Genomic DNA, 55804 nt, shown 5'->3' on the forward strand with positions numbered 1-55804 from the left:
CTTTAACCGAATGAAGCACTTCCGTCGGCTTTCAACCCGATACGACCGCAGAACCATTCATTTCAAAGGCGTCATCCATCTCGTTGCCGCTATGCTTTGGCTCCGATGAATGTCGATTCGTCCTAGGCCCCCATCGTCCAAAACAACATCAAGAGAACCGCCATCCCCGGCGATGGATAGCGTTGAAATCGTGGGCGATGGTGTTGACGAAATCCTCAACGCCTGAATATCCCAGCTGCTTAATTTGCTTCTCGTGCCGGTTCTTTATGTGGATGAGGCCCCACGCGTCGGTTCCGTTTCGAAGCCTGATCTTCCCGGGCTGCCGATGGATAGCTGCAGCGATTTCAGGCGTGATCTCTCCGAAATCAAGTGAGCCCTGGGGATTTGATACAAAGGTTTCAGGCGACCTTTTGGCGGCATTTTCTGATCCAAGGATTACATCCAGATCCGTGCTCGCTACTTCTTCTGACAGATCGGTCATCCCTTCCACGCCTGCGAAGCGGGGATCGAGAACCATGGCGGCATACCACGACTTCAGGTACCCTAACGAATGGCCATCATTCTAGGGGACACGCTGAGACATATCGATACGGAAAAAACTACTAAGCGACTGATAAACATTGATGAAATATGATGATCTGAGCCGTCCTGAAATCCTTGTATGACGGACACCCTCTCCGCCATTCGGGTTCAATAGTTCATATTTGCGAACGGCTGTCGTCGCTTACCTCTTGCCTCCAGCTTTTCGGAAGCACTTCGAGATCAGCGATGTCGGCGGGCTGATCCGTGACGTTCGTGGCTGGGTAAAGCCTGCCAGCCTCCAGCTTTAAATCATTTTAGCTTTGCCGCGTTAGTGCGCTTCCCAACGGATTGACCTGCCTCATCCAGCAATCGCCGGAAGCTTGGGCATTCCATATGTGAGGGCGCGCGGCAGTTGGCGACGTGGCGGAGTGTTTCACGCAGCGCGGTCAGTTCGTGAATCTGTCGGTCGATCTCGTCGGCCTTCTCGCGAAACACGTCGCGTGACAGTTCTGGCATGCCGTTTCGGCCGAACATGCCGGCAATTTCATCAAGCGAGAAGCCCGCCGATTTTCCCATTGCTATGAGCTTGAGTTGCAACAGCACCTCGGGCGGAAACTGCCGTCGCAGTCCATGCCGGGAAACCGAGGAAATCAAACCTTCCTCCTCGTAATAGCGCAGCGCGGAAGGCTTCATTCCGCTTCGTGCAGCAACCTCTCCGATATCCAGAAATTTCATGCTTGACCTCAAGTTGGCTTGAAGTGGCAGCCTGCTCTCGACCTGAATTCTAAGCAAGAGGGCATTATGATGGAACAGACGAAACCACGCTTATCAACGAATTCGCACGCAGGTATCACGATCACGCTGACACTCGCCATGCTGCTGGCGGCGCTCGGCACCAGCATTGCCAATATCGCCTTGCCCATGCTGGCGATAGCGTTCTCCGCGCCTTTTGCTCAGGTGCAGGCGGTGGTCGTCGCCTATCTCGCGGCCCTGACGGTTTCCGTTGTTATCGCCGGCCGGCTTGGCGACCGTTACGGACTGAAATCCATGCTTGTTTCAGGTTTGATCCTTTTCACTGTAGGATCTCTGCTCTGCGCGCTCTCGCCGAACCTGTGGCTGTTGATAGGCGCACGTCTCATACAGGGCGTCGGTGCCGCTTTTCTCATGACGCTCGCCATGGCTCTGACGCGTCAGATGGCAAAGGATGCGCGCATGGGGCGGGCCATGGGCCTGCTCGGCACTGTGTCTGCATTGGGAACAGCACTTGGTCCTGCACTCGGCGGCCTATTGATCCCCGTCACCGGGTGGCGCGGAATCTTCTGGGTGCAGATACCGCTGGCCCTTTTGGCGTTGATCCTCGCCGTCAAGATGCTGCCGGGTGACGGGGAAAAAGGAAAGACGCCGTCTGCAAGTATGTGGTCGGTGATGAACCGGAGCCTCCTGCCCAACCTTGTCATTAACATATTAGTCGCCGCGGTCATGATGACGACGCTTGTGGTCGGCCCATTCTACCTCAGCCTCGGGCTAGGACTGGAGGCAAGCCATGTCGGGTTCATCATGGCAGTCGGTCCGGTCGTTTCCATTCTAAGCGGCGTTCCGTCCGGCCGGATCGTCGACGCCTTGGGGAGCGGCCGCGTGCTTGTCATCGGGCTTATTCTGTTGGTTGCCGGAGCTTTTCTCCTGGCGTTCTTGCCAAACCTGACGGGCATCGTTGGCTATATATTGTCTATCGTTGTCCTCACTCCGGGCTATCAGCTGTTTCAGTCCGCCAACAATACGGCCGCACTGGCGGATGTATCCAAGGACCGGCGCGGCACGGTTTCCGGCATCCTCAACCTGTCGCGCAACATCGGCCTGATCGCGGGTGCATCGTTGATGGGGGGCATTTTCGCTCTTGCTGTCGGGACCGGGGAGTTCACCACCGCCTCCGCTTCAGCCATCGGCGCCGGGATGCGGCTGACCTTCCTGTCCGCCGGCGGGATGATGCTGGTTGCTATTGCTATTGCCGTGGCCTTCGGACACCGCAATTCCGCTCCAACTTCGATTTGATCGCCTTGCCTGGGTAATCGGCGCCTGGACCGCCGATTGCCATATGGACTGGATGACGTTCATGACGTCATGGCCTGCGGCTAAGTCCCGCATTCGTCATCGTTCCGATCGTCTACGGCCTTTTGAACGCCTTCGTGATCTCCGCTTTTCTTCGATATGGCGTTTTACAGAAGCTCCCTTTTCAGGAGGATCTCGAGCCAGTCGGCGAAGACCTGCAATCTGCGGGAAAGATGCCGGCGATGCGGGTAAAGCAGCGTCATAGGCATGGGTTCCGCCCGGTGATGCGGCATGACTTCCACCAGTTCGCCGGCGTCAAGATGTTCCCGGACATCATAGGCCGGGATCTGTATGAGGCCGAGGCCGGCGAGGCAGCATGCGATATAGGCTTCCGCACTGTTGACGGTAACGCGACCATGCAAGGGCATCGTCCGTAGCCCGCCATGCTCGAGCCATTCCCAGTCCTCGACCCTACCGGTGGACGGCGACGCGTAGTTGACGGCGGAGTGGCCGGCGAGGTCGTCGGGAGTGCTCGGGATACCGTGCCGTGCCAGATAGCCGGGGCTCGCGACGTTGAGCAGCGGCAGCTTGCCGATCGGTCTTGCGATCAGGCCTGAATCGTCGAGCGGCCCGACCCGCAACACGCAATCGATGCCATCCTCGACCAAGTCCACGGCACGGTCGGTGACGCCGAGATCCACATGGATCTGCGGATATCGATCGAGAAAATCCGGCAGTGCTGGCGCGATGATCAGCCGCCCTATCCTGCCCGGCACGTCGATCCGGAGCCTGCCCGACGGTTGCGCGGCCGTCTGCTTGAACAGGTTTTCCGTATCCTCGACATCGGACACGACCCGTTGGCACCTGTCATAGAAGACGAGCCCGTCCTGCGTCGGCGAGACCTTGCGGGTGGTGCGATGGAGCAGGCTTGCCCCGACGCGGCCCTCCAGTTCCTGGACGGCTGCCGAGACGGAGGAACGCGGGATGCCGAGTGTATCCGCGGCACGGGTGAAACTCGCGCAGTCGACGACGCGCATGAAGATGCGAAACAGGTCGATACGGTCCACGATTCCACGCTCCAATTGGTCGGATTCTCTGACAAGTGATGTCAGACGTCCGCGCTTTATCGGGAATTTCTAGACGATATCTTCCCTTGACGAAAGCGATCAGTCGGACCGCGAAGAGGCAAAGGAAGCATTCCATGGCAACCCATAGTATCAAGGGCAAGACCGTCATCATCGGTGGCGGCGCAAAGAACCTCGGCGGCTTGATCGCCCGAGATTTTGCCGCAAACGGCGCGAAAGCCGTCGCTATTCATTACAACAGCCCCGCAACGAAGGCCGATGCCGAGGCAACGGTCGCGGCGGTGAAGGCGGCCGGCGCCGAAGCTGCTGCCTTTCAGGCCGACCTCACCACGGCGGGCGCAATGGAAAAGCTGTTCGCCGATGCGGTCGCCGCCTTCGGCAAGCCGGACATTGCGATCAATACCGTCGGCAAGGTGCTGAAGAAGCCGATCCTCGACATCTCCGAGGCGGAGTATGACGAGATGAGTGCGGTGAATGCCAAGACGGCCTTCTTCTTCCTCAAGGAAGCCGGACGCCACCTCAATGACAACGGCGCCATTGTCACGCTGGTGACATCGCTGCTCGGGGCCTTCACGCCCTTCTACTCGAGTTATGCCGGCACCAAGGCGCCGGTCGAGCATTTCACCCGCGCAGCGGCCAAGGAGTTCGGCGACCGGGGCATCTCGGTGACGGCAATCGGCCCCGGCCCGATGGACACCTCGTTCTTCTACGGCCAGGAAAGCGCAGATGCGCAGGCCTACCACAAGAGCGCCGCAGCGCTGTCGAAGTTCTCGAAGACCGGTCTGACCGATATCGAGGACATCGCTCCCTACATTCGCTTCCTTGTCACTGAGGGATGGTGGATGACCGGCCAGACCATTCTCGTCAACGGTGGTTACACCACGAAATGACGACATCGGCGCCCTGTCCCGGCGGTCGGGGCGCCGGTCTCGGAACTCGTCGATCATGATCCCGCGCCGTCAGCAAGAGGACGGGCGAAGTCCGGGTTCCCTAGGCCTTTCCCACAGCAGCAATCTCTTCCTTGTGAAGGAGGTTGGCGTCCTCGTCGAGGAAGGTTGCCGTGGCTTTGTCATCACCGAGTTCCACCAGCATGAAGCCAAGTTGCGAGGCCGAGAACGTATCGCCGGCGTGTTTGCCGATGGGTCTCGTTCGGGAACCTGCGCCCGAAACCAGATAGGTAACCGGCCCCTGCCTGATGGCTTCGAGATCGTGATCGTGGCCGCTCATGTAGATCTGAGCGCCGTATTTTTCCATCAGCGGCTTGACCCGCTCGACCATGATGGCCGTGTCGCCATGCTCTCCGCCTGAGAAGATCGGGTGATGCCCGACAAGGATCTTCCATTTCGCCGTACTTCTGGCGAGGGAGGCCTCCAGCCAGGCAAGCTGTCTTGCCGGGTCCCGTTCCAGACCCGTCATCCGATTCCACCAGGATTCCTCCCTGAGCGGTTCCGTATCGAGGAAGAAGAAATCCACCGACGCCGACGGCGTTACCGGCTTGCTGATGCTGTAGTAAACGGCCGGCATGGTCCAGCGCCTGCTCTTGGCGCTGTAGTCGATCTGTGCCTGAACGCTGCCGGTATGGTCGTGATTGCCGAGCACCACATACCATGGGCACTGCAATGAAGGCGCCGAATAAATGTTCTCGAACGCGTTTTGCCAAAGAGTGTCGGATACGTCCTTGACGCCTGTCTCGTAGAAATTGTCGCCGGCCGAAATGACGAAGGAGATCTTCGCCTGCTCCGCTACCTTGGCCATGGCGCCCGCAACCTTCAGCGCACCCGCATGGTTGTCGGGTTCGCCCCAGTCACCGACCACGAGGAAAGACAGTCCGCCAGCGGATTGCGCGTGAGCAATCGGCAATCGGGCTCCGTTCGTAACGAAAAGGCCTCCGGCTCCGGCCAGCAGGGAACGGCGGCTGAATTGCATGGGCGATTGTCTCCGAAAGGCGTATTTTCCGCGATACTTATACTAGCTGTTTCGCTAAAATAATGTCGAATTCTTGTTTGCGGCCTGTCCGTCCTCTGGCACATATGCGGGCGAGACACCAAATGCTATAAGGAACAGTCGCCGGTCGCTCGCGGTGGGTCGTGGGCAGGGATGCCACAGCCTGAACGAGTTTTTGCCGATAGCCGAGGGTCAGGTCAAATGCGTGCCATCGTCATCGTCATTATCGCTTCGGTGCTGAGCATCCTGGTGATCAAATATTCCAACAATCAGATTGGACAGTCCGAACTCCTCGCCTCGCCCATTCAAACGGCCGGGCCTCGATAGATCTTTTGCCCGAGCACAACATGCCGGCTGGATCACGGCAATCTTCAAGATAATGAGCGATTGTATCGCATTTTAGCGAGTGATTTAGGTGCGTTGGAACCGGTTCGGTCATAATCACGGTGTTGCTCGAACCGCAGGGGCAATGCAAAGAAATGAGAGCCATCTTCATCGTGCTGATCGCTTCGGTGCTCAGTATCCTGATCTTCAAATATTCCGACAATTCGCTTGGAAACGGTGAATTGATGGCCTCGCCCCTTGGGGTCTCTTCGCGCTCCTGAACGCATTGCGTTTGCGTGCTGTCAGCCCATGAATGTCTTCAGCCATTCCGGCGAGAGCCTTTCTTCCAGTTCGGTCGCAACGGCGTCGAGAGCCATTTCGACCCCTTCCCGATAGTTCTGTCCCCCGCCGTCGATGCCGAAACTCGCAAGCAAGCGGGCGCGATAGATGTCGCTCGAAAACAATCCGTGCAGATAGGTTCCGCTGATCTGACCGTCTGTGGAAATCGCACCGTCAGGTCGTCCGTCGATGGCGACCGAAGGGCGCGAGCAATCCGGCCCACGGGTGATGCCGAGATGGATCTCGTAGCCAGAAAGCGGCGCGTCATATTCGATCGACCGGGCGAAGCTGTTTCGCACGGTTTTTTCCGGCGCCATTTCCGTCTCGATGTCGAGCAGGCCAAGCCCCGGCACAGACCGGCTCTCGCCTTCCAGACCCAGCGGATCGGAAACGACGCGGCCGAGCATCTGGTAGCCGCCACAAATGCCGATCACCCGTCCGCCGCGTCGCACATGTGCGGCAAGATCGTTCTCCCAGCCTTGTGCACGAAAATCCTCAAGGTCGCCGATCGTCGCCTTCGAACCGGGCAGGATGACGAGACCCGCATCGGCAGGCAGGCGCTCTCCCGGCCTGACGAAGACCAGTTCCACCTGGGGTTCTGAGGCCAGCGGATCGAAATCGTCGAAATTGGCGATGCGCGACAGCACCGGCACCGCGATCTTCAACGCCCCTGCCTTGCCTTCCGCCAGTCGTTCGAGAACGACCGAATCCTCCGCTGGCAGCCGTCCCGCGGCCTTCAGCCATGGAATGACGCCGAAGCATGGCCAGCCGGTGAAGCGGCCGATCGCCTCTATCCCATCGGAAAACAGCGAGATGTCGCCCCTGAACTTGTTGATGATGTATCCGGCAATCTGCTGCCGGTCCTCCTCCGGAAGGATCGTATGCGTGCCGACCAGGGAGGCGATCACGCCGCCGCGGTCGATATCGCCCACCAGCACGACCGGAATATCCGCGCGTCGGGCAAAACCCATATTGGCGATGTCGCCCGCCCTCAGGTTGATTTCCGCAGGCGACCCCGCGCCCTCGACGATTACGAGGTCTGCGCCGCGCCGCACATGTTCGTAGCTTTCCATCACGGCGTCGAGGAGTTGCGGCTTGAGCCGCTGGTAATCCCTGCCCTTCGCCTGCCCGAACACCCTGCCCTGCACGATGATCTGGCTGCCGGTTTCGGACTGGGGCTTCAACAGAACCGGGTTCATGTGGACGGAGGACGGAACCCGGGCGGCCATGGCCTGCAGCCATTGCGCTCGCCCGATCTCCCCACCGTCATCGGAAACGGCGGCGTTGTTGGACATGTTCTGCGGCTTGAACGGCCGCACCTTCAGGCCGCGGTTCGCGGCAAGCCGGCAAAGTCCTGCCACCAGTATCGTCTTTCCGACATCGGAGCCGGTTCCCTGCAGCATGACGGCCTTGCTCATCGCGTCTCTCTTTCGTCTCTCGCAAATCGCAAAGTCATTGTTCTGCCATGTTTTAGCCGGGCATTCGCGCCGAATGTTAATGCTGTGACTGCGCTGCGACAGCTTGCCGCCGGGGATGATCGTTCACTTGTCATTTTGCGACACGGAATGGCGGCCCCAGCCACAACGGCGCGATCAAAGAGGATTATGAGCCAGAGCGAAAAGACAACACAAGGCCGAAAGGCCATGAGTCCGGAGGACATCCAATGCTTTATATCGTGCAGAACAACAATGGTCTGAACATTGCCTGGAACGGCCGCGCTCCGAAGAAGCCCTCGCTCCTCCATTGGGAAGAACTTTTTCCGCGGATCACGATGGCGACCCGCCGCAATGGTCGGTCCAAGTAATCGGAAACTGATGATAATGCGGATCGCCCGTCAGGCGGTGCGGATGAAAAAAGCGGCGCAATCTGAGAGTTGGCGCCGCTTTTTCAAGAACTTTGGCGCCCCGGTACGCAAAACCAGATCCGGGGCGCGGGCGGTAAAAACGCACCGCGTACAATGAGAAATAGCGACCGCAGGTTACCCAAGCGTTATTTTTCACGATCTCTTTCAGTTTTTTTCTCTTTTTTTGCAGCCGCGCGTTGAATGCTCAAGCACGGCGAAAATGCCGTTAGTGGGACAGATAAGGTCTCTTTTCGCAGCGCATTTCCGAGCCCCTCTGTTCTCCGACGAGCTGCCGCCTATCCATTGGGCGCTGGGCCGCGCTTTGTGACGGCAATTTGGAGCAAAATGAGGCGTTACAATGGGTTGCGGCGGGCATGTCATGTCCGCGAGCGCCTTGCGGGAGGTTGATTTCTTTTCGGGAACTCGTAGGCTGCCTTCAGTTGCCCTACGGCTTGAACGGGCTGCACCCATAAGGTTGCGCCCCAACGACAATCGCCGAGGCCGCTATGCGGAAGCCCTGCCGTTCTTGACCCGGCTGTGCGACCGGCCCTCTCGCTATTGGCCTGATCGGGATCCGCAGTAGCCCGACATGCCCGTCCAGAAAGCTGCAAGAGATTAAGACTGGGAGGTCTTAAATCATGAAGAAGCTCCTTGCCTCCACCATCCTCGCCGCCGGCCTTTATGCTGCGGCTGGATCCGCTCAGGCTGCCGAGTGCGGCGATGTTTCCATCGCGGAAATGAACTGGGCATCGGCGGGCGTTGCCGCCTATGTCGACAAGATGATCCTTGAAAACGGCTATGGCTGCAACGTGACCGTCGTCACCGGCGACACCATGCCGACCTTCACCTCGATGAACGAGAAGGGCGAACCGGATATCGCTCCGGAACTCTGGGTCAACGCCGTGCGCACGCCGCTTGATGCAGCAATCAAGGAAGGTCGCCTGCTCCAGCTTGCTCCGCTGCTCAGCGACGGTGGCGTCGAAGGCTGGTGGATTCCGAAGTTCCTCGCCGACGCGCATCCGGACATCAAGACCGTGCAGGACGCGCTGGGCCATCCGGAGCTCTTCCCGGCACCGGAAGATCCGTCCAAGGCCGCTATCACGAACTGCCCGTCGGGCTGGAACTGCCAGATCTCGACTGCCAACCTCTACAAGGCGCTTGGTGCCAAGGAAAAGGGCTTTGAGCTGATCGATACGGGATCCGCTGCAGGTCTCGACGGTTCGATTGCCAACGCCTTCGAAAAGAAGACCGGCTGGCTTGGTTATTACTGGGCTCCGACCGCCATCCTCGGCAAGTATGAGATGGTGAAACTGTCCTTCGGCGTAGAGAACGACAAGGCCGAGTGGGACAGGTGCACCGCCGTTCCTGATTGCGCCGATCCGAAGGTCAACGCCTATCCCACGTCCGACGTCTTCACGGTCGTGACCAAGAAGTTCGCCGAAACCAACACCGTCGCCGTCGACTATCTGAAGACCCGTAAGTGGGACAACCAGACCGTCGGCAAGGTGCTCGCCTGGATGGACGAAAACCAGGGTACCAACGAGGATGCCGCAAAGCACTTCCTCGAAAACTACGGTGACATGTGGACGACCTGGGTAAGCCCCGAGGTCGCTGCGAAGGTCAAGGCCAGCCTCTGATCTCTAAGATATTTGTGACGGGCGCGAGGTGCGCCCGTCCAGTCTTGCTTCGCAGGCGCATATGCCGCTTACCGCCATTCAGGCGCCTGCAAGGTCGCAGACAGCACGAATTCCCGTTTGGGAATCCTCTAAGCAATTGTCTGTGGTCTTTCCCGTTTTTCGCGGCGGTCGCGAAAAGGCGGTAAGGTTCCCGATACGTGGAACCACCCGTCGCTTGGATGGGGTAAAAAAGGGGAACAAGATGGCTTCAGCTATTTGCAGTTACCTCCCGGAACTGCTCTGTAGATTTCCGTCGATAGACGAAAATCTCATGCGCGAATTCAAGAAGACGGTTGATATCGGCTTCAAGGCTTTCGTGCGCAACTACACCAATTTCATCGACGTGGTGAAACAGCCGCTTCAGTGGTTCCTGAACTCGCTGGAGTCCTTTTTCGTCAACACGCCGTGGTTCATCATCCTTGCCCTGATGGTTGCGATCGTCTGGCTCGCCAGCCGGAACATCAAGATCACCATCGGCGCCGCCCTGTCGATGATGGCTATCGGTCTCGTTGGCCTCTGGCAGGACACCATGGTGACGCTGTCGATGGTCACCGTCTGTACGTTGATATCGATCGTGATCGGTATTCCGGTCGGCATCCTGATGGCTCGCTCCGACCGGATCCAGGGTGTCGTCAATCCGGTGCTCGACGTCATGCAGACCATGCCGACCTTCGTTTACCTCATCCCGGTCGTCATGATCTTCGGCATCGGCAAGGTGCCGGGCCTCATCGCGGTGATTATCTACGCGGTTCCGCCAATGATCCGCCTGACCAATCTCGGTATCCGGCTGGTCGACAAGGAAGTGCTGGAAGCCGCCGATGCCTTCGGCTCCTCCCCCGGACAGAAGCTCAGGAACGTGCAGATCCCGCTGGCGCTCCCGACCATCATGGCGGGCATCAACCAGACGATCATGATGTCGCTCGCCATGGTCGTGGTGGCTTCGATGATCGGTGTGGGCGGTCTCGGCAAGAACGTTTTGCAGGCGATTGCCAACCAGTTCTTCACCATAGGCTTCCTGAACGGTTTCTCGCTGGTCGCAATCGCCATCATCTTCGACCGGACGAGCCAGGCCTATGGCAAGAGGCTCCAGAAGCACACGGAGGTCGTCCATGGCTAGTCAGGGCATTGAAATCCGCGGCCTTTACAAGATTTTCGGTCCCCGCGGCCGGGACTATATCGAGGCCGTCTATCGCGGCATGAGCAAGACTGAGCTGAACGGCACGCATGGACATGTCCTTGGCCTCAAGGACATCAACATCTCGATGCCGGCTGGCGGCATTACCGTCGTTATGGGCCTCTCGGGTTCGGGCAAGTCTACCCTCATCCGCCACATCAACCGGCTGATCGACCCCACGGCCGGCGAAGTGCTCTATGACGGCGTCGATATCTGCCGGATGAACCAGCAGGAACTGCGGGAGTTCCGCCGCCACAAGACGGCCATGGTGTTCCAGAAGTTTGCCCTTTTGCCGCACCGCACCGTTCTGGAAAACACGCTTTACGGTCTCGATATCCAGGGCATCGATCGTTCCGTCAGTGAAAAGACCGCCCGGCACTGGATCGATCGCGTCGGCCTGTCCGGCTTCGAACGGCATTATCCCAACCAGCTTTCCGGCGGCATGCAGCAGCGTGTCGGTCTCGCCCGGGCGCTGACCAACGATGCAGACATTCTCTTGATGGATGAGGCGTATTCGGCTCTAGACCCGCTGATCCGCGTCGACATGCAGACGGTTCTGCTCGACCTGCAGCAGGAACTGAAAAAGACGGTTGTCTTCATCACCCACGATCTCGATGAAGCGCTCAGGCTCGGAGACAAGATTGCCATCCTTCGCGATGGCGAGGTCGTCCAGCAGGGCAGCGGACAGGAGATCGTGCTGTCGCCGGCCGATGACTACATCACCGCCTTCGTGAAGGAGGTGAACCGCGGCCGCGTCATCCGGGTGGCGACCATCATGTCGCCGCTGGCTGGTCCTCCCCAAGGTCCCGCTCTGGAGGCAAATGCTGTGCTGGAGTCTGCCGCGCAAACGATGACGGCTGCCGGCCAGTCCGTCGCCCATGTCGTCGATACGTCCGGCCAGCCGATCGGATCGATCGACCTGCAGGCGATCATCGCATCGATGGTGACACCGAGCAGCCATCTCGATCAGCCTATCGCCGCCGAGTAGTCGTCGGCGCGGTAATTGGCAAATCGCAGGCCCCGTCCGCTCCGCGCGGGCGGGGCTTTTTCGGTGAGGCCATTGAAGTGATATAAAGATTTCTTTATATGGAAATGAAGCTACGATCAGAGGACAAGACCATGGCGACCGCCACCAATCCGCTTTCCGCACTCCTTGCCGAAAAGGGCGTCCTGCTCGCTGACGGCGCAACCGGCACCAACCTCTTCGCCATGGGGCTTGAAGCAGGCGAAGCGCCGGAGCTGTGGAACGAAAGCCAGCCGGAGAAGATCGTCAAGCTGCATCAGGATTTTGTCGACGCGGGCGCGGACATCATCCTCACCAACTCCTTCGGCGGCACGCGTCATCGCCTGAAACTGCACAAGGCCGAGGATCGGGTCTTCGCGCTCAACAAGAAGGCCGCTGAAATCGCCCGTTCCGTCGCCGACAAGGCACCGCGCAAGGTTATCGTTGGTGGCTCCGTGGGACCGACGGGCGAGTTGTTACAGCCGCTCGGTGCGCTGACTTACGAAGACGCGGTTGCTGCCTTCGTCGAGCAGATGGAGGGTCTCAAGGCCGGCGGTGTCGATGTCGCCTGGATCGAAACCATGTCGTCGCCCGAGGAAATCCGCGCGGCTGCCGAAGCGGCGGTCAAGGTTGGTCTCCCATATATCTACACCGGTTCCTTCGATACGGCGGGTCGCACGATGATGGGCCTCGATCCCAAGAACATACACGGCGTGGCGAAGGATATCGGCGGTGGCCCGTTGGCCGTGGGCGCCAATTGCGGCGTCGGTGCGTCCGATATTCTGGCAAGCCTGCTCGACATGACGGCGGCAGATCCGTCGGCAACGGTCATCGTCAAGGGCAATTGCGGCATCCCGGAATTCCGCGGTTCGGAGATCTTCTATTCCGGTACGCCGCCGCTGATGGCCGACTATGCGACGCTGGCCCGCGACGCCGGTGCAAAGATCATCGGTGGCTGCTGCGGCACGTCCTGCAACCACCTTGCGGCCATGCGGGCGGCACTCGACAGCTACACGCCGGGTCCCCGCCCGACCATCGAGACCATTGTCGAGCGCATCGGACCGTTGCGCAACAAGACGGCTTCCCAGTCGGGCGAACAGGAAGGCAGCCGGCGCAATCGCCGCCGCGGGTAAGCTATCGACCAGCATTGACGCCGGTTCGTCCGGCGTTAATGCGTCACAGCAGGGGCGAGCGGCAAGGCTCGGGCAATGTTGGGATGGTCTTCAGCTGTCAATATCGCCTTCAACCTGCCAGCAAGAGAGGGAGACAGGTCCATGTCCGCCCAGCACACGTCCTTCCCGGATCGCGAGACCGTTGCCGACAAGTTTTCGACCTTGAACGAGGCCGACCAGAGCTTCCTTGCATTGCTTTTCGAGAACCCGCAACAGGACGAATGCCTGCTTGAGGGCATGCAACTCTATCTCGAACGGGCGACCGAAGCCCGTTTTCTGAACAGTCTGAAGCTCGAGCGCTCGGGCGAATGGACCGGCCTGCATGCGCCGGCGCGGCTGCAGATCCGGCTGATGGAAGCGGCGCGGTCGAGCCAGCACCCGGCTTACGCTGCTTTCCGCACCGGCCTGACGCGCTCGGGCGGCCTAGAGCGGGCTTATCCCAAGGCCGCCGTCTAAGCGCTCCCGGGCCGTCGCAGCATTGTTTTGAAAGACGGCGCTGTCCCGCGCAAGTATCCGTAGATGGAAACTGGCGCTCCTTTCGCGCATTACCAAGAATTCACTTCAATCTCGCAGGCGACTGTGGGACACAGCGTAAGACGCGCGAAGCAGTGATGGCATGCTGATCTGTAGTTGACCGACGACGATTTCTGCGAGGAATTGACACGGGTCAATACCGGCGACGCGGTTTCATTTGATACCAGCACGCGAGACAACGAAGACGGATCGGAAATGAGCAGCGACGATAACAGCACCAAGGCTAATCAATCCTCTGGCGACAGTGGCGATCTCGCAGCCATTCTTGCTTCCGGTGGCGCGCGGAAGAAAGGCAGTCGCTGGCTCTGGAGGGCCGCTGCGATCGTCGTCCTCGTCGGTGCTGGCTATGGCTATTACGTCTACAGCAGCGAGGCGACAGCCTACACTTACGCTACCTCGCCGGCCACAAAGGGAGACCTGACCGTTCTCGTGACCGCGACGGGTTCGGTCGAGCCGACCGTTCAGGTGGATGTGTCGAGCGAACAGTCCGGCACTGTGCGCGAGGTGCTGGTCGACTATAACAGCACGGTCAGGAAGGGCGAGGTGATCGCCCGTCTCGATACCGCCCGTTTCGAGGCGGATGTGAAAAGCGCCGAAGCCGCCCTGCTCGCGTCCAATGCTGCCGTTGCCAAGGCGGAAGCCGACATGAATTCGGCACGGGTTTCGATGGAGCGCCAGAAGACCCTCGTCGGTAATCGTGTCTCCACCCAACAGGATCTCGATTCTGCGCGCTACAACTACGAGGCGGCGGTTGCGACGAAGGCAAGCGCCGAGGCCAATGTACAAGCGGCCGAGGCTTCACTCGAACAGTCGAAGGTGACCCTGGCCAAGGCAACGATCATGTCGCCGATCGACGGTATCGTGCTTTCGCGCGATGTCGATCCGGGCGCCACGGTGGCCGCCTCCCTGCAGGCGCCGACGCTTTTCAAGATCGCCGGCGATCTCCGCAAGATGGAATTGCAGGTCGATATCGATGAGGCCGATGTCGGTCAGGTGGCCGTCGGCCAGCAGGCGACCTTCACCGTCGATGCTTTCCCCGACAAAAGGTTTCCTGCGGAAATCACCCAGATCCGCTATGCCTCCGAAACGATCAACGACGTCGTCACCTACATGGGCATCCTGACGGTGCGCAACGACGACCTGCTGTTGCGTCAGGGCATGACTGCCACGGCCGACATCGTGGTGCAGGCGATCAGGGATTCGCTTCTGGTGCCGAATGCCGCCCTGCGTTACACGCCGCCGGAAAGCCTTGGGGCAAGACGCCAGAGCAGCAGCATGTTCAGTCTGTTTCGTCCGCCGCGCATGGGATCGATCACCGCACCGGAACCGGCCGGCGGCGAGCGCACGGTCTGGGTCATGCGCAACAACGTGCCGACCGCGGTCAATATCGAGATCGGCGCCAGCGACGGCCAGAATACTGTCGTCACCAAGGGCGATATTTCCGAGGGCGACAAGCTGATCATCGACGCCACGGCGAAGAGCGGTTGAGGGCGGCCGATGGCAACCCCTCCCCTCATCCAGTTCAAGCAGATTTCGAAGACCTACGGGCGCGGAGAGGCGACGATCCGGGCGCTGGACCGGATCGACCTGATCATCGAGAAGAATGAATTCGTGGCGATCATGGGCCCTTCGGGGTCGGGCAAGTCGACGGCCATGAACATTCTCGGCTGGCTGGATGTGCCGACATCAGGCGAATATCTGTTCCAGGGCATCTCGACGTCAGGGCTGGACCGCAGCCAGCACACGCTCCTGCGCCGCCACATGCTGGGTTTCGTGTTCCAGGGCTTCAATCTGCTTGCCCGGACCTCGGCGGTTGAAAATGTCGAACTGCCACTGGTCTATCGTGGCATGGAGGCACGTCAGCGCCGACGCCTTGCCGAAAGCGCGCTGGCTAAGGTCGGGCTTTCGGGGCGCGAGCATCATACCACTCAGGAACTCTCCGGCGGCCAGCAGCAGCGCGTCGCGATCGCAAGGGCAATCGTCACCAGCCCCGCCGTCCTGCTGGCCGACGAACCGACCGGCAATCTCGACACGAAGACCAGCCGCGAGATCATGGAGCTGATCACCGGCCTCAACCGCGATCAGGGCATCACGGTCATCATGGTCACCCATGAGGACGATATCGCTGCCTATGCCGGGCGTAACCTGCGTTTCGTCGACGGACATCTCCACAGCGACAGCTTGAACGGAGTTCATGCCGATGTTCCTTGAAACAGTGAAACTCGCCTCGAGGGCGATATTCCGCAACATGCTGCGCTCATTCCTGACGGTTCTCGGCGTCGTCATCGGCGTTGCCGCGGTGATTGCCATGGTGACCATCGGCAACGGCACGACGGCCCAGGTCACGGCAGAAATCTCGAAGCTTGGCACGAACCTCCTGTTCGTCCGCCCCGGCCAGTTCGGTCCGGGGCGGGCCAGCACGGATGCCAGGAAATTCAACGAGCGAGACATTCAGGCGATCAAGGATCAGATCGGTGGCCTTCGGGCGGCCACCGGCATCAACCAGTCAACCCAGACCGCGATCTACGGCGGTGAAAACCACTCGACCACGATCACCGGCACGACCGGCGATTATTTCATCGCACAGGACTGGGATCTCGCAAGCGGTCGCACCTTCCTCGTGTCGGAAGAGCGCGGTGGGCAGGCTGTCTGCGTCATCGGCGAAACAATCCGCCGGGAATTGTTCGGCTCCACACCGGCTCTGGAGAAGAATATCCGCGTTGGCGCCATCTCTTGCCAGGTGATCGGCGTTCTCGCAAGGAAGGGCCAAAGCGGCATGGGCAATGACCAGGATGACATCGTCGTCATGCCGCTAAAGGTCTTCCAGCGCCGCATCAGCGGATCGAGCGATGTGTCGAGCATGATCCTGTCGGCCCGCGACGGTGTCTCCACGTCGAAGGTTCAGGCCGATGTCGAGCGTCTCTTGCGTGAGCGGCGCAAGATCATTGCCGGCCGTCAGGACGATTTCACCGTCAACGACATGACCCAGATGGCGGCAACACTCACCGGCACGACGACGCTGATGACCGGCCTGCTCGGCGCGGTCGCTGCCGTCAGCCTTCTCGTTGGCGGCATCGGCATCATGAACATCATGCTGGTCTCGGTGACCGAGCGAACCCGTGAAATCGGCATTCGTCTGGCGATCGGCGCACTTGAAAAGCAGGTGCTGATGCAGTTTCTCGTCGAGGCGGTGACGCTCTCGCTCGCCGGCGGGATCATTGGAATCCTGCTCGGTCTCGGCCTTGCCTATGCCGCCGTGAGCTATATGAGCGTTCCCTTCGTCGCAAGCCCCTCGATCATTCTGCTCGCCTTCGCCTTCTCGGCGGCGATTGGAATGGTCTTCGGCTATTTCCCGGCAAGGCGGGCGGCACAGATGAATCCCATCGAAGCGCTCCGGCACGAATAGGCAGCTTGCATTCGAGGAGCCGTGGAGTTCCACGGTCCCCTGCCCGCCAATTCGTGTCAGTTGGTGGTCGCGAGCTGCGCGAACTGGGTCATGACCATGGCCGCACCCGCAAGCCGCTTGTCCGGTGTCGGCAGGTCGCGGGTGAGGAATACGCTCTGGTCCGGGCGAATCTTCGCCATGGTGCCCTGCTTGGCAATGAATCCGACCAGTGCGGCGGGGTTCGGGAATTCCTTGTTGCGGAACTGCACGACCACGCCTTTCGGACCGGCTTCCAGCTTCTCGACATTGGCCTTGCGGCAGAGCGCCTTGATGTAGACGACCTTGAGCAGGCTCTGGACTTCGGCAGGCAGTGGTCCGAAACGGTCGATCATTTCCGCGCCGAAGGCGTCGATATCGCCGAGTTCGTTGAGTTCGCCGAGACGACGATAAAGGCCGAGGCGCAGATGCAGGTCCGGTACATAGTCGTCCGGTATCATGACCGAGGTGCCGACGGAGATCTGCGGCGACCAGCCGGTATCCGCCACCTCGTCCACGCCCTTCACTTCTGCGACAGCCTCCTCCAGCATCTGCTGGTAAAGCTCGAAGCCGACTTCCTTGATATGGCCGGACTGTTCCTCGCCGAGCAGATTGCCCGCACCGCGAATGTCGAGGTCATGGCTTGCAAGCTGGAAACCGGCACCGAGCGTGTCGAGCGACTGAAGCACCTTGAGGCGTCTTTCGGCCGTCGTCGTCAGCACCTTGTTGACCGGTAGCGTGAGCAACGCGAAGGCACGTACCTTTGAGCGTCCGACGCGACCGCGCAGCTGATAGAGCTGCGCCAGCCCGAACATGTCGGCGCGGTGTACGATCAGTGTATTGGCGGTCGGCACGTCGAGACCGGATTCGACGATGGTAGTCGACAGCAGCACGTCGTACTTGCCGTCATAGAAGGCGTTCATGATGTCTTCGAGTTCACTCGCCGGCATCTGGCCGTGCGCAATGGCGACCTTCAGTTCCGGCACGTCGGACTGCAGGAACGCCTGGATATCGGCAAGATCGGCAAGCCGCGGGCAAACGTAGAAGCTCTGGCCGCCGCGATAATGCTCGCGCATCAGCGTCTCGCGGATGACGAGCGGATCGAAGGGCGAGATGAAGGTCCTGACCGCCATGCGGTCGACCGGCGGCGTGGTGATCAGCGAAAGCTCGCGCACGCCGGTCATGGCAAGCTGCAGCGTTCGCGGGATCGGTGTCGCCGAAAGCGTCAGCACATGCACGTCGCTCTTCAGCTCCTTCAGCCGCTCCTTGTGCTTGACGCCGAAATGCTGCTCCTCGTCGATGATGAGAAGTCCGAGATTGGCGAACTGGATGCCCGCGCCGAGCAGCGCATGGGTGCCGACCACGACATCGGTCTTGCCTTCCGCAACCTCCTTCTTGACGAGGTTCAGCTCTTTCGTGCCGACCAGACGGGATGCCTGCTGCACCCGGATCGGCAGGCCGCGGAAGCGCTCTGAGAAGGTCTTGAAATGCTGGCGGGCAAGAAGCGTCGTCGGAACCACGACAGCGACCTGAATGCCGTTCATCGCGGCGATGAAGGCTGCGCGCAACGCCACCTCAGTCTTGCCGAAGCCGACGTCGCCGCAGACCAGCCGGTCCATCGGCCGGCCGGCGCCGAGATCGCCGCGCACCGCTTCGATGGCGTTCAGCTGGTCTTCCGTCTCGTCATAGGGGAAACGGGCGGCAAATTCGTCGTAAAGGCCTTCCTGCGTCGTCAGCACCGGGGCGGTTCGGGTCATGCGTTCGGCGGCAACCCGGATCAGGGCGCCCGCCATGTCGAGCAGCCGCTTCTTGAGCTTGGCCTTGCGCATCTGCCATGCGCCGCCACCGAGCTTGTCGAGCTGCGCGTCGCTCGCTTCCGAGCCGTATCGCGACAGAAGGTCGATGTTCTCGACCGGCAGGAACAGCTTGGCATCGTCGGCATATTGCAGCTCGAGGCAGGCATGCGGAGCGCCGACAGCCTCGATGGTGCGAAGGCCGATGAAGCGGCCGATCCCGTGTTCGGCATGAACGACGATCGAGCCTTCGTCGAGGCCCGCCACTTCCGAAATGAAGTCGGCGGCCCGCTTGCGCCGCTTGGAACGGCGCACCATCCGGTCGCCGAGAATGTCCTGCTCGCCGACGACGACAAGATCGCCGGCCTCGAAACCACCTTCCAGGCTGAGAACGGCCGTTGCCGCCTCGCCCTTCTTCAGGCCGTCGATGTCCTTGAGGGCGGAGATCTGCCTGAGATTGGCAAGCCCGTGTTCGCCAAGCACCTGCAGCAGGCGGTCGAGCGAGCCTTCCGACCAGCCCGTGATCAGCACTTTGGAGCCTGATGCTCTCTTGTCGGCGATGTATTTCACCGCCTGATCGAAGACGTTGGTCCGCGTCTGCCCGTCGCCCTCTCCGGCCTCGACCGCATTCTTCGCCCAGCGTGGACCAGAACGAGCAGGTATCTCGATCACCCTGCGGGCTTCGCCATCGTGTTCGGCAAAGGGCGTGAGCCGCAACGGTTCATGTGCATCCAGCGTACGGGCGAATTCGCCGGCGCCGAGATAGAGCCTGTCAGGCGGCACGGGCTTGTAGGGTGTGCCCTGCCCCAGATGCCCCTTGCCGGGCGTGCCGGAATTCGCCCGCGCCTCGTAATAGTCACGGATCAGCTTGGCGCGCTCTTCCGCCGCTTCCTTCACGGTATGGTCCGTGACGATGCGGAAGCCGCGGAGATAGTCGAATACCGTTTCCAGATGATCGTGGAACAACGGCAGCCAGTGTTCCATGCCGGCGTAGCGGCGCCCCTCGGATACGGCCGAATAAAGCGCATCGTCGCGGGTGGCCGCGCCGAACAGCGAAAGGTAGTTCTTGCGGAAACGGCTGATGCTTTCCGGCGTCAGCGTCACTTCGCTCATCGGGTTGAGATCGAGGGAACGCGCCTGCCCCGTGGTGCGTTGACTGGCCGGATCGAAGAAGCGGATGCTTTCGAGCGTATCTCCGAAGAAATCGAGGCGGACCGGCTCCTCCGAGCCCGGTACGAAAACGTCGAGAATACCACCGCGGACGGCGAATTCCCCGACCTCGCGCACGGTCGGCACCCGGTCGAAGCCATTGCGCTCGAGCCTTGCGGCGATATCGTCCATGCGCACCTGATTGCCGGGCCGGGCCGAAAAGGCGAGATGCTCGATCACGTCCGCCGGCGCAAGCTTCTGCAGCATGGCGTTGACGGTGACCAGAACGATGGCCGGATGCGGTTTTTTCGCATGTGCGATCAGCCCGGAAAGAGCCGCGAGACGCCGGGCCGAGACATCGGCCGAGGGCGATACGCGGTCATAGGGAAGGCAGTCCCAGGCGGGCAGCGTCAGAACCGGAATGTCCGGCGCGGCAAAGCCCAGCATCTGCTCGATGTCGGCCATGCGCTGGCCGTCCGACAGCACGTAGGCGACCGGCTGTCCCTGCCGCGCAATTTCGGCGATCAGGAATGCGACCATGCCATCCGGCACATGCGAGATCGTCAGTCCGGATTTGGCCGCGGCGATCGTCTTGGCATCGAGAAGCGAGATCATTACGGGCGTCCGGCGGTATCCATGGTGACTGGCGAGAAATCCGGGCGACAGGCCATGATTCGTTCGAAGAGCGGGGTCTTCAGGTGATCGGGAACCGGCGCGGCCTCGGTGATCCACTTGATCAGGTCCTGATCTTCCTCGGCCATGATGCGTTCCAGTTCGTCGAGCGTTGCCTCGTCCATCGTGCCGATTTCCGCTTCCGCGAACTGTCCGAGCATCAGATCCATCTCGCGAATGCCGCGATGCCAGCAGCGAAACAGAATGCGCCGGCGGCGCGGATCGAGATCGGCACTGCTGAGGATCAATCCTGTCATGTCGAAACACCTTCCTGTTGATGCGCCTCTATAGCCGCTCGATCGGGAAATGTCAGCCTTGCCAAGGCGGTAATTCTCGGGCCATTTTGGCGCCCATCATGCGGCCAGCGCTTCTCGATCCCCTGTTCTCCTCCGTAGCCTCGCTTTCCGGCGTTGGGCCCAAGCTTGCGCAGTTGCTGGCGAGCCTGCTCGGCAGGGAGGATGCCGAGGACGCGCGCGTCGTCGATCTCCTGTTTCTTGCGCCCCATCGGCTGATCGACCGTCGCAACCAGCCGGGTATCGCGCTTGCCCCGCAGGGCGCCATCGTCACTGTCACCGGCCGTGTCGACCGACACCAGCCGCCGCCTCCCGGAAAGTCGAACATGCCTTATCGCGTGTTCCTGCACGATGCGACCGGCGAACTGGCGCTGACCTTCTTCCGCGCCAAGGGTAACTGGCTGGAAAAGGCGCTGCCGATCGATGAGGAGGTCATCGTCTCCGGCAAGATCGACTGGTTCAACGGCCGCCCCTCGATGGTCCACCCCGACGTCATGATGAAGGCGAGCGAAGCGGAGAACCTTCCGCTCGTCGAGCCGGTCTATCCGCTGACGGCTGGCCTGTCGCCCAAGGTGCTGCGCAAGGCGGTGGAGCATGCGCTGGACCGCGTCCCCGACCTGCCGGAATGGGTGGATCCCGCTTTGACCGTCAAGCAGTCCTTCCCGACGCCAAGGGAAAGCTTCCGGCAGTTGCATCATCCGCGCGATGCGGCCGATGTCGATCCGCAGGCTCCTGCCCGCCGCAGGCTTGCCTATGATGAGTTCCTCGCAGGTCAGGTATCGCTGGCGCTCGTCCGCCAGCGCCTGCGCAAGGTGCCCGGCACGCCCGTCCGTCCGAGCGGCGAACTGTCGTCGAAAATATTGGCCTCCCTGCCCTTTTCCCCGACCCGCAGCCAGACGGAGGCGATTGGCGATATCCTCAAGGACATGGGCTCGGATACCAGAATGCTGCGCCTACTGCAGGGTGATGTCGGCGCAGGCAAGACGCTGGTGGCCCTGCTTGCCATGGCGGCCGTGGTCGAAAGCGGCGGACAGGCGGTGCTGATGGCCCCGACGGAAATCCTCGCGCGCCAACATTATGCGACGATCTTGAAATTCGGCGCTGCCGCAGGCCTTCGCATCGAGGTTCTGACCGGCCGCACCAAGGGCCGCGAGCGCGACGCGATCACCGAACGCATCGCCTCGGGCGAAGCCCAGATCGTCATCGGCACCCATGCGCTCTTTCAGGATACGGTCAGCTACAAGAACCTCATGCTGGCGGTGGTTGATGAACAGCATCGCTTCGGCGTGCATCAGCGCCTGCGGCTGACCGCCAAGGGCATCTCGCCCCACATGCTGGTGATGACGGCAACGCCGATCCCGCGCACGCTGGTGCTGGCCGCCTTCGGCGATATGGATGTGTCGAAGCTCACGGAGAAACCTGCCGGCCGCAAGCCGATCCAGACGGTGACCGTATCGAGCGAACGCACCGGCGAGATCGTCGACCGGCTGCGCGCCGCAATTGCCGATGGAAAAAAAGCCTACTGGATCTGCCCGTTGGTCGAGGAATCCGATGTTTCCGACCTGATGTCGGCCGAGGAGCGCCATGCGGTGCTTTCGAAAGCCATCGGCGCGCCTATCGGTCTCGTCCATGGCCGCATGGGCGGCCCGGAAAAGGATGCGGCCATGCTTGCCTTCAAGTCGGGCGAGACCCGCCTGCTGGTCGCGACCACGGTGGTCGAGGTGGGCGTCGACGTTCCCGATGCGACGATCATGGTGATCGAGCATGCCGAGCGTTTCGGTTTGGCGCAGTTGCATCAGCTCCGCGGTCGCGTTGGCCGCGGCGATGAGGCATCGACCTGCATCCTGCTCTACAAGGGACCGCTCTCGGAAAACGGCCGCGCCCGTTTGTCCGTGCTGCGCGACAGCGAGGACGGATTCCTCATAGCGGAGGAAGACCTGAAGCTGCGCGGCGAAGGCGAGTTGCTGGGTACAAGGCAATCCGGCACACCCGGCTTCAAGATCGCCAGCCTAGAGGCCCATGCCGATTTGCTCGAGATCGCCCGCAAGGACGCGAGTTATCTGCTGGAGCGCGATCCGGACCTTACCTCCGAGCGTGGCGAGGCGGTGAGGACCCTGCTCTACCTGCATCGGCGTGACGAAGCGATCAGGTTCCTGCGAGCAGGATGATGTCCTGAAAGTGTTGCAACTCAGCCATCGGGCAATTCGGTGAGATCGGGAAAAAGCAATAAGAGCCATATACGATTGGTTTAATAATGTAGGAATACAACCCATTCACTGACGTTATGAAAAAGGGCGCAGTGATGTTTCATGCATTTTTTGGATTTCGCCTCTGCATGGGAAGGCTTGCATATTTTCTGAGTACTTCGGGGCTTGCTGCCGTATCGCTCGTTCTTGTTGGGGGCATATTAAGTCTGGCTTCGACGTTCGGTTCCGAAAGTGCGAGAGGGCCTATCGCTATCGGCGTTGGCGTCGTGTTTGTGCCGCTGTTCATATGGGCTCAGTGCAACATCACCGGCATGCGCGTGCGTGACATTGGCTGGAATCCTGCGGTAATCGTCCCCCTATGGGTGTTGTTGACCTGGATTGACTACATGTTGTCTTTTCTGGTCCCGGAACTGGCCCTTCCCAATGCGCTAGCCGGCACCGTGATCGGGAAAATCCTCAGCATGCTGTTCTTGCTGACGTTGCTGTTCAAAGCGGGAAAACCGGGCGGCTATGTGGACCCGCCCGCGGATTCCGGCAAAACAACGGAAGTAAGAGCTGCGAGATATCTGCCGAATTCTGCAGGCGTCGTGCCACCCTCGCGTTTCGACAGGCAGGAGCGTCGAACGTCATTCGGTAGGCTTCCGCGATAGACGCTACTTCGGCGGAAGCGGCGCGTTCATCATGGGTACGCCGTCGGGAGCGGCAGGCTTATAGTCCGGTATCACGAGGCCGCCTGAAATCAGCAGCTTGGCACCCTCTTCCGGCGTCATATCGAGCATCTTGATCTTGTCGCGTGGCACGAACATCAGGAAACCGGCGGTCGGCACTGGCGTCGGCGGCAGAAACACGGCAATCATCTCCACTCCGTCCTCGTTCAGCTTCGCGGCGATTTCCCCTTGGGCATCGGTCGCGATGAACACGAGCGCCCACATGCCGGGACTCGGAAACTCGATCAGCCCGACCTTCTTGAAGGACGACGACTGATCCTTCAGCACGCTTTCGAAGATCTGTTTGACGCTCTTGTAGATCGTGCGCACCAGAGGCGTGCGGTGGAAGATCTGCTCTCCGAAATCAACGATGGACCGGCCAATCAGGTTTTTGCCGAGAAACCCGATCAGCGTGATGACGACCAGCGCGATCAGCAGGCCAAGCCCCGGCACCGCAAATTTCAGGTAACTTTCCGGATTGTAACGCTCGGGGATATACGGCTTCACCCAGCTGTCGGCCCAGTGAATGAAGGTCCATGTCAACCATATGGTGATGGTCACCGGCGCGCAGATAATGAGGCCGGTCAGGAAATTGTTTCTGAGCCGCGTTGCGACGGATATACGGTCGGAAATCTCGTTCATCGCTCGCTTGCGTCTATGTTGCGTCGCCGTAAAATCCGGGATGGAAGGCGACAATGCCGGAGGGTACAGGACCACGCAAGGGTAACGCCAGTAAATATTCCGGTGAAACGCCCTCCACTTTCAGGGTCGGACAGGACGCAAAGCCGAAGCGCTTGTAATAGTCGGGATAGCCGACCAGAACACAGCCTTGGGCGTCGCGCATCTTCAGGCGTTTCAGGCCCTCGTTGACAAGTGTGGAGCCAATTCCCCGTTTCTGCAGATCGGGCCTGACCGATACAGGACCAAGCCCGTACCAGCCGGTTTCTCCGCCGGCCAGCGTCACCGGTGAGAAGGCAATATGGCCGAGGATGTCGCCGCCGTCTTCGGCGACGAGGGAAATCGTCATCGCACCGGCCTGCCGCAGTCGCTCGATGATCCGCGGCTCGGTCTGGTTGCTGTAGGGCATGTCGGCGAAGGCAGCAGCGGTGACGGCCCCGATTGCGGTTTCGTCACCTGCTGCCTCGTCCCGGATGATCATTCCACGGTGACCGACTTGGCGAGGTTACGCGGCTGGTCGACGTCGGTGCCCATGAAGACCGCCGTGTGATAGGCGAGCAACTGGATCGGCAGAGCGAACACCATAGGCGAGATGATCTCCGCGACGTTGGGCAGCACGATGGTCGCCATGGTCTCAAGCTTGGAGGCCGCCGCCCCCTTCTCGTCGGTGATGAAGATGATCCGGCCGCCGCGGGCCGCCACTTCCTGCATGTTCGAAACCGTCTTCTCGAAGAAGCGGTCGTAAGGCGCAATCACGATCACCGGCATGTTTTCGTCGATCAGCGCGATCGGGCCATGCTTGAGTTCGCCGGCTGCATAGCCTTCGGCATGGATGTAAGAGATTTCCTTGAGCTTCAGCGCGCCTTCCATGGCAAGCGGGAAGCTCGTGCCACGGCCGAGATAAAGCACGTCCTTGAACTTCGACAGGTCGCGGGCGAGGCTTTCCATCTGAGGTTGGATGCTGTTCAGCACCTGGCTCATGATGCGCGGCATCTCCGACAGGCTCTTGACCAGTTGTTTCTCTTCCTCTGGCGTAATGGTGCCGCGCGCCTTGCCGGCAGCAATTGCAAGCGAGGCGAGCACGGCGAGCTGGCAGGTAAAGGCCTTGGTCGAGGCGACGCCGATTTCCGGGCCGGCGAGAATCGGGAAGATCGCATCGGATTCCCGGGCGATGGTCGATTCCTTGACGTTGACGATCGCGCCAATCTTCAGGCCTTGCTCATCGCAGTAACGCAGCGAAGCGAGCGTATCCGCGGTCTCCCCCGACTGCGAGATGAACAGCGCGGCCTGATCCTTGTAGAGCGGCATTTCGCGGTAACGGAATTCGGAGGCGACATCGATCTCGACCGGCAGCCGGGCATAACGCTCGAACCAGTACTTGCCGACGAGGCCCGAGAGATAGGCCGTGCCGCAGGCCGAAACGGCAAGCCCACGCAACGACTTGAAGTCGATGGCTGCATCAACAGGCTTTACGGTGTGGCCGTGGAAGTCGACATAGTTCGAAAGCGCGTGGGAGATCACTTCCGGCTGTTCGTAGATTTCCTTTTCCATGAAATGGCGATGGTTGCCCTTGTCGACCACGAAGGCGGTTGCCTGCGAGATCTGGTGCGGGCGCTCGACCGGATTGCCGGCGAAGTCGATGATCTCGGCGCTGTCCTTGTGCAGGATCGCGCAGTCGCCATCGACCAGATAGGCGATCTCGTTGGTGAACGGAGCGAGTGCGATGGCGTCGGAGCCGAGGAACATTTCGCCCTTTCCGAAGCCGATCGCAAGCGGAGGCCCGAAGCGAGCCGCCATGATCGTATCGGGATCGTCGGCGAACATCACCACCAGCGCATAGGCGCCCGTGACATGGTTCAGCATGGCAAGCATCGCCGCGCGGTTGTCGAGACCCTGCCGGCGATACTTGGCGATCAGCTGGGCAACGACTTCCGTGTCAGTCTGGGTGGTGAAAACCGCGCCGTCGGCGATCAGTTCGTCCTTGAGCTCGGAGAAGTTCTCGATAATGCCGTTGTGCACGACCGCGACGCCATCGACGAAATGCGGATGGGCATTGGTCTCGTTCGGCACGCCATGGGTCGCCCAGCGGGTGTGGGCGATGCCGATAGTGCCGTCGAGCGGTTCGCCGTCGAGCTTCTTTTCGAGGTTGAAAAGCTTGCCCTCGGCCCGCCGGCGATCCATCACGCCGTTGTCGATGGTTGCGACGCCGGCTGAATCGTAGCCGCGATATTCGAGCCGCTTCAGCGCATCGACCAGACGTTCTGCAACCGGCTGGTTACCGACAATACCGACAATACCGCACATAGATTTCTCCGTCTGGGTGAACTCGTGCGCCAGTCCTATCGCTTTTCGCGATTTCCGCAATTGGACCGGCGGTCACATTCGGTTTCGCTGCGTTACGCAACCGCAGCATTCAGGATTTTCCGGCGCGGGACGCCTTCAGCGCCTGATTGCGCTCGCGGATCGCCTTGGCGCGTTCCGGCTTGATTTCCTGCCGGGCGCGTCCGAGCGCCAGCGCGTCAGCCGGAACATCCTGCGTAATGACACTGCCGGAGGCGACGAACGCACCGTCACCAATGGATACGGGCGCCACCAGCGCCGAGTTGGAGCCGATGAAAGCGCGCTCTCCGATACGGGTCTCGTGCTTGTTGATGCCGTCGTAATTGCAGGTGATCGTGCCGGCCCCGATATTGGCGTCCGCGCCGATCGTCGCATCGCCGATATAGGTCAGGTGGTTAACCTTGGCGCCCTTGCCGATCTCGGCCTTCTTCACTTCGCAGAAATTGCCGACCTTTGAACCTTCCGCCAGATTGGCGCCCGGCCGCAGCCGCGCAAACGGTCCGACGGTGGCGCCGGCCGCCACATAGGCGCCCTCGATATGCGAAAAGGCATGGATGATCGCGCCCCCCTCTATCACCGCGCCGGGGCCGAAGACGACGTTCGGCTCGATTAAGGCGTCCCGTCCGATCACCGTGTCGTACGAGAGGAAAACGGTTTCCGGCGCGATCATCGAAACGCCGGAAATCATCAGTTCATGCCGGCGACGTTCCTGCCACAGGCGTTCGATGGCAGCGAGTTCCGCACGATTGTTGCAGCCTGTCAGTTCGGCCTCCGGCGCGTCGACGGCGACCGCGCGGCCGCCGAGCGAGCGGGCGATTTCCACGAGATCCGTCAGGTAGTATTCCCCTTTGACGTTGGCATTGCCGATCCGCGAAAGAAGATCGAGCGCCTTCTTGCCGTCGATCGCCATCAGGCCGCTGTTGCACCAGGTGACGGCGCGCTCTTCATCGCTCGCATCCTTTTCCTCGCGGATGGCGACGAGTTCGCCATTCTCGACGAGCAGACGTCCGTAGCCGGTCGGCTTTTCGGTGTGGAAGCCGATGACGGCGACATCGTTGCCCTTCGCCAGCGCTTGCCGCGCGGCGATCAGCGGTCCAGCGGTGATCAGCGGCACATCACCATAGGCGACGAGGATATCGTCATAACCGCGGGCAATCGCCTCGCGCGCCGCGAGAACCGCATGACCGGTGCCGAGCCGTTCCGTCTGCACGAAGGGTGTGACGTCGATGCCTTCGACGCTGGCGGCCTTTGCGACCTTTTCCGCATCGCGGCCTACCACCAGGGCGACATCCGATATGCCCGAAGTCGCGATGATGGCCATCACATGGGCGATCATCGGCCGTCCGGCGACCGGATGCAGCACCTTCGACATGGAGGACTTCATGCGGGTGCTTTCGCCTGCGGCGAGGATGACGGCGAGACAGCTGCGGCTCATGATTGCTCCGGCGTGGTTCCGATTCAGGAAATTGTTGTTCGGCCCGGTACATAGCAGCAACGCTTCACCGGAACAAAGAACAAAAAGGGCGCCGCAGGACGGCGCCCTTTTCAAAAATCATTGCGGCCTGAAATTATTGCGGCAGCTTGTCGTCCACGCCTTCGACATAGAAGTTCATGCCGAGCAGTGTGCCGTCGTCAGCCTTCTCGCCTTCCTTCAGCCACGGCGTGCCGTCCTGCTTGTTGACCGGGCCGGTGAACGGATGCAGCTCACCCGACTTGATCTTGGCTTCGGTCGCTTCGGCAAGCGCCTTCACGTCGTCAGGCATGTTGGTGTAGGGGGCCATGGTCAGGATGCCGTCTTTCAGGCCGTCCCAGCTCTGCTGCGACTTCCAGGTGCCGTCGAGAAGCGCCTGCGTGCGCTTGATGTAATAGGCGCCCCAGGTGTCCTTGATCGCGGTCAGCTGGGTATTCGGACCGGCGGCGATCATGTCGGAAGCCTGGCCGAAGGCCTTGATGCCGCGCTCCTGTGCGACCTGCATCGGAGCGGTGGTGTCGGTATGCTGGGTGAGGATGTCGACGCCCTGGTCGATGAGAGCCTTGGCGGCGTCTGCTTCCTTGCCCGGGTCGAACCATGTGTTGGCCCAGATGACCTTCATCTTGAAGTTCGGGTTGACCGACTTCGCGCCGAGTTCGAAGGCGTTGATGCCCATGACCACTTCCGGAATCGGGAAGGAGGCGATGTAGCCTGCGAGGCCCTTCTGCGACATCTTGCCGGCGATCACGCCCTGGATGTAGCGGCCTTCATAGAAACGCGAGTTGTAGGTGGCGACGTTGTCGGCGGTCTTGAAGCCGGTCGCGTGCTCGAACTTCACGTCGGGGAACTTCGCGGCAACCTTGATGGTCGCGTCCATGAAGCCGAAGGACGTGGTGAAGATCAGCTTGCAGTCCGAACGGGCGAGACGCTCGATGGCGCGCTCGGCATCCGGGCCTTCCGGCACGCTTTCGAGGAAAGGCGTGTCGATCTTGTCGCCGAAGTGAGCCTGAAGCTCCTGCCGGGCGATGTCATGGGCCTGCGTCCAGCCGCCGTCGGTCTTGGTGCCGACATAGACGAAGCAGACCTTGGTCTTGTCTTCTGCTGCGGCAGTGCCGGCGAGACCGCCGAGCGCGGCTGTCGTGGCAGCCAGTGCCAAAAACAGTTTCTTCATGATAACCCCTATCCTGGTTTGTTGATTTTGTTGAGCTTTATCTATCCGGCACGAAGGGCTTGCCCAGCGAGGCCGGTGTGTTGATCAGCGTCGTGCGCCGATTATGGGAAATTATGATCAGGACGACAATGGTCGCGGCATAGGGCAGCGCAGAGAGAAACTGCGAGGGTAAACCAATGCCGAATGCCTGAGCGTGCAATTGGCCGATGGTGACGGCGCCGAAGAGATAGCCGCCGGCCAGCACCCGCCACGGACGCCACGATGCGAAAACCACCAGCGCCAGCGCGATCCAGCCGCGTCCCGCGGACATGTTCTCCACCCATTGCGGCGTGTAGACGAGCGACAGTTGCGCGCCCGCCAGACCCGCACAGGCGCCGCCGAACATGACGGCGAGATAGCGAGTGCGGATCACATGGATGCCGAGCGTATGCGCCGAGGCGTGATTGTCGCCGATGGCGCGCAGCTTGAGCCCTGCGCGCGTCGCAAACAGGAACCAGTTGACCCCGATGACCAGCAGGATCGACAGGTAGAAGATCAGGTCCTGCTTGAACAGCAGCGGCCCGAGGAACGGAATGTCGGCAAGCAGCGGAATGATGATCGGCTGCAGCTTGATACCCGGCACGCCGACGAAACTCTCGCCCAGCATGCCCGATACGCCGAGGCCTAGAATGGTCAACGCAAGACCGGTCGCAACCTGATTGGCGACCAGCGTCAGCGTCAGGAAACCGAAGAGCAGCGAGAAGGCAGCACCCGAAACGATGCCGGCGACAATGCCGAGAAACGGCGAGCCGGTCGTGTGGGAGGCAGCGAAGGCACAGACCGCGCCGATGATCATCATGCCCTCGACGCCGAGGTTGAGCACGCCCGAGCGTTCGGTGACGAGTTCGCCGAGCGCGGCGATGACCAGCGGCGTGGAGGCGGTGATGATGGTAAGGAGGATGGCTTCCAGAATCATCATGCACCTTTGCCGAGCGCGGACCGGACCTTGGAGGTCACGATCCGGATCTTGTAGTGGATCAGCGTGTCACAGGAGAGCACGAAGAACAGCAGCAGCCCCTGAAAGACGCGGGTGACCTTGTCGGACACCCCGATCGAAAGCTGCGCGCCCTCGCCGCCGAGATAGGTCAGCGCCAGCACGAGGCCGGCAGCGATGATGCCGAGCGGATTGAGCCTTCCGAGAAAGGCGACGATGATCGCCGTGAAGCCATAGCCCGGCGAAATCGACGGCTGCAGATGTCCGATGGAGCCTGAGACCTCGGAAATCCCGGCAAGGCCGGCGAAGGCGCCCGAAAGCAGCATCGAGAACCACACCATGCCGCGGGACGAGAACCCGGCGAAGCGCCCTGCCCGTTCCGACTGGCCGAGCACCACGACCTGAAAACCCTTCAGCGTGTAGCGCATCATGAACCAGATGCCGACGGCGGCAATGATGGCGAAGGCAAAGCCCCAATGGGCACGACCGGAGGCCAGCATTTCCGGCAGCACGGCTTCCGTCACGAAGCTCCGGCTCTGGGGAAAGTTGTAGCCCTGCGGGTCACGCCATGCGCCGCGCACCAGCCAGTCAAGGAAGAGCTGCGCGATATAGACCAGCATCAGGCTGGTCAGGATCTCGTTGGTGTTGAAGCGGGTTTTCAGCAGCGCCGGAATAGCCGCGTAAAGTGCGCCGCCAAGCGCACCCATCACCATCATCAGCGGCAGCAGCAGCGGCGAATGCCATTCGTAGAAGACGACCGGCAGGAACGAACCGGTGATCGCGCCGATGGTGAACTGCCCTTCCGCGCCGATATTCCAGTTATTCGAGCGATAACAGATCGATAGCCCCACCGCGATCAGGATCAGCGGTCCGGCCTTGATCGCAAGCTCGTGCAGCGACCACACCTCGAGCAGCGGCTCGATGAAGAAACTGTAGAGCGCCGATACCGGGTCCTTGCCCAGCAGCGCAAACATCACGCCTCCGAAGAACACCGTCAGCGCCAGCGCCAGAAGTGGCGAAACGACGGCGAACAGACCCGACATGCGGGCGCGCTTTTCGAGTTCAATGCGCATCGGCAGTCTCCAGCCCGTGCATGCCGCCCATCAGCAGGCCGATCTTTTCGCGTGTCATCGTTGCCGCCGGATAGGCGTCGGAGAGCTTGCCCTCGGAAATCGCGGCAATGCTGGTCGCCACCTCGAAGATCTCGTCGAGATCCTGGCTGATCACCACCACGGCCGAGCCTGAACGGGCGAGATTGACGAGCGCCTGCCGGATACGGCTTGCTGCCCCTGCATCCACGCCCCAGGTCGGCTGGTTCACCACCATCACGGCCGGTTGACGATCGAGTTCGCGCCCGACGATGAATTTCTGCAGGTTGCCGCCCGAGAGCGAACCGGCGGCCGGATCGTCGCCGCTCTTTCGCACATCCATCGCCTCGGAAATCCGCTGTGCCGCCTTGCGAATGGTATCGTACCGAATGAGCTTGAGTGCCCCACCGGCAAGAAATGCCTTGGCGTCGGAACGATTGCGGGCAAGCAGCAGGTTGTCGGAAAGCGACAGGGCCGGAACTGCCGCATGGCCGTGCCGCTCTTCCGGCACGAAGCCGGCGCCCATCAGCCTTCGGGCCGAGATACCGAGACGGCCGACAGCCCGGTCGCGAATACGGACCGATTCATTGTCATCGACTGTATGCTCGCCCGAAAGTGCATCAAAAAGCTCGCCCTGGCCGTTACCCGCGACACCCGCGATCGCCAGCACTTCGCCGGCCTTCACGCGCAGCGACACATCCTTGAGCGACATGGCAAACGGTGTGCGCGCGCTGACCGAAAGATGGCGCGTTTCCAGAAGCACTTCGCCGGTCGAGACGTCGTCGTCGCGATGGACGCCTGCGACCTCCGAGCCCACCATCATACGGGCGAGCGAGGCCGGCGTCTCCGAGCGAGGATCGCACTGACCCGTGACCTTGCCGTGGCGCAGAACCGTGGCGCGATCGCAGATGCGCTGAACCTCTTCCAGCCTGTGACTGATATAGAGTACCGAACGTCCCTCGGCTTTCAGCTTGAACAGCGTTTCGAACAGCCGGTCGGCTTCCTGCGGGGTCAGAACCGAGGTCGGTTCGTCGAGAATGATCAGACGAGGGTTTTGCAGGAGCGCGCGCACGATCTCGATGCGCTGGCGTTCGCCCACCGAAAGATCGGCCACATGCGCATCGGGATCGAGCGGCAGTCCGTAAGCCTTCGAAAGCTCAGCGGCCTTTTTGGAGATTTCGGAGATCGACACGGCTTCATCGAGCGCAAGCGCGATGTTTTCGGCAACCGTCAGCGCTTCGAACAGCGAAAAATGCTGGAAGACCATGCCGACGCCGAGCTTGCGGGCGGCAGCCGGCGACGGGATGGAGACCTGCTCGCCCTGCCATGAAATCGTGCCGGCGGATGGCGCCAGAATTCCGAACAGCATCTTGACGAGTGTCGATTTGCCAGCGCCGTTTTCGCCGAGCAGCGCATGGATCTCTCCATGGCCAATATCGAGGTCGATGCCGTTACAGGCGGTGAAACTGCCGAACAGCTTCGTAAGCCCCTGCACGGCAAGAAGCGAACCGGCCGCCTTCATGTCGGTATTCGACACGTGTCCCCCTCGGTCATTTTGCCCCGGATCTTGTCCCTTGTCCGGATCCATATCGTCATATTGATAACGCGTTTGCGGCGTCGGGCAACTGATATCGCAGACTTTTTACGTTTTTTTGCACTGCATTATCGATGCTTGACGCCGCGGCTTCCGAGGGAGGGGAAGAACTGCAGCACGCCGCCGATGCAATAGAGGTAGAGGCCGGAAACGGAAAAGGCGACCTTGAGCCAGAGCGGAGTGTGGAAATGCAGGAGAAGTGCGTAGATGCCGAGAGCGCTCCAAACCAGGAACATCCCGAGATTGAGCGGCCGCAGCCGCTCCACGCGCACCGGATGCAGGAAGTGGATCGGCAGGAAGGTCAGGACGACGGAGATCGTCACGATGATCAGCGCCGTGTTGGCGTCCGCATCGATGACGAACAGCGTGAAGACAAGCATGTTCCAGACGACCGGGAAGCCTGAGAAGAAATATTCATCAGTCTTCATGCCGGTATCCGCATAGTAGATCGCGCTTGAAACCACGATCATGCCGGCCGCGACGAAGGACCAGGGCTCGCCGATCATGCCGCTCTGATAGAGCGCGAAGGCCGGCAGCAGAACATAGGTTACGTAGTCGATGATGTTGTCCAGCGTGTCGCCGGACCAGTTCGGAAGCACTTCCTTGACCCGGACCTTGCGGGCGATCGGCCCGTCGATACCATCGACGAGAAGAGCGAGGCCGAGCCACCAGAACATGTCGACGAAGCGAAGTTCTGCAGCGGCGACCACGCCGAGGAAGGCAAGGAACGAGCCCGAGGCTGTCAGGATGTGAACGGAGAAGGCCCGGATTTCCGCATAAGGAACCCGCCGGTAATTGAAGATTTTCATGTTCGCCGTGTCGCCCCCTTCAGACTGCGCATCGGTATCTAATGAAATCAGCGGTTTTGCAACCGGGAGCGCGCTGCGTCCTGTGTTTTGTCAATTTTTCCCGCCTCCCGGAAGGCTGAGCCATGCGCCAAATCGGCCCATGGATTTCGCCGCCGCCTCGGGCTAAAATGCAGGACGGAAGAATTGGATGCATGACATGACACATTTCGATATCGCCGTGGTCGGCGGAGGCTTGGCCGGTTCCGTTGCAGCAATCGCTCTCGCGCGGGCCGGAAGGAACATTGCCCTGATCGCCCCGAAGGCGGCGACGAACGATGGCCGTACGACCGCTCTGATGGACCAGTCGATCCGCATGATGGAGCGGCTGGGCCTCTGGGAGGCGATCCGCCCTCATGCCGCCGCCCTTTCGACCATGCAGATCATCGATGGCACCAAGCGTCTCCTGCGCGCGCCAACCGTTGCCTTCCGCAGCGCGGAAATTGGGCTTGACGCCTTCGGATACAATATCCCCAACACCGCGCTGAATGACGTGCTGCGCAAGGCCGTTGAAGCCGAGACGCGGATCACGGTGTTCGGCGCAGTCGCAGAAGATATTGCGTTGGATGACAACAAGGTCAGGATCACGCTTTCAGGCGGCGAGGAACTGGAAGCCGATTTCGTCATCGGCGCCGATGGCCGCAAGTCGAAGACGCGCGAAACCGCTGGTGTCGGTGTCCGCACATGGTCCTATCCGCAGACGGCTGTGGTGCTGAACTTCGCCCATACGCTGCCACACCAGAACGTATCCACCGAATTCCATGGAGAGAGCGGGCCGTTTACGCAGGTTCCCCTGCCCGGCCAGCGTTCCAGCCTCGTCTGGGTGGTCGAGCCTAAGGAGGCAGAGCGTCTGCTCGGGCTCTCCCTTGCAGAGCTTTCCCAGGCCGTCGAAACCCGCATGCAGTCCATGTTGGGCAAGGTCACCGTCGAGGAAGGCGTTCAGGCCTGGCCGCTGTCGGGCATGACCGCCAATCGGTATGGCAAGGGCCGGGCCGCCTTCATCGGCGAAGCAGGCCATGCCTTCCCGCCGATCGGCGCACAGGGCCTGAACCTCAGCCTCCGCGATATCGCCACGCTCGAGGATATCCTGACGGACCGTTCGGGCAGCCCCATCGATGCCCGCGCCGGCGACCGTTTCGACGGACGTCGCAAGCTCGATGTCCTGTCGCGCACCGCAAGCGTCGATCTGTTGAACCGCTCGCTTTTGTCCAGCCTGCTGCCGGTTCAGATGCTGCGCGCAACCGGCCTGCAGATTCTTGCAAGCTTCGCGCCGCTCAGAAATCTGGTGATGCACGAAGGCGTCGCACCCGGCCACAGCCTCAGCGCCTTCCCCAGGTTTCTAAGGGAAAAGATCCGGCGGTAACGCACCGGACTTGATCGCGTAGAGCAGACCGGAAACTGAAAGCACAGAGATAAGTGTGGTGATCAGGATCGTCGCCGATGCCCGCTCCTGCCACACGCCATATTGCTGGCCGATGACGAAGACATTCGTTGCCGTCGGCAGCGATGCGAGCAGCACGGCGGTATAGACCCACAGCGGATCGAAATTGCCGGCAAGGCTCAGCACCACATAGACGACGAGCGGATGAAGCACGAGCTTGATCGGCACGATATAGCCAAGCTCGACCGGAACACGATTCAGCGGCCGCAGCGCCAGCGTCACGCCCATCGCGAAAAGCGCACAGGGAGCGGCTGCCTGCGCCAGATAGTCGATCAGCCTCTGCAGGGCGACCGGCGGTTCGAACGATAATGCCGCGGCGAGAAAACCGACGGCCGTCGCGATGATGAAGGGATGGTAGGCAATCCTTTTCGCCACATCGAGCGCCACCCGCCCCGGCCGCCGTTCCTCTCCGCCGGCAAAGGCCATCAGTGCGGGTGCCGCCGTGAAATGGGCGGCATTCTCGAAGCAGAAGATCAGCGCCACCGGCACTGCCGCCGCCTCCCCGAAGGCAAGCAGGGCAAGACCGGGACCCATGTAGCCGATATTGCCGTAGGCTCCGGCAAGCGCCTGCATCGTGCAGTCCGCGGTGCTATTGCCACGTATCAGGCGGCCGATCAGGAAAACCAGCAGGAATATCCCATACGTCGCGGCCATCGCGGCGGCGATGAAATCGATGCGGGTCAGTTCGGAAAGCGGCGTGCGTGACACGAGCTTGAAGAACAGAGCCGGCAAGGAGACATAGATGACGAAGAAGTTGAGCCAGCCGAGCGCACTGGCTTCATGCTTCGACAGCTTTCCGGAAATATAGCCGATCAGGATCAGCCCGAAGAAGGGCAGAACCAGCGCAATGATGTCCCCCATGGCCGCCTCTCCTCAAGATTCCGGCCGGTCGCATGCGACCTATATTTTTGGCTTAGCCGATTTGGGAGAGGATTGGAAAGGTCTGCTGGAACCAGATCGCCAGATTGGAGACGAAGCCGAACATGAAGGCGAGGCCGGTCAGCACGAGCAGAGCGCCCATCGCCTTTTCGACGAGGCCGAGATGACGGCGGAAACGGGCAAGAAAGCGCATGAACGCGCCGGAAAAGGCTGCCGCAATCCAGAACGGTACGGCAAGGCCGAGCGAATAGATGGCGAGCAGGAAGGCTCCCTCGCCCACGGTATCGCGCGAAGCGGCAACGCCGAGGATTGCGCCGAGAACCGGCCCGATGCAGGGCGTCCAGCCGAAGGCGAAGGCAAGGCCCATGATATAGGCGCCCGAAAGGGTCGCCGGCTTGCCGCCGCTGGAAAAGCGCATTTCGCTCGACAGGAACCCTATCCGGAAAAGGCCGAGGAAGTTGAAGCCCATGACGATGATGATCAGGCCGCCGATTTTCGAAAGGAGATCGAGATGCTGCCGCAGCATCGTGCCTATGGTGGAAGCCCCCGCTCCGAGCGCGACGAATACGGTTGCGAAGCCGAGCGTGAAGATGAAGGCGGAAAGCATCACCGCGCGGCGTGCGCGGGCATTGCCTCCGGCGGTTGCGCCGGTCCGGAACTGGTCGACCGAAATGCCCGCCATGTAACAGAGATAGGGCGGCACCAGAGGCAGAACGCAGGGAGAGAGAAACGAAAGCGCACCGGCCAACAAGGCGCTGATGAAAGAGATCTCGGCTATGGACACGAAAGGCGGCTCCGCTTCGGGCTATTTCGGCTCTTCCTAACGCCGGTGCGAGCCTCTTGCCAATCACCTTTGCGTTCGCTGCGACAATGATGCATTTTAGCGCTTGATGGCGCGATTTTTCGGGTTGACCCGGCGGGGCCGCCTGCATATGTTCCGCCCACTTCCGCAGGCCCTTGAAAATCCTGCCTGGGAGAGCGTAGCTCAGCCGGTAGAGCAACTGACTTTTAATCAGTAGGTCCAGGGTTCGAATCCCTGCGCTCTCACCACTTTTGAATGTTTCCACTTCGTTTTTTTGACGGTTGTCAGGTGCAATCCTTGACGTGTCCGGATTCGGCGGATTATCGAAATCTATCGATGGTCTTTTCGGTCAGGCAACAATCTTGGGCATCCATACCAAACTCGGGCGTGTCGCGCGCCCTGCAGGTGTTCATCGCCGTTTCCCTTGGTCCGTCCTGTTTAATTCGAAACCAACCGCTGACCACTGCGTCTGGCATAAATGCGCTGCCCCCTTCTGGCCCCGAAAGACTGTCGACGGTCGGCGCACCTCCATCGTGGGACAGACATGGAGACGCTTTGACGGCACGCGCTGGCTCTATCGGCGCACGGATCGTGATCTGGGCGACTTCGTGGATGAGTGGCCCTAAAAGCACGCCCGCCTGTACCTTTTGGTGAATGCGCGATTCCTGTCCGGAGGTGCCACGATGCGCCCTTCTGCAGGCGCAATCACCCGGTAAGCTACAGGCTGAAACAATTTGTCACCGTTAACATGCTTGCAAGCATATTCAATTAAAACTATCTGCTTTATCGGTTTCACTCGACATAAGGTGGAATCTCTCGTCCCGCTACATCATGGATTTCCGGTATGCTCACCAAGAAAGGCAAGTACGGGCTGAAGGCGCTGGTTGACCTTGCGCAGCTTGCGCCAGGCGAAACGGCCTTCGTGACCGAGATTGCCACCCGTAACAACATTCCGAAGAAGTTTCTCGACACCATTCTTCTGGAATTGCGGAACAATGGCATGCTTCGCTCCAAGAAGGGTCCGAACGGTGGCTACTCCCTGTCCAAGCCGGCGAGCGAAATCATGATCGGTCAGGTCATCCGTGCGCTGGATGGTCCGCTGGCGCCGATCCGTTGTGCCAGTCGCACGGCGTTCGAGGCCTGCGACGATTGTTCCGACCCCGTCGGCTGTCAGGTGCGTCTGTCGATGACCGAAGTACGCGATGCGATCGCTTCGATCCTCGACAACATGACGCTCGAACAGTTCGTCAGCCGCAAGGGCAGCGACATCGAGGACGGCGTGCTCTCCGTCTGACATCGCTTGCGCGCTACACGCTTCTGCCCGATCTGTCGGCCAGATAGCTCCGGCCGATGGCGAGGATTTCATTGAGCGCCTCTGTCTGCCGGTCTCCGACAGTCCCGCGGGTTGCGACGAACTCCAGAATGGAGGCTTGTCGACACGCCTCCCCGATCGTCTGGGCAGCCGGATTGACCTGCGCGATATCGAAGGCTGTTCCGCATGTATGTGTCAGCGCCGAGAGCGTGGTAGTCTGTACCAGCAACTGTCCGATTGCGCTTTCCCGGTCCGCATCGACGATAACACTCTCCCGGTTCCATTGCTGCTGTCGCGAAAACTCGGCAATCGAACGTTCGGTCTCCCCGAGCGTGATCGACGCGAGAAGCAGTCGGTTCAGAGCGGCCGAGAGCCTGACTGCGTCGCGTCCGAGCGCAAGTACGCTGTCGCTATGAACGTGTTCGCTGTCGAAGAGAATTCTGGCCGGTCCCGCATTGGAGGATCGCTCGATAGCCCGACCGGGGCTTGCCGGTATCAGCAGCGCGGTGTCGTCCGTCGGCGAGCGGCGGTTGATCACCAGCCATTCCGCCTGCGGCACGCACAGGCATTCGACCTCGCCCGACAGCGCGTAACCTATTCCGTCCGGCAGCAGTTGCAGCACCTCGCTGGACTGCACGAAGCAGAATCGCTCACCGGCGGCTGCCCTTGCGAAGGCTGCACGGCGCTGTTCCTCCGTGCCCCCGTTGCGCAGCAACTCGAGCGACGACAGGTGCAGGGTCAGCATGCTTGCGGCAAGCGGCGTGTGCTGCGCGAGCACTGCCACGATCTGGCTCAGCACCACGTTCGATACGTCTGCGCCGCCGAAATCCGAGGGAATCGAAACGGCGAGTAGCCCCGAACGCGAAAGTGCTTCCGATAGGGCGCCGTTCTGCACCCCGGCAAGTGAGATGGCCAAGTCTTTGGAAACCGCGAGCGCTTCCTCCTCGGTGGTGATTCGGATCGGTGCCGTGCGCTGGCGCTCGTTCAAATGTGTAATCGTGCCCATGGCTCTTCCTCCTGTTCACGAATGGACACGGTCAGGCAGCATAGGCCGGCGATGGGCCGCAGAAAGATCTCCGCCATTGACCGGTAAACATCACTTTGCCGAACTCATCGGCTCTGCCAGATGCAGAGGCGTGGGCCAGTCGAGGGTCATATATCGGAGACGGTGCATCGAGATCGGTTCCCGAACCGGAATACGCATGCAGCATTCTGCGGTGCTTTTCGCAGGAAAGGCTCAGGACAATATCGAGTTCCATGCCGGCATCCCCTGTTTGATATTCTTGTGAGCGGACCGAAGTGTCACGATAAAACACACTTTAGTCAACATTTTCGATAAACTCACTGAATTACAAGCGAATCTGGCGCTGGCACCTGTCTCTGTCAGTCGCCAATCCTGATGTATCGTCCGTCCCGATAGGCGAGCGAAGCGCCGCCGCGGGTACGGATGGCCACGACCTTTCCAATCACGATAACGTGGCTATGTCGTTCCAGAGTCTCCTCCACCTGGCAGTCGATCGCAGCCGCTGCATTTTCCAGAACAGGTGCGCCGCTGGCAAGGAGCGTCCATTCCGCCCCACGGTAACGGTCAGGGCCTTTCAGTCCGCCCCGCCCGGCAAACTGGTTGGCGATGACCTCGTGCCCGGCGCCGATGATGTTGACACAGAAATGTCCGTAGCGCTCGACCACGGGCCATGTCGATGATGTGCGGTTCAGCGAAACCAGCATGCGCGGAGGCTCCACGGAAAGCACGGAGGCCGAGGTAACAGTCGCGCCGGTGCGCGCTTCGCCTTCTCCGGCCGTGATGATGGTGACCCCGCCGGCCAGCTGCCGGAGAGCTGCCTTGAGGCTATCGGCATCAGCAGGCCGGTCGACGGCCAGGCTTGCCGGTCCATCAACAGTTTCAAGCGAGCGAAATGCCAGGGAAGAAGGCTGTGTGGTCATCGTCTGCGGTCCCGTTGTCATCAAGATCCTTGGTGTAGCCAACACATAACCAGATGAAGGCATGGAACCGTAGACATCCATTTTCATTATCGATATATTTAGTAGAAAATATGTTCCCGGAATGGATCTGGGCCGTTCAACGCCCGGATCGAGAACCCAGAGGAGAACGGCATGCTGAGGATATCGATACCCTTGCAGCAGAAGGCTTTCCAGGTTTCCGGCACATGCCGTGTCGCGATCATCGGCGGCGGCTTCTCCGGCGCTTCTCTTGCAAGACAGCTCGCCTTGCATGGCGGGCTTGCCTCCGGTGACATCATCGTCTTCGAACCCAGGGAAACACTGGGGGCCGGCGTTGCCTATGATACGGCCGATCCGGCGCTGCGGCTCAACGTCGCCGCGCACCGCATGCGCGCCCTGCCCGAGGATCCCGCCGCATTCATCGACTGGCTGGGCGCGAGCGGTCGTCTCGCGACCGATCCCGATTCGGCGCGGGGCGACGCGATCTATGCCCGGCGCGGGGATTTCGGCGCCTTCATGCAGCAAGTGATGCAGCCTCTTCTCGAGGAGGAGAAGGTCGTGCATGTTCGCGAGCGGGTGGAGCATGTCAAACGCCATGGCGGTCTCTGGTTGGTCCAGGGAGAAAGCTCGACCGTCTATCTCGCCGATATCGTCGTCATCGCCACCAGCCACCCCGCCCCACGAGCGCCGGCGCCCCTTGCCCTCGCCCTGAACGGCCATCCCCGTTTCATCACCGATCCCTCGCGGCCGGGAGCGCTCGACCCGATCATGCCCGACGACCGTGTCTTCGTCGCCGGAGCAGGCCTGACCGCGCTCGACATCGTCGCTTCCCGCATCGCCCGCGGTCATGCCGGTGCGACGACGATCTTTTCCCGTTCCGGTCTTCTGCCGCGGGAGCAGGATATTGCCAGCCCCGCCCCGTTCGGTGATTTCACCACCAGCCCGGCGGTTACCGCGCGCATGCTTCTGCGGCAGGTCCGGGCGTGCCTGGCATCGGCAAACGAAGCGGGACTGCCCTGGCAGAGCGTCTTCGATGCGCTGCGTCAGCAGGGACAGACGATCTGGCGCAATCTGCCGCTCAACGAACAGAAGCGTTTCCTGCGGCATCTGCGCCGGCGTTTCGAAACCCATCGCTACCGCATGCCGCCGCAGAATGCCGAGGTCATGCAAAGGGAACTGGCGACGGGGCGGCTTCGCCTGCGGGCGGGTCACATCTGTCGTGTCGAGCGGATCGCTCATCGCCTGCAACTCGATCTGATTCTGAAACCCGAAGGTATTGTCGAGCGATGCAGCTTCGACTGGGTGATTGCAGCCACAGGGCCGGATCATGCCTCGGTACTGAAATCCCAGCCCTGGCTGTCCGAGTTGGAGCGAAACGGCTTCGTCATCGCGGATCGGCATGGCGTCGGCATTGCCTGTGACGAGGCGAGCCGCGCCGTTGATCGAGACGGTCAGGCGGTCGACAATCTCTTCGTCGCCGGTCCCCTCGCCCGCGGTCTTTTCGGAGAATTGACGGGAGTACCGGAGATCGCCCAGCAGACGAAGGCTATTGCCGAGAGTATCGGCGCGCAGGAGGCGCGCTCCGTCGTCGGCCGGTTCCTCGGCTGACGACTGACTGATCCTCCCGCAAGGCCCACGGTCTCAGCCCTCGCCGAGAATGGCGTCCAGCAATTGCCGCTCGATAGCCGCAAGCTCCGGATCGCCGTGATTGCGCGGATGTTGCGCCGGAATGTCGAGGTCAAGCGCGATCCGGCCCTGATCCAGCACGATCACGCGGTCCGCGAGGTTGACCGCTTCGCTGACGTCATGGGTCACCAGAACGGCGGTGAAACCGAGTTCCTTCCATACGCGGCCGATAAGCTGCTGCATGGTGATGCGTGTCAGTGCATCGAGTGCACCAAGCGGTTCGTCGAGCACCAGAAGACCGGGATGACTGACGAGTGCGCGGGCGAGAGCAACGCGCTGGCGCTGGCCTCCCGAGAGCTTCGCCGGCCATTCGCCCGCCTTTTCCGCAAGCTGCACGTCGCGCAGGGCTTCGCGCGATTCCCGTAATGCGACCTCGCGGGAAACCCCCTCTCCCAGACCGACGACAACATTGTCGATCACGCTCGCCCATGGCAGCAGCCGGGGCTCCTGAAAGACGATGCGGGCATTGGCGCTTGCGCCGTCATTGACAGTGTCGCGGAACGAAATCGTCCCCGCGCTCGGTTGATCGAGCCCGACCAGCAGGCGCAGCAGCGTACTCTTGCCACAGCCGCTTTTGCCGACGATGGCGAGGAACTGGCCAGCCGGCACGTCGAGATCGATGCTGCGCAGCACGTGATTGGAGCCGAAGCGCTTGTCGACATGACTGAGCGAGAGTGCAACGGGACCGGAAGCCTCAGCAGGAGCGGCCGGGCCGGTTTCCGCTTCCTGCAGTTCGGCAAGGTCGTGGGGATTGTGACGGAGGTGGGCGACGTAGCGGTTCATCTCGGCATCCTCATTTCTGATAGACCGGGTTCCAGGAGAGCGTGCGCCGCTCCAGACTGCGGGCGATGACGTCGGCAAGCTTGCCCAGCGCCGCGTAGATCAACAGTGCGAGCACCACGACATCCGTCATCATGAATTCGCGCGCCTCGTTTGCCATATGGCCGATGCCGGAGGACGCAGCGATCGATTCCGACACGATCAGGGTCAGCCACATGATGCCGAGCGCATAGCGCAGGCCGACGAAGATCGAGGGTAGCGCACCCGGCAGGATCACCTTGCGAAACAGCGTCCAGCCGCTCATGCCGTAGATCCGGCCCATTTCCAGAAGGTCCCTGTCCACATTGCGTACCCCGTGGAACGTATTGAGATAGATCGGGAAAAGAACGCCGAGCGACGTGAGGAACAGCTTGGATTCCTCGCCGATCCCGAACCACAGGATGACGAGCGGGATCATCGCCAGATGGGGAATGGTGCGCAGCATCTGCAGTGTCGTATCGGTCAGTTGTTCCGAAAGCTTCGACACGCCATTGGCAATGCCGAGCGCCAGCCCGATGCTGCCGCCGACGATGAGGCCGGCAAGCGCGCGACCGCCGGATACGGCGATGTCGCGCAGCAGTTCACCGCTCGAAAGCTGGTCGATGAAGGCGATTATCACGTCGCTCGGAGCCGGCATGATCCGGGCCGAGATCCAGCCGACGGAGGAGAGCAGCTGCCAGATGGCGATCACGCCTGCCGGAAGCAGATAGGGCACGAACCCGCTGAAGCTGAAACGCGGACGCCACCGGGGACGCCAAGCGCCGAACCCTTGGGCCGAACGACTGGCGGCCGGTCTCTCCGTTGGAATGTCATATACCGTCATGGGAGCGCTCTCCTTGGATGGGAAAAAGGCCGCGAGGTGAACTCGCGGCCAAAAGAGGTGCCAGCCGGATCAGGAGCCGGACACCACCTTGAGATTGCCGCCATGGCCGCCGCCGCCGAACACCTGGCGTTCGCCGAAGGAAGAGCGGATCTGGTTGCGCGGTCCGGCAAGGCCGATTTCCGGGAACAGCAGCTCGGCGACCGTGTAGGCTTCCTCGAGATGCGGATAGCCCGAAGCCACGATCGTATCGATGCCGAGCTCCTGATATTCGCGCAGCCGAGCGGCAACCGTCTTGGGCGAGCCGACCAGTGCCGTGCCGGCGCCGGAGCGCACGAGACCGATACCGGCCCAGAGGTTCGGAGAAACCTCGAGCTTGTCGCGGCGGCCGTTATGCAGGGCGACCATGCGCGCCTGCCCGACTGAATCGGAGTTCTTGGCAAAGCCTTCCTGAGCCGCTGCAATCGTTTCGTCGGAAAGCTTGGAGATCAGCTTGTCGGCTGCTGCCCATGCTTCGTCGTCGGTTTCGCGGACGATGAAATGCAGACGGATGCCGAAGGAAACTTCCCTGCCCTTCGCCGCAGCCGCCTTGCGAACGGCGGCGATCTTTTCGGCGACCTGCGCCGGCGGTTCGCCCCAGGTCAGGTACTTCTCGACGTGAGCGCCGGCGAACTTGATGGCCGCATCGGAAGAGCCGCCGAAATAGAGCGGCGGGCGCGGCTCCTGCACCGGCGGAAAACCGATCTGCGCATTGAGCGCCTTGATGTATTTGCCGTCCAGATTGGCCTTGCCTGTTTCGAGCAGCGAGTTGAACACCTGGAAGAATTCTTCCGCATGGTCGTAACGTTCGTCATGCGGCAGGAAGATGCCGTCGCCGGCGAGTTCCTGCGCGCTGCCGCCAACCACGATGTTCAGGAGCAGGCGACCGTTGGAAACGCGGTCGAGGGTCGAGGCAAGGCGTGCGTAATAGGCCGGCGATGCCGTGCCGGGGCGGATGGCCACGAGGAATTTCAGCTTTTCGGTATAGGCAGCCAGATTGCCGGCAAGCACGAAGGATTCCTCGCAGGCGACGCCGGTCGGGATCAGCACCCCGGAATAACCGAGGCGGTCGACCGCCGTCGCGAGCTCGCGGAAGTAACCGGGATCGGACGGGCGGCTGAGATCGTCGGAGCCGAGATAGGTGCCGTCGCCGGAGGTCGGGATGAACCAGAGGAAGTCGAGCGGTTGGTCGGTCTTGGTCATGGCAATGTCCTTTCAGAAATAAGCGTCAGCTGGCTTTCGGCCGCCAGACGATGTCGGAAATCGTGAGTTTCTTCGGCAGGATGCCGAGTCCGTGGAACTCGTTGGCAAGCGCCTGCTGGTAGGTGACGGCTTCATCGGTCAGCACACCCACCTTGCCGAGGTCCGCGCCCTTGCGGGTCAGCACGGTGCGGGTAACCTCGATCGGCACGCCGGTGATTTCCGAAAGGGCGGCAATCGTCTCGTCGAGGTGGGATTGAGCCCAGGCGCCGGTCTTGGCCAGTTCGTCGATGACCTCGGAGAGAACCTCCGGATTGGCGGCCGTGAAATCGCCATTGCCGAAATAGAAGCTCCAGCTGTCGACAATGCCCTCGGCCGTCGTCAGCACGCGCGCCTGCGGATCGGCTTCGGCGACGGCGTAATAGGGATCCCATATCGCCCATGCGTCGATGCTGCCCGTCTTGAAGGCTGCTGCGGCATCCGGCGGCGGAAGGTCGATGGCTTCCACGTCGCCGACCGCAAGACCCGCCTTGCGCAAGGCCTTCACTGTGAAGTTGTGGGCGCTCGATCCGCGTTTGAAGGCGACCTTTTTGCCCTTCAGGTCCTCGAGCGTCTTGATCGGCGAATCCTTGTGGACGAGGATCGCGGAGCCGGTCGATGGTCCCCGATAGGTACCGACATAGAGCAGGTTTCCCCCGGCTGCCTGGGCAAACAGCGGTGGCACGTCACCGGTCGGCCCGAAATCGAGCGAACCGGAACCCAGCGCTTCGAGCAGCGGCGGGCCGGAGGTGAATTCCGACCATGTGATGGAAATGCCTCGTGGCGCGAGCCGTTTTTCGAGCGCACCGGTGCGCTTGGCAAGCGCCAGCACACCGTTCTTCTGCCAGCCGATGCGGAACTCGCTGGCCGCTGCACGAGCGGTCCTGATGTTCGGCAGTGCAAGCGCCGTCGCAGCGGCGCCAAGGAGGCCGAGGGTCTGTCTGCGGTTGATCATGGCGATACCTTTCGGATGACGGTTTCGGGATCAGCTTGCCTTCGGACGCCAGACGATGTCCGAGATGGTGAGCTTGCGCGGAAGGACGCCGAGCGCGTGAAAGTCGTCCGCCAGCGCCTGCTGGTAGGCCACGGCCTCGTCCGACACCGTTGCGACCTTGCCGAGGTCGGAGCCGGCGCGTGTCAGGGTGACGCGCGTCACATCGGCCGGAACGCCGGTGATATTGGAAAGCGCCTCCGTCGTGCCGTCGATGTCGGACTGGGCGGCCGCGCCAACCTTGGCGAGCTCATCGAGAATTTCCGATACGACTTCCGGGTTGGCTGCGGTGAAGGCACCGTTACCGAGGAAATAGCCCCATGCCTCGACGATGCCTTCGGAGGTGGTCAGCAGCCGGGCGTCCGGATCTTTTTCGGCGATGGCGAAATAGGGATCCCAGATCGACCATGCGTCGATGCTGCCGTTCTTGAAGGCGGCTGCGGCATCCGGCGGCGGCAGGTCGACTTCCTGAACGTCTGATGGTGTCAGGCCAGCCTTTGCCAAAGCCTTGAAGGCAAAGTTGTGAGCGCTCGATCCGCGCTTGTAGGCGAGCTTCACGCCCTTGAGGTCGGCCAGAGTCTTGATCGGCGAATCCTTGTGAACGAGGATGCCGTGGAAGGCTGCCGGCGGCTTATAGGTGCCGACATAGAGAAGATCGCCGCGGGCCGCCTGGGCAAAGAGCGGCGGCACGTCACCGGTCGGGCCGAAGTCGAGCGAGCCAGCGCCAAGGGCTTCGAGCAGCGGCGGACCGGAGGTGAATTCCGACCATTCGATGTTGATGCCGCGGTCGGCGAAACGCTTCTCAAGCGCACCCTGCTGCTTGGCGAGCGCCAGCACGCCGAACTTCTGCCAGCCGATCCGGATGGTCTTGGTTTCTGCGAATGCCGGGCGGCCGAACGGCACTGCTCCTGCCAGGGTAAGGACCGCCGCAAGCTTCAGCCCCTGTCTTCTCGTAATCATCTCGACCTCCGATGCGGCACCTGATCGCGCCAATGTTTCGATGGTTTGATGATATTATTTTCTATAGTTTCGATAAGGAATATTATTCCAACCCTGAGGGCGGTGTGGAGATTATCCGTTGCCCTGTTCGCCCGGTTGTGGACATTCCACCGGCTGCGAGCTTTCGTTGCGGCGTGCGGCGCACCGGTTCAACGCATCGGGTGGTCCAGGCAGTGGCGACCAGCGAACTCCCCCGCGTTCAAAGAAAAAGGCCTCCGAAAACGGAGGCCTGGGAATACCGGTAAACCTGAAAAATGGTTTTTAGAGAGCAATGGTCAGCAGTGCGACGAAGGCGATAGAGCCGACGACGGCTGCGATGCCGCACATCTCGCCCCAGACCAAAGACGAGCGGCGGGCTTCAATGCGCTGCGTGCGACTGGTTTGCGTCTGAACGTAAGCCATGATTGGTCTCCAGATCAAAGAACCGGGAAAAGGCCCCAGAAGAAGATTTCGTGACGGCCCGGGCGATCCAGATCGGAATCGTCCTCGGCCGGGCTTTCCCGACGTGTCTCAAGCTTGGCCTTGGACACGTCAGCGGTTGTCGAAGGAGTTGCGGCCGGAGCGCCCTTGCGGGACAGGCCGAACAGGTCGAAGGAGAAGAGTTCGATACCGTATGGCATTTCTTGGTCCTCCTTAGGTTCACCCGAGATTGGGTTCACTCGACATTGAGCTTGATTGATAGTTTCGCTGGCAAAATCGATATGGTCAATATTTTCTACAAAATTTGTATTCTATATTCCTCGTGTTCGGGAGAAAGATGATCCGCCTTTTTCCCCTCGTGCGGAATAACTGCCGGGAAACCGAAATGTTCGGCGTACGGTCGATTTTTCAGAAGTAGGCGGCGAGCGGCGCAGCCTGCCGGCCGGCCAGCGAACGGTCGTGGGGCCGCTTGCTCTCGCCTTTCAGGAGATCGAGCAATTCGTAGCCGGTCGGCCAGCGGCCATAGCCACTGCGAATGTTGATGTGTCCGGCATAACCGATGTCGACGAGGTCGCTGCCCCAGAGCCGCGCCATCCTTCGCGTGGTGGCGAAATCCATGTAGGGGTCGTCGAGACTGCCGACCACAAGGTTCGGAAAAGGCAGACGCTGCTGCGGCATCTCGCCGAAATTCACGACGCAAGGGTGCAGACGTTCCACCTGTGCGAGGTCGCAGGGAGCAACCAGCAGAGCGCCTTTGACACGGGATGCGAGCGGGCTGTCGGCAAGTTTTGCGGTCAGGATGCAGCCGAGGCTGTGAGCGACGATCCAGACATCGTCATGCTGTGACAGGACTTCGCCGAGACGCTGTTGCCAGCTTGCAAGATCGGGGCAGGACCAGCTTTCCTGTTCCACAGTGACGGCGCCGGGCCGTTCATGGGCCCAATGCCACTGCCAGTGACCATCGCCGGAGCCGTTCAGCCCCGGAATAACGAGTGTTGCTTCAGTCCTGCTACAGTCCGGGTCCTTCATCGTCTGGCCTTCCCGTTGGAATACAGCGGGATTATGCCGCAACGCGAAAGCTTCGCTAAGAAAGTGCGACCTATTGTCGACTGTTTTAGTAGAAAAGCATTGCGCGATGATGGCTCATCTGTTGCGCCGCCGTTTCATGATGCCCTTATTGCGGAACGGTCCCGATTACCGCGATGATCGGCCCGAGCGGAAAGAATCGGTCACGTCTGCCCATTGACGGAATGAGCGCGCTCGAAATCGTACCGTCGAGGTAAAGCGCGTTGTCGCAACCCAGTTCGTCGCGAAAGAGCGATGCAAAAGCATAGAAGCTCACCGGGTCCTTGCTGATGACGAAATGCACCCTGCCCGCGGCATCGACCCCGACGCCGTTGCGGATCTTGAGGCTGTCGCTGTCTGGCAGAAAACGCGGATGCAGCTTGCCGTCGATCACCAGCATCGGGCCGGACTGGGTGGCATAATCGGCCTTCGGCTTCTCCCGGATATAGGCCTGCGTCTCCATCACGCCCGGTTTCCCGCTCGCCACGTAGAAAACGCCATTCGGCAGCAGGTGGAAATTGCCCCACCCTGCCCGCGTGCTGATCGGCTGGCGCTCGATCCCGTTCTCGACGAACAGTCCGACCGGCGAGAGGTCGTCATGATACATGCCGCCATTCATGGCGAAGACCGGATAATGCCGTTCCTTCCACAGTTGGAGCGAGAGAGAATCGAAATTGCCGAAGGGCGTGCCGGTCGGATCGGAATGGTAGATTCTTAACGTCGCATCAGGTGCGAAACTGCAGACCGTGTAGCGGGTACCGTCCCGGATGAGTTCCCGGCAAGGCCCGGTTTCGGCCGCATGGGAAATGCTGCACGCACTGATAATTATGGAAAATAACAGAAAAAACAGTCGCATGAATGAAATCCGTGGTTCCCTTTATGGGCGATGCCGGTCGAACATGGATAGCGAAGGCTCCGGCCGAAATTTGCCGGCAGATGTTAACGAATGCCCTCCCTCGTTTACTATTCATTAACCATAACTACCAAGAATGGCCATGACGCGGCATGGAAAGCCGCCTCATCCCCCCGCAGAGCAATGACTTGGCTCGGACCCTTTTTTATGAAGGAAATGACATGCCAGTAATTACGTTTGCCAATACCAAGGGCGGTGCCGGAAAAACCACCGCCGCACTCATTCTTGCAAGTGAACTCGCCGCTCGCGGCAATCGCGTTACCATTCTCGACGCTGATCCGCGCGGCTGGATCAGCCGCTGGCATGCGCTCGGCAGCGCCAATGGCCTGCTGTCGGTCACCCAGGTCACCGAGGAAACCATCGAGGCGGTGACCGTCCGGGCGAAGAAGCGCGGCGGCTACGTCCTGATCGACCTGCCCTCCAGCCAGGATGCGCTGCTCGCCAAGGCCGTCGGTCTTGCCGATCACGTGCTGATCCCGGTTCAGGGTTGCGCCATGGATGCCCAGGGCGGTGCGGAGGTTCTCGAACTCCTCAAGGCGCTCAGCGATACCTGCGAAGTCCGCATTCCCCATTCGGTCGTGCTGACGCGCGTCAATGCCGCCGTCACCACCCGCGCGCTCGGCGCCGCCAAGGAATTCCTCGGTCGCCGTGGCATTCCGACACTCTCCACCGCACTTGCCGAACGCGCGGCCTATCGTGACATCTTCGACAAGGGCGGTCTGCTGCATACGCTCGATTCCCGTGAGGTGTCGAACCTGCACAAGGCGATCGAAAACGCGGTCTCCTTTGCCGATGAAGTTCTCACGCAGCTTCCCCAGCGCTCGGTCCGCACCGTCAGCCGCAAGGCTCCGGCCCTGAAAGCGGCGTGATAACGAAAGACTATCCGGGAGGAGGGTGGAGCGCTTCCATGTGGAAGCGCAGTTGCGCTTCCGGATAGCGATAGATCGACCCGATCGGGCAAGCGGCGCGTGCAAGGCATCCCGATGTCATGCACCCCGCCTTGCCCTCGGCTGTGGCGAGGTGGGAACGACAGCCGACAATGTCGAAACGGTCCCGAAAAACAGCCGTAGCAGGACAAGTCGAAAGACATGGCTTGTCAGGACACTGGCCGCAGATGTCGCTATCGTCAGGCGGAACTCGTTCTTCAGTGATATCTTCCGCAAAACCCAATGCCCCACGATAGCCATGCCACAAACCGTATTGCGGATGAATGAGCATTCCGAGCGGCGAGGCCTTGAGCCCTTCCGCTTTCATCGCCCATTGTTGGAACGGCTGGTACGGCGGATCGGACGGATAATAGGCCGTAACACCAAGGCGTCCGGCGATCTCGCCGATCACCTCTTTCGACCATGCGTCGAGAGGATCGGCTCCTCCGCGGTCCACGCGTTTTTCCCGCCAGTCGGAAAACGTCTCCCACAGCGAGCCGCCGATATTGCCGATCAGCACCACTGACCGTGCCTGACGGCCATCCGAAAGCGTCGGCCCGCCCTGCCCGCCGGGAAAATGCGCGATGCCCCGGACATGCAGTCCATGTCGGCCGAGCGTCGAGGCTATCCCGTCAAGAATGGGCAAGGAGCCGCTCATCGCGGCCCCTCATATTTGTAATGCGGTCGCCAGACCTCGCTCTGGATCATGTCGGCGACCAGCGCTGACCCGCCTTGCTCCCTGGCGGAGTCGGGATGCCTTCAGGTGAAAGCGTCCGGCATCGAATCCTTGCGCTGGGCGATGTAGGCCAGAAGCGCTTCGTCGATGGCCGGGTCGAGCGGCGGAGCTTCATACGAGTCGAGCCAGGAGCGGCAAAGCGCATTGGCGCGGTCCTCGATGCGCTTGCGACCTTCCACCTCCCACTGTTCGAAGGAGTTGTTGTCGGCGAGCGCCGAGCGATAGAAGGCCGTCTGGAAGTTTGCCTGCGTGTGGGCGCAGCCGAGATAGTGCGCGCCGGGACCCACCTCGCGGATCGCGTCCATCGCCTGTCCGCTCTCGGAAAGGTCTACGCCCTGCGCGAGCTTCTGCATCATGCCGAGCTGGTCCTGGTCGATCATGAACTTCTCGTAGCAGGCGGCAAGGCCGCCCTCGAGCCAGCCTGCGGCATGCAGCACGAAGTTGGTGCCGGCGAGCAACGTCATGTTGAGCGTGTTGGCGCTCTCGTGAGCCGCCTGTGCGTCCGGAACCTTGGATGCGCAAAGCGAACCGCCGGTACGGAACGGCAGGCCGAGACGCCTTGCAAGCTGGGCCGCGCCGTAGGAGACGAGCGCCGGTTCCGGCGTGCCGAAGGTCGGCGCGCCCGACTGCATCGAGATCGAGGCGGCGAAGGTGCCGAACAGCACCGGCGCACCCGGACGAATGAGCTGGGTGAAGGATGCACCCGCCAGCACTTCGGCGAGAATCTGCGTCAGCGTGCCGGCGACCGTGACCGGGCTCATCGCGCCGGAAAGGATGAAGGGCGAGATCACGCAGGCCTGGTTGTGGCGGGCATAGACCTTGGCCGCGCCGAGCATGGTCTCGTCATAGACCATCGGCGAGTTGGCGTTGATCAGGTTGATCAGGACCGTGTTGTTCTCGACGAAATCGTCGCCGAACAGGATCTTGCACATCGCGACCGAATCTTCCGCCCTTTCCGGCGCGGTGACCGAGCCCATGAACGGCTTGTCGGAATATTTGATGTGGCTGTAGACCATGTCCAGGTGACGCTTGTTCACCGGAATGTCTACCGGCTCGCAGACCGTGCCGCCGGAATGGTGCACCGAAGGCGCCATGTAGGCGAGCTTCACGAAATTGCGGAAGTCCTCAAGCGTTGCGTAACGGCGGTTGCCGTCGAGGTCGCGGACGAAGGGCGAACCGTAGTTCGGCGCGAACACGGTGGCCTTGCCGCCGATCTGTACGCTGCGCTCCGGATTGCGGGCGTGCTGGGTGAAGACGGAAGGCGCGGTCTTCAGGAGTTCGCGGCAAAGCCCCTTGGGGAAATGCACGCGCTGCCCCCTCACGTCGGCTCCGGCGTTTTTCCAGAGTTCCAGCGCTTCTGCGTCGTCGCGGAACTCGATGCCGATTTCCTCCAGAATGGTGTCGGCATTGCGCTCGATGAGCTGCAGGCCTTCCTCGTCGAGCACTTCATAGGGCGCGATCTTGCGCGTGATGTAAGGCATGGCCGGTCCGGCGCCGCCTCCGCTGCGCGATGCCCTGCGGGCGGCAGCCCCGCGTCCCTCGCCGCGAGAGCGGCGTCCTTCGCCTGATTGTGTTGTGATGTCATCCATGTCTGTTTCCTCACTCAGGCGCTTGATGCGCTGCTTCTCACTCCTTCATTATGCTATTCAAATTCGCCCGGGAAACCATCCTTAATGCGCCAAGCGCTTGCGTCTGACAGACATGGCATTTGTCAACGCTGGCCTGGGACCGTCGTTTTTCAGGATCGGCGCGTCGCTTTCGAAAAGAGTTTTTGGCGATATTGAGGTTTAACTTCCCTTCAGGCAGTCTGATCTGGCTGCGATCGGAATCGCGATAAAAACGAAGCGGGAAGCACCATCATGTCCGACGACGAAATCATTCTTTCGGAACTCTCCGACGAAGAACTCGTGCAGCAGATGCACGACGACCTCTATGATGGCCTCAAGGAGGAGATCGAGGAAGCGACCCAGATCCTGCTGGATCGCGGCTGGGCACCCTATGATGTCCTCACCCAGGCGCTTGTCGAGGGCATGCGCATCGTCGGTATCGACTTCCGCGACGGCATCCTCTTCGTGCCGGAAGTGCTTCTGTCTGCCAATGCGATGAAGGCTGGCATGACCATTCTTCGTCCGTTGCTGGCGGCTACCGGCGCGCCGAAGCAGGGCAAGATGGTCATCGGCACCGTCAAGGGCGATATCCACGACATCGGCAAGAATCTCGTCGGCATGATGATGGAAGGCGCCGGCTTCGACGTCGTCGATCTCGGCATCAACAATCCGGTCGAAAACTATCTTGAAGCCATCGAGCGCGAGAAGCCGGATATCCTCGGCATGTCGGCGCTGCTCACCACCACCATGCCCTACATGAAGGTCGTGATCGACACGCTCAAGGAAAAGGGCATGCGCGACGACTATATCGTGCTGGTCGGCGGGGCACCGCTCAACGAGGAATTCGGCAAGGCCGTTGGCGCTGACGCCTATTGCCGCGACGCCGCGATTGCTGTCGAAACGGCGAAGGAACTCATTTCCCGCAAGCACAACAGCCTCGGCGCCCGCGTCTGAGGCCTGCTCCGGCAAATGCCATTCAGCTATGACAAAAGCGCCGGCTGCCTTGCTGCCGGCGCTTTTTGATTGATGAGGTTCGGGAGGCCGCTGAATCCCACAGCCTTAAAAGCCGCGAGATCCAGCAGGACGCCGCAGTTGTCGCAACGCGAGCGAACGCCCTATACTAGGCGGAAGTGTTTACTGGGCTGCCCTCTCGACATCCTGTCCGGCAGCCTGGGTTGCATTGACGGCGCTGGCGGTGTCCTTGCCCATGCCGCGGATGGTGTTGCCGCAGCCGGTCAGGGCAAGACCGGAAACAATGAGGACGGCGGCGGCGGTCAGTGTCTTGAAGGTCATGATTGGAAGCTCCAGAAAATGGTGATGGAACAATTGCATCGGATACCAGCGTGAAACGCGGCAACGCGAAAAAGGTTCACGTCATCGCTTGCGGCGCGATCGCCCGCGAGATCCTTGCCGTTTCGCGCCTGTCGCAACTCGACCATCTGGAGCTTTCCTGTCTGCCCGCGATCTGGCATGCGACCCCGGACCGGATCGCGCCGGGCGTGGAACAGGCCGTCATCGAAGCCCGGCAGAACGGAGCGGAAAGGGTTTTCGTCGCTTACGCCGATTGCGGCACCGGCGGTCTTCTCGACAAGGTGTGCGAGCGTCTCGGCGTCGAACGCCTTTCGGGACCGCACTGTTATTCCTTCTTTGCTGGCAACGAGGATTTCGCCGCCCGCTGGGACGACGATGTGACGGCCTTCTTCCTTACCGATTTCCTTGCCCGCCAATTCGAGGCCTTCGTCATCGAGCCGCTGGGGCTCGACCGCCATCCGCAACTGAAGGACATGTATTTCGGCAACTACACCAAGCTGGTCTACCTGTCGCAGGAAGAGGATGCGGCCTTGCAGGAAAAGGCTCGGTCCGCGGCCGAATACCTCGGCCTCGCCTATGAATACCGGTTCACCGGCTATGGCGACCTGCAGAAGGAACTGTCGGTCCTCTGACGGAGCGGAGGTAACCGCCCCTCCCGTCCGGTTACTTCACGGAATTTGCGACGCTGCGCCCCGCGTCCTTGGTCGCATCGACCACGCCTCCGACGTCCTTGCCGACGCCGCGGATGGTATTGCCGCAGCCGCTGAGTGCAATCAGTGCGAAACCGAGAACGACAGCCGTGGAAATCTGCCTTGCCGACATGAGAACCCTTCCCGATGAAACATTGGATCTGATCCGCGTCCCATGGCATCGGCTTCGGACAAATGCAAGGCGGTCCGCGTTTCTCGCGACAAGGCGATTAACCGGACTTTCAGCGATCGGCGTTAAGAAGGCACTTCTGCGCCTCCGGGAATGAAACCCGGATGATCGCAGCTAAAGCATGTCACGCAAAAGCTGCCGGGTGGTCTTCCTGTGACGACATGCATTGAAACAGGGACAGAGCGCAGGGAGCGGATCTGAAGGTTCGCAACGCGCCGCTTGGGCCGGGGGAGCGGACAATGGCAGTCATTGCGGGAGTGGTCGTCGATTCGTTTCATGGTCCGGAGGCGTCGAAGTGACCGAACGCGCGCCGACCGTTCTCCTTCTGACGGCCGGTGGTCCGAACCCGGCCATTGTCGCAAATGCGCTCGCAACCCGTTTCCCCGGTCTGCAGGTGGTGCTCGAGGCATCGGAATCGAAATGGGGCATCACTCGACGTCGTGCGCGCCGACTTGGTTGGGCCAACGCGCTCGGGCAACTGGCGACGATGATCGCCGCCCGCCTGCTCCGGCGTTTCGCCGCAAGACGCACCGCGGAACTCGTCGCTTCGAGCGGGTTGAGCGACGAGTTTTCCCCCGCCATTCCCCAGCACGAGGTCTCCTCGATCAATGACGAGAGCTGCGTCGCACTTGTACAGGCGCTCCAGCCCAAGGCCATCCTGCTGGTGAGCACGCGCCTGATGTCGCCGGCTGTTCTGGCCTCCATGCCCTGCCCGGTCATCAACCTGCATGCCGGCATCAATCCCGCCTATCGCGGCCAGATGGGCGGTTACTGGTCGCTGGTGGAGCGTGACAGCGGAAACTTCGGTGCGACCGTCCATCTGGTCGACGCCGGAACCGATACCGGCGGCACGCTCTATGAAGTTCGCACCGCGCCGGGAAAAGGCGATTTTGT

Annotated in this window: 56 protein-coding genes, 1 tRNA gene and 1 pseudogene (1 of these 58 cut by a window edge); 24 read left to right on the forward strand and 34 right to left on the reverse strand. The window is 61.1% G+C overall.

Going from position 1 to position 55804, the window contains the following annotated elements; translation table 11 throughout:
* Positions 1-109: pseudogene (locus NBH21_RS23185) on the forward strand (IS5-like element ISNeu3 family transposase); the annotation flags it as partial.
* Positions 110-148: 39 nt separating this feature from the next.
* On the opposite strand, the gene NBH21_RS23190 reads toward NBH21_RS23185, so the two are convergent.
* Together NBH21_RS23190 and NBH21_RS23195 are read right to left on the reverse strand one after the other, a co-directional pair.
* Positions 149-517, reverse strand: coding sequence for a hypothetical protein (locus tag NBH21_RS23190; protein ID WP_250916395.1), 369 nt, complete (start codon positions 515-517; stop codon positions 149-151).
* A gap of 314 nt (positions 518-831) precedes the next feature.
* Entirely contained in the window at positions 832-1257 is a 426-nt protein-coding gene (locus tag NBH21_RS23195) for a helix-turn-helix domain-containing protein (RefSeq protein ID WP_250916394.1), read from the reverse strand.
* 69 nt (positions 1258-1326) lie between these two features.
* Between NBH21_RS23195 and NBH21_RS23200 the strand changes: the two genes are divergently transcribed.
* Positions 1327-2571: an MFS transporter gene (locus tag NBH21_RS23200; RefSeq protein ID WP_252759589.1), complete on the forward strand. Its 1245-nt coding sequence runs from the start codon at positions 1327-1329 to the stop codon at positions 2569-2571.
* 164 nt (positions 2572-2735) lie between these two features.
* On the opposite strand, the gene NBH21_RS23205 is transcribed toward NBH21_RS23200, so the two are convergent.
* The gene (locus NBH21_RS23205; protein ID WP_250916392.1) at positions 2736-3635 is read right to left on the reverse strand and encodes a LysR family transcriptional regulator; all 900 of its coding nucleotides are present in this window, start codon (positions 3633-3635) and stop codon (positions 2736-2738) included.
* A gap of 134 nt (positions 3636-3769) precedes the next feature.
* Between NBH21_RS23205 and NBH21_RS23210 the strand changes: the two genes are divergently transcribed.
* Positions 3770-4543, forward strand: a complete 774-nt coding sequence (locus tag NBH21_RS23210) for an SDR family oxidoreductase (RefSeq protein WP_250916391.1) — start codon at positions 3770-3772, stop codon at positions 4541-4543.
* Between the two features lie 100 nt (positions 4544-4643).
* On the opposite strand, the gene NBH21_RS23215 is transcribed toward NBH21_RS23210, so the two are convergent.
* The gene (locus tag NBH21_RS23215) at positions 4644-5579 is read right to left on the reverse strand and encodes a purple acid phosphatase family protein (RefSeq protein ID WP_250916390.1); all 936 of its coding nucleotides are present in this window, start codon (positions 5577-5579) and stop codon (positions 4644-4646) included.
* 219 nt (positions 5580-5798) lie between these two features.
* Here NBH21_RS23215 and NBH21_RS26130 point away from each other — a divergent pair, with 219 nt between their 5' ends.
* Both NBH21_RS26130 and NBH21_RS26135 read left to right on the forward strand, forming a co-directional pair.
* Positions 5799-5924: a hypothetical protein gene (locus NBH21_RS26130; RefSeq protein WP_257791095.1), complete on the forward strand. Its 126-nt coding sequence runs from the start codon at positions 5799-5801 to the stop codon at positions 5922-5924.
* Between the two features lie 152 nt (positions 5925-6076).
* On the forward strand, positions 6077-6202 hold the full coding sequence (locus NBH21_RS26135) for a hypothetical protein (RefSeq protein WP_280925025.1): 126 nt from the start codon (positions 6077-6079) through the stop codon (positions 6200-6202).
* 21 nt (positions 6203-6223) lie between these two features.
* On the opposite strand, the gene NBH21_RS23220 is transcribed toward NBH21_RS26135, so the two are convergent.
* Positions 6224-7678 (reverse strand): cobyric acid synthase, encoded by a 1455-nt coding sequence (locus NBH21_RS23220; protein WP_250916389.1) that lies wholly within the window; start codon positions 7676-7678, stop codon positions 6224-6226.
* Between the two features lie 245 nt (positions 7679-7923).
* Here NBH21_RS23220 and NBH21_RS23225 point away from each other — a divergent pair, with 245 nt between their 5' ends.
* From NBH21_RS23225 to NBH21_RS23265, 9 genes are all read left to right on the forward strand, one after another.
* The gene (locus NBH21_RS23225; RefSeq protein WP_250916388.1) at positions 7924-8064 is read left to right on the forward strand and encodes a hypothetical protein; all 141 of its coding nucleotides are present in this window, start codon (positions 7924-7926) and stop codon (positions 8062-8064) included.
* A gap of 677 nt (positions 8065-8741) precedes the next feature.
* On the forward strand, positions 8742-9740 hold the full coding sequence (locus NBH21_RS23230; RefSeq protein ID WP_250916387.1) for an ABC transporter substrate-binding protein: 999 nt from the start codon (positions 8742-8744) through the stop codon (positions 9738-9740).
* Between the two features lie 241 nt (positions 9741-9981).
* Positions 9982-10896: an ABC transporter permease gene (locus NBH21_RS23235; RefSeq protein ID WP_250916386.1), complete on the forward strand. Its 915-nt coding sequence runs from the start codon at positions 9982-9984 to the stop codon at positions 10894-10896.
* Positions 10889-11941, forward strand: coding sequence for a quaternary amine ABC transporter ATP-binding protein (locus NBH21_RS23240; protein ID WP_250916385.1), 1053 nt, complete (start codon positions 10889-10891; stop codon positions 11939-11941). The genes NBH21_RS23235 and NBH21_RS23240 overlap by 8 nt, the downstream gene beginning before the upstream one ends.
* A 131-nt stretch (positions 11942-12072) precedes the next feature.
* Positions 12073-13089, forward strand: coding sequence for a betaine--homocysteine S-methyltransferase (bmt, locus tag NBH21_RS23245; RefSeq protein ID WP_250916384.1), 1017 nt, complete (start codon positions 12073-12075; stop codon positions 13087-13089).
* 141 nt (positions 13090-13230) lie between these two features.
* Complete coding sequence (locus NBH21_RS23250) at positions 13231-13584, forward strand: hypothetical protein (RefSeq protein WP_250916383.1); 354 nt, start codon at positions 13231-13233, stop codon at positions 13582-13584.
* Between the two features lie 273 nt (positions 13585-13857).
* A complete protein-coding gene (locus tag NBH21_RS23255; protein ID WP_250916382.1) occupies positions 13858-15150 on the forward strand; it encodes an efflux RND transporter periplasmic adaptor subunit in 1293 nt (430 codons plus the stop codon).
* Between the two features lie 9 nt (positions 15151-15159).
* Positions 15160-15873, forward strand: a complete 714-nt coding sequence (locus tag NBH21_RS23260) for an ABC transporter ATP-binding protein (RefSeq protein WP_250916381.1) — start codon at positions 15160-15162, stop codon at positions 15871-15873.
* On the forward strand, positions 15863-17068 hold the full coding sequence (locus NBH21_RS23265; protein WP_250916380.1) for an ABC transporter permease: 1206 nt from the start codon (positions 15863-15865) through the stop codon (positions 17066-17068). Before NBH21_RS23260 ends, NBH21_RS23265 begins: the two co-directional genes overlap by 11 nt.
* 56 nt (positions 17069-17124) lie before the next feature.
* Here NBH21_RS23265 and mfd read toward each other — a convergent pair whose 3' ends face one another.
* Together mfd and NBH21_RS23275 are read right to left on the reverse strand one after the other, a co-directional pair.
* The gene (mfd, locus tag NBH21_RS23270) at positions 17125-20640 is read right to left on the reverse strand and encodes a transcription-repair coupling factor (protein WP_250916379.1); all 3516 of its coding nucleotides are present in this window, start codon (positions 20638-20640) and stop codon (positions 17125-17127) included.
* The gene (locus NBH21_RS23275; protein WP_250916378.1) at positions 20640-20954 is read right to left on the reverse strand and encodes a succinate dehydrogenase assembly factor 2; all 315 of its coding nucleotides are present in this window, start codon (positions 20952-20954) and stop codon (positions 20640-20642) included. The genes mfd and NBH21_RS23275 overlap by 1 nt, the downstream gene beginning before the upstream one ends.
* Before the next feature lie 98 nt (positions 20955-21052).
* Here NBH21_RS23275 and recG point away from each other — a divergent pair, with 98 nt between their 5' ends.
* Positions 21053-23158, forward strand: coding sequence for an ATP-dependent DNA helicase RecG (recG, locus tag NBH21_RS23280; RefSeq protein ID WP_250916377.1), 2106 nt, complete (start codon positions 21053-21055; stop codon positions 23156-23158).
* Between the two features lie 134 nt (positions 23159-23292).
* On the forward strand, positions 23293-23847 hold the full coding sequence (locus NBH21_RS23285) for a hypothetical protein (RefSeq protein WP_250916376.1): 555 nt from the start codon (positions 23293-23295) through the stop codon (positions 23845-23847).
* A gap of 3 nt (positions 23848-23850) precedes the next feature.
* Here NBH21_RS23285 and NBH21_RS23290 read toward each other — a convergent pair whose 3' ends face one another.
* The 9 genes from NBH21_RS23290 to pcsA all read right to left on the reverse strand — a co-directional run bounded on the left by NBH21_RS23290 (position 23851) and on the right by pcsA (position 34028).
* Positions 23851-24546, reverse strand: a complete 696-nt coding sequence (locus tag NBH21_RS23290) for a DUF502 domain-containing protein (protein WP_250916375.1) — start codon at positions 24544-24546, stop codon at positions 23851-23853.
* Positions 24547-24559: 13 nt separating this feature from the next.
* A complete protein-coding gene (locus NBH21_RS23295) occupies positions 24560-25063 on the reverse strand; it encodes a GNAT family N-acetyltransferase (protein ID WP_250916374.1) in 504 nt (167 codons plus the stop codon).
* On the reverse strand, positions 25060-26886 hold the full coding sequence (gene glmS, locus NBH21_RS23300; protein ID WP_250916373.1) for a glutamine--fructose-6-phosphate transaminase (isomerizing): 1827 nt from the start codon (positions 26884-26886) through the stop codon (positions 25060-25062). The genes NBH21_RS23295 and glmS overlap by 4 nt, the downstream gene beginning before the upstream one ends.
* 109 nt (positions 26887-26995) lie before the next feature.
* Complete coding sequence (glmU, locus tag NBH21_RS23305; RefSeq protein ID WP_250916372.1) at positions 26996-28357, reverse strand: bifunctional UDP-N-acetylglucosamine diphosphorylase/glucosamine-1-phosphate N-acetyltransferase GlmU; 1362 nt, start codon at positions 28355-28357, stop codon at positions 26996-26998.
* A gap of 133 nt (positions 28358-28490) precedes the next feature.
* Positions 28491-29564, reverse strand: coding sequence for a BMP family ABC transporter substrate-binding protein (locus NBH21_RS23310; RefSeq protein WP_250916371.1), 1074 nt, complete (start codon positions 29562-29564; stop codon positions 28491-28493).
* Positions 29565-29601: 37 nt separating this feature from the next.
* Positions 29602-30522 carry an ABC transporter permease gene (locus NBH21_RS23315; protein WP_250916370.1) on the reverse strand — a complete coding sequence of 307 codons (921 nt, stop codon included), beginning with the start codon at positions 30520-30522 and terminating at the stop codon, positions 29602-29604.
* Complete coding sequence (locus NBH21_RS23320; RefSeq protein WP_250916369.1) at positions 30519-31610, reverse strand: ABC transporter permease; 1092 nt, start codon at positions 31608-31610, stop codon at positions 30519-30521. The genes NBH21_RS23315 and NBH21_RS23320 overlap by 4 nt, the downstream gene beginning before the upstream one ends.
* A complete protein-coding gene (locus NBH21_RS23325; protein WP_250916433.1) occupies positions 31600-33147 on the reverse strand; it encodes an ABC transporter ATP-binding protein in 1548 nt (515 codons plus the stop codon). Before NBH21_RS23325 ends, NBH21_RS23320 begins: the two co-directional genes overlap by 11 nt.
* A 140-nt stretch (positions 33148-33287) precedes the next feature.
* A complete protein-coding gene (gene pcsA, locus NBH21_RS23330; RefSeq protein ID WP_250916368.1) occupies positions 33288-34028 on the reverse strand; it encodes a phosphatidylcholine synthase in 741 nt (246 codons plus the stop codon).
* Between the two features lie 196 nt (positions 34029-34224).
* Here pcsA and NBH21_RS23335 point away from each other — a divergent pair, with 196 nt between their 5' ends.
* Positions 34225-35427 carry a UbiH/UbiF family hydroxylase gene (locus NBH21_RS23335; RefSeq protein ID WP_250916367.1) on the forward strand — a complete coding sequence of 401 codons (1203 nt, stop codon included), beginning with the start codon at positions 34225-34227 and terminating at the stop codon, positions 35425-35427.
* Here NBH21_RS23335 and NBH21_RS23340 read toward each other — a convergent pair.
* Together NBH21_RS23340 and NBH21_RS23345 are read right to left on the reverse strand one after the other, a co-directional pair.
* A complete protein-coding gene (locus tag NBH21_RS23340; RefSeq protein ID WP_250916366.1) occupies positions 35404-36366 on the reverse strand; it encodes an AEC family transporter in 963 nt (320 codons plus the stop codon). The genes NBH21_RS23335 and NBH21_RS23340 overlap by 24 nt on opposite strands.
* 52 nt (positions 36367-36418) lie before the next feature.
* Positions 36419-37168: a cytochrome c biogenesis CcdA family protein gene (locus tag NBH21_RS23345; RefSeq protein ID WP_250916365.1), complete on the reverse strand. Its 750-nt coding sequence runs from the start codon at positions 37166-37168 to the stop codon at positions 36419-36421.
* A gap of 190 nt (positions 37169-37358) precedes the next feature.
* Here NBH21_RS23345 and NBH21_RS23350 point away from each other — a divergent pair.
* Positions 37359-37434, forward strand: a tRNA-Lys gene (locus NBH21_RS23350).
* 596 nt (positions 37435-38030) lie between these two features.
* Positions 38031-38480 carry an RrF2 family transcriptional regulator gene (locus NBH21_RS23355; RefSeq protein ID WP_250916364.1) on the forward strand — a complete coding sequence of 150 codons (450 nt, stop codon included), beginning with the start codon at positions 38031-38033 and terminating at the stop codon, positions 38478-38480.
* Positions 38481-38493: 13 nt separating this feature from the next.
* On the opposite strand, the gene NBH21_RS23360 is transcribed toward NBH21_RS23355, so the two are convergent.
* From NBH21_RS23360 to NBH21_RS23370, 3 genes are all read right to left on the reverse strand, one after another.
* The gene (locus tag NBH21_RS23360) at positions 38494-39504 is read right to left on the reverse strand and encodes an acyl-CoA dehydrogenase family protein (protein WP_250916363.1); all 1011 of its coding nucleotides are present in this window, start codon (positions 39502-39504) and stop codon (positions 38494-38496) included.
* 31 nt (positions 39505-39535) lie between these two features.
* Complete coding sequence (locus NBH21_RS23365) at positions 39536-39757, reverse strand: hypothetical protein (RefSeq protein ID WP_250916362.1); 222 nt, start codon at positions 39755-39757, stop codon at positions 39536-39538.
* 124 nt (positions 39758-39881) lie between these two features.
* Positions 39882-40442 carry a flavin reductase family protein gene (locus NBH21_RS23370; protein WP_250916361.1) on the reverse strand — a complete coding sequence of 187 codons (561 nt, stop codon included), beginning with the start codon at positions 40440-40442 and terminating at the stop codon, positions 39882-39884.
* A 171-nt stretch (positions 40443-40613) separates the two neighbouring features.
* Here NBH21_RS23370 and NBH21_RS23375 point away from each other — a divergent pair, with 171 nt between their 5' ends.
* The gene (locus NBH21_RS23375; protein WP_250916360.1) at positions 40614-42068 is read left to right on the forward strand and encodes an FAD/NAD(P)-binding protein; all 1455 of its coding nucleotides are present in this window, start codon (positions 40614-40616) and stop codon (positions 42066-42068) included.
* Between the two features lie 33 nt (positions 42069-42101).
* Here the strand turns inward: NBH21_RS23375 and NBH21_RS23380 are convergent, their stop codons facing one another.
* From NBH21_RS23380 to NBH21_RS23420, 9 genes are all read right to left on the reverse strand, one after another.
* On the reverse strand, positions 42102-42929 hold the full coding sequence (locus NBH21_RS23380; protein ID WP_250916359.1) for an ABC transporter ATP-binding protein: 828 nt from the start codon (positions 42927-42929) through the stop codon (positions 42102-42104).
* A gap of 10 nt (positions 42930-42939) precedes the next feature.
* A complete protein-coding gene (gene ssuC, locus NBH21_RS23385; protein WP_250916358.1) occupies positions 42940-43788 on the reverse strand; it encodes an aliphatic sulfonate ABC transporter permease SsuC in 849 nt (282 codons plus the stop codon).
* A 69-nt stretch (positions 43789-43857) separates the two neighbouring features.
* Entirely contained in the window at positions 43858-45027 is a 1170-nt protein-coding gene (gene ssuD / locus NBH21_RS23390; RefSeq protein WP_250916357.1) for an FMNH2-dependent alkanesulfonate monooxygenase, read from the reverse strand.
* Between the two features lie 25 nt (positions 45028-45052).
* On the reverse strand, positions 45053-46018 hold the full coding sequence (locus NBH21_RS23395; RefSeq protein WP_250916356.1) for an aliphatic sulfonate ABC transporter substrate-binding protein: 966 nt from the start codon (positions 46016-46018) through the stop codon (positions 45053-45055).
* Between the two features lie 30 nt (positions 46019-46048).
* Complete coding sequence (locus NBH21_RS23400; protein ID WP_250916355.1) at positions 46049-47014, reverse strand: aliphatic sulfonate ABC transporter substrate-binding protein; 966 nt, start codon at positions 47012-47014, stop codon at positions 46049-46051.
* A gap of 300 nt (positions 47015-47314) precedes the next feature.
* The gene (locus NBH21_RS23405) at positions 47315-47455 is read right to left on the reverse strand and encodes a hypothetical protein (RefSeq protein ID WP_250916354.1); all 141 of its coding nucleotides are present in this window, start codon (positions 47453-47455) and stop codon (positions 47315-47317) included.
* A 14-nt stretch (positions 47456-47469) separates the two neighbouring features.
* Positions 47470-47673: a hypothetical protein gene (locus NBH21_RS23410; protein ID WP_099057902.1), complete on the reverse strand. Its 204-nt coding sequence runs from the start codon at positions 47671-47673 to the stop codon at positions 47470-47472.
* A gap of 208 nt (positions 47674-47881) precedes the next feature.
* Entirely contained in the window at positions 47882-48502 is a 621-nt protein-coding gene (locus tag NBH21_RS23415) for an RBBP9/YdeN family alpha/beta hydrolase (protein WP_250916353.1), read from the reverse strand.
* Between the two features lie 145 nt (positions 48503-48647).
* The gene (locus NBH21_RS23420) at positions 48648-49394 is read right to left on the reverse strand and encodes a phosphodiester glycosidase family protein (protein ID WP_425340471.1); all 747 of its coding nucleotides are present in this window, start codon (positions 49392-49394) and stop codon (positions 48648-48650) included.
* A gap of 218 nt (positions 49395-49612) precedes the next feature.
* On the opposite strand from NBH21_RS23420, the gene NBH21_RS23425 reads away from it, so the two are divergent.
* On the forward strand, positions 49613-50320 hold the full coding sequence (locus NBH21_RS23425; RefSeq protein WP_250916352.1) for a ParA family protein: 708 nt from the start codon (positions 49613-49615) through the stop codon (positions 50318-50320).
* A gap of 10 nt (positions 50321-50330) precedes the next feature.
* On the opposite strand, the gene NBH21_RS23430 is transcribed toward NBH21_RS23425, so the two are convergent.
* Both NBH21_RS23430 and NBH21_RS23435 read right to left on the reverse strand, forming a co-directional pair.
* A complete protein-coding gene (locus tag NBH21_RS23430; RefSeq protein ID WP_250916351.1) occupies positions 50331-51035 on the reverse strand; it encodes a ferredoxin in 705 nt (234 codons plus the stop codon).
* Positions 51036-51136: 101 nt separating this feature from the next.
* Positions 51137-52702: a trimethylamine methyltransferase family protein gene (locus NBH21_RS23435; RefSeq protein WP_250916350.1), complete on the reverse strand. Its 1566-nt coding sequence runs from the start codon at positions 52700-52702 to the stop codon at positions 51137-51139.
* Positions 52703-52972: 270 nt separating this feature from the next.
* Between NBH21_RS23435 and NBH21_RS23440 the strand changes: the two genes are divergently transcribed.
* On the forward strand, positions 52973-53674 hold the full coding sequence (locus tag NBH21_RS23440) for a corrinoid protein (protein ID WP_250916349.1): 702 nt from the start codon (positions 52973-52975) through the stop codon (positions 53672-53674).
* 180 nt (positions 53675-53854) lie between these two features.
* Here the strand turns inward: NBH21_RS23440 and NBH21_RS23445 are convergent, their stop codons facing one another.
* Positions 53855-54013: an entericidin domain-containing protein gene (locus NBH21_RS23445; protein WP_250916348.1), complete on the reverse strand. Its 159-nt coding sequence runs from the start codon at positions 54011-54013 to the stop codon at positions 53855-53857.
* 50 nt (positions 54014-54063) lie between these two features.
* On the opposite strand from NBH21_RS23445, the gene NBH21_RS23450 reads away from it, so the two are divergent.
* Positions 54064-54663 carry a DUF1638 domain-containing protein gene (locus tag NBH21_RS23450; RefSeq protein WP_250916347.1) on the forward strand — a complete coding sequence of 200 codons (600 nt, stop codon included), beginning with the start codon at positions 54064-54066 and terminating at the stop codon, positions 54661-54663.
* A gap of 31 nt (positions 54664-54694) precedes the next feature.
* On the opposite strand, the gene NBH21_RS23455 is transcribed toward NBH21_RS23450, so the two are convergent.
* Positions 54695-54853: an entericidin domain-containing protein gene (locus tag NBH21_RS23455; protein ID WP_250916346.1), complete on the reverse strand. Its 159-nt coding sequence runs from the start codon at positions 54851-54853 to the stop codon at positions 54695-54697.
* A 352-nt stretch (positions 54854-55205) separates the two neighbouring features.
* Between NBH21_RS23455 and NBH21_RS23460 the strand changes: the two genes are divergently transcribed.
* Positions 55206-55804, forward strand: partial view of a formyl transferase gene (locus NBH21_RS23460; RefSeq protein WP_250916345.1) — the 5' portion only. It continues 175 nt past the right edge of the window; only the first 599 of its 774 coding nucleotides appear in the window; it begins with the start codon at positions 55206-55208; the stop codon falls past the right edge of the window.

It is taken from the genome of Ciceribacter sichuanensis (assembly GCF_024055605.1).
GTDB classification, from domain to species: Bacteria; Pseudomonadota; Alphaproteobacteria; order Rhizobiales; family Rhizobiaceae; genus Allorhizobium; species Allorhizobium sichuanense.

Coding starts and splice junctions, on each gene's coding strand:
- NBH21_RS23200 (WP_252759589.1), top strand. CDS start 1,327: ATGGAACAGACGAAACCACGCTTATCAACGAATTCGCACGCAGGTATC.
- NBH21_RS23315 (WP_250916370.1), bottom strand. CDS start 30,522: ATGATGATTCTGGAAGCCATCCTCCTTACCATCATCACCGCCTCCACG.
- NBH21_RS23360 (WP_250916363.1), bottom strand. CDS start 39,504: ATGGGCACGATTACACATTTGAACGAGCGCCAGCGCACGGCACCGATC.
- NBH21_RS23310 (WP_250916371.1), bottom strand. CDS start 29,564: ATGAAGAAACTGTTTTTGGCACTGGCTGCCACGACAGCCGCGCTCGGC.
- NBH21_RS23355 (WP_250916364.1), top strand. CDS start 38,031: ATGCTCACCAAGAAAGGCAAGTACGGGCTGAAGGCGCTGGTTGACCTT.
- recG (WP_250916377.1), top strand. CDS start 21,053: ATGCGGCCAGCGCTTCTCGATCCCCTGTTCTCCTCCGTAGCCTCGCTT.
- NBH21_RS23210 (WP_250916391.1), top strand. CDS start 3,770: ATGGCAACCCATAGTATCAAGGGCAAGACCGTCATCATCGGTGGCGGC.
- ssuD (WP_250916357.1), bottom strand. CDS start 45,027: ATGACCAAGACCGACCAACCGCTCGACTTCCTCTGGTTCATCCCGACC.
- mfd (WP_250916379.1), bottom strand. CDS start 20,640: ATGATCTCGCTTCTCGATGCCAAGACGATCGCCGCGGCCAAATCCGGA.
- NBH21_RS23440 (WP_250916349.1), top strand. CDS start 52,973: ATGTCCGACGACGAAATCATTCTTTCGGAACTCTCCGACGAAGAACTC.
- NBH21_RS23235 (WP_250916386.1), top strand. CDS start 9,982: ATGGCTTCAGCTATTTGCAGTTACCTCCCGGAACTGCTCTGTAGATTT.
- NBH21_RS23215 (WP_250916390.1), bottom strand. CDS start 5,579: ATGCAATTCAGCCGCCGTTCCCTGCTGGCCGGAGCCGGAGGCCTTTTC.
- NBH21_RS23335 (WP_250916367.1), top strand. CDS start 34,225: ATGACACATTTCGATATCGCCGTGGTCGGCGGAGGCTTGGCCGGTTCC.
- NBH21_RS23255 (WP_250916382.1), top strand. CDS start 13,858: ATGAGCAGCGACGATAACAGCACCAAGGCTAATCAATCCTCTGGCGAC.
- NBH21_RS23195 (WP_250916394.1), bottom strand. CDS start 1,257: ATGAAATTTCTGGATATCGGAGAGGTTGCTGCACGAAGCGGAATGAAG.
- NBH21_RS23265 (WP_250916380.1), top strand. CDS start 15,863: ATGTTCCTTGAAACAGTGAAACTCGCCTCGAGGGCGATATTCCGCAAC.
- NBH21_RS23190 (WP_250916395.1), bottom strand. CDS start 517: ATGGTTCTCGATCCCCGCTTCGCAGGCGTGGAAGGGATGACCGATCTG.
- glmS (WP_250916373.1), bottom strand. CDS start 26,886: ATGTGCGGTATTGTCGGTATTGTCGGTAACCAGCCGGTTGCAGAACGT.
- NBH21_RS23435 (WP_250916350.1), bottom strand. CDS start 52,702: ATGGATGACATCACAACACAATCAGGCGAAGGACGCCGCTCTCGCGGC.
- bmt (WP_250916384.1), top strand. CDS start 12,073: ATGGCGACCGCCACCAATCCGCTTTCCGCACTCCTTGCCGAAAAGGGC.
- NBH21_RS23240 (WP_250916385.1), top strand. CDS start 10,889: ATGGCTAGTCAGGGCATTGAAATCCGCGGCCTTTACAAGATTTTCGGT.
- NBH21_RS23395 (WP_250916356.1), bottom strand. CDS start 46,018: ATGATCAACCGCAGACAGACCCTCGGCCTCCTTGGCGCCGCTGCGACG.
- NBH21_RS23260 (WP_250916381.1), top strand. CDS start 15,160: ATGGCAACCCCTCCCCTCATCCAGTTCAAGCAGATTTCGAAGACCTAC.
- NBH21_RS23290 (WP_250916375.1), bottom strand. CDS start 24,546: ATGAACGAGATTTCCGACCGTATATCCGTCGCAACGCGGCTCAGAAAC.
- NBH21_RS23370 (WP_250916361.1), bottom strand. CDS start 40,442: ATGACCACACAGCCTTCTTCCCTGGCATTTCGCTCGCTTGAAACTGTT.
- ssuC (WP_250916358.1), bottom strand. CDS start 43,788: ATGACGGTATATGACATTCCAACGGAGAGACCGGCCGCCAGTCGTTCG.
- NBH21_RS23285 (WP_250916376.1), top strand. CDS start 23,293: ATGTTTCATGCATTTTTTGGATTTCGCCTCTGCATGGGAAGGCTTGCA.
- NBH21_RS23225 (WP_250916388.1), top strand. CDS start 7,924: ATGCTTTATATCGTGCAGAACAACAATGGTCTGAACATTGCCTGGAAC.
- NBH21_RS23340 (WP_250916366.1), bottom strand. CDS start 36,366: ATGGGGGACATCATTGCGCTGGTTCTGCCCTTCTTCGGGCTGATCCTG.
- NBH21_RS23430 (WP_250916351.1), bottom strand. CDS start 51,035: ATGAGCGGCTCCTTGCCCATTCTTGACGGGATAGCCTCGACGCTCGGC.
- NBH21_RS23455 (WP_250916346.1), bottom strand. CDS start 54,853: ATGTCGGCAAGGCAGATTTCCACGGCTGTCGTTCTCGGTTTCGCACTG.
- NBH21_RS23250 (WP_250916383.1), top strand. CDS start 13,231: ATGTCCGCCCAGCACACGTCCTTCCCGGATCGCGAGACCGTTGCCGAC.
- glmU (WP_250916372.1), bottom strand. CDS start 28,357: ATGAGCCGCAGCTGTCTCGCCGTCATCCTCGCCGCAGGCGAAAGCACC.
- NBH21_RS23420 (WP_425340471.1), bottom strand. CDS start 49,394: ATGCGACTGTTTTTTCTGTTATTTTCCATAATTATCAGTGCGTGCAGC.
- NBH21_RS23425 (WP_250916352.1), top strand. CDS start 49,613: ATGCCAGTAATTACGTTTGCCAATACCAAGGGCGGTGCCGGAAAAACC.
- NBH21_RS23365 (WP_250916362.1), bottom strand. CDS start 39,757: ATGGAACTCGATATTGTCCTGAGCCTTTCCTGCGAAAAGCACCGCAGA.
- NBH21_RS26130 (WP_257791095.1), top strand. CDS start 5,799: ATGCGTGCCATCGTCATCGTCATTATCGCTTCGGTGCTGAGCATCCTG.
- NBH21_RS23220 (WP_250916389.1), bottom strand. CDS start 7,678: ATGAGCAAGGCCGTCATGCTGCAGGGAACCGGCTCCGATGTCGGAAAG.
- pcsA (WP_250916368.1), bottom strand. CDS start 34,028: ATGAAAATCTTCAATTACCGGCGGGTTCCTTATGCGGAAATCCGGGCC.
- NBH21_RS26135 (WP_280925025.1), top strand. CDS start 6,077: ATGAGAGCCATCTTCATCGTGCTGATCGCTTCGGTGCTCAGTATCCTG.
- NBH21_RS23410 (WP_099057902.1), bottom strand. CDS start 47,673: ATGCCATACGGTATCGAACTCTTCTCCTTCGACCTGTTCGGCCTGTCC.
- NBH21_RS23400 (WP_250916355.1), bottom strand. CDS start 47,014: ATGATTACGAGAAGACAGGGGCTGAAGCTTGCGGCGGTCCTTACCCTG.
- NBH21_RS23230 (WP_250916387.1), top strand. CDS start 8,742: ATGAAGAAGCTCCTTGCCTCCACCATCCTCGCCGCCGGCCTTTATGCT.
- NBH21_RS23380 (WP_250916359.1), bottom strand. CDS start 42,929: ATGAACCGCTACGTCGCCCACCTCCGTCACAATCCCCACGACCTTGCC.
- NBH21_RS23325 (WP_250916433.1), bottom strand. CDS start 33,147: ATGAAGGCGGCCGGTTCGCTTCTTGCCGTGCAGGGGCTTACGAAGCTG.
- NBH21_RS23415 (WP_250916353.1), bottom strand. CDS start 48,502: ATGAAGGACCCGGACTGTAGCAGGACTGAAGCAACACTCGTTATTCCG.
- NBH21_RS23295 (WP_250916374.1), bottom strand. CDS start 25,063: ATGATCATCCGGGACGAGGCAGCAGGTGACGAAACCGCAATCGGGGCC.
- NBH21_RS23375 (WP_250916360.1), top strand. CDS start 40,614: ATGCTGAGGATATCGATACCCTTGCAGCAGAAGGCTTTCCAGGTTTCC.
- NBH21_RS23405 (WP_250916354.1), bottom strand. CDS start 47,455: ATGGCTTACGTTCAGACGCAAACCAGTCGCACGCAGCGCATTGAAGCC.
- NBH21_RS23445 (WP_250916348.1), bottom strand. CDS start 54,013: ATGACCTTCAAGACACTGACCGCCGCCGCCGTCCTCATTGTTTCCGGT.
- NBH21_RS23320 (WP_250916369.1), bottom strand. CDS start 31,610: ATGCGCATTGAACTCGAAAAGCGCGCCCGCATGTCGGGTCTGTTCGCC.
- NBH21_RS23275 (WP_250916378.1), bottom strand. CDS start 20,954: ATGACAGGATTGATCCTCAGCAGTGCCGATCTCGATCCGCGCCGCCGG.